Source organism: Rhizobium mesosinicum (assembly GCF_019511345.1).
GTDB lineage: Bacteria > Pseudomonadota > Alphaproteobacteria > Rhizobiales > Rhizobiaceae > Rhizobium > Rhizobium mesosinicum.
Window position 1 is genome coordinate 452,616 of sequence record NZ_JAEUAK010000005.1, and the last position, 57,671, is coordinate 510,286.

At 60.1% G+C, this 57,671-nt stretch carries 50 protein-coding genes and 1 riboswitch (2 of these 51 cut by a window edge); of the genes, 20 read left to right on the top strand and 30 right to left on the bottom strand.

Annotated features, from left to right (window positions below):
- From JNB85_RS16660 to JNB85_RS16685, 6 genes are all read right to left on the bottom strand, one after another.
- Positions 1–143 carry the beginning of an ABC transporter ATP-binding protein gene (locus JNB85_RS16660; RefSeq protein ID WP_220335437.1) on the bottom strand. It extends 856 nt beyond the left edge of the window, so only the first 143 of its 999 coding nucleotides appear in the window; the start codon lies at positions 141–143; its stop codon lies off the left edge, out of view.
- Between the two features lie 18 nt (positions 144–161).
- Positions 162–992: a carbohydrate ABC transporter permease gene (locus JNB85_RS16665; RefSeq protein ID WP_183748487.1), complete on the bottom strand. Its 831-nt coding sequence runs from the start codon at positions 990–992 to the stop codon at positions 162–164.
- Between the two features lies 1 nt (position 993).
- Positions 994–1,866: a carbohydrate ABC transporter permease gene (locus JNB85_RS16670; protein ID WP_183748486.1), complete on the bottom strand. Its 873-nt coding sequence runs from the start codon at positions 1,864–1,866 to the stop codon at positions 994–996.
- Positions 1,867–1,999: 133 nt separating this feature from the next.
- Positions 2,000–3,310: an ABC transporter substrate-binding protein gene (locus tag JNB85_RS16675; protein ID WP_220335438.1), complete on the bottom strand. Its 1,311-nt coding sequence runs from the start codon at positions 3,308–3,310 to the stop codon at positions 2,000–2,002.
- A 145-nt stretch (positions 3,311–3,455) separates the two neighbouring features.
- Positions 3,456–4,409 carry a sugar-binding transcriptional regulator gene (locus tag JNB85_RS16680; protein ID WP_220335439.1) on the bottom strand — a complete coding sequence of 318 codons (954 nt, stop codon included), beginning with the start codon at positions 4,407–4,409 and terminating at the stop codon, positions 3,456–3,458.
- Between the two features lie 99 nt (positions 4,410–4,508).
- Positions 4,509–5,087 (bottom strand): exopolysaccharide biosynthesis protein, encoded by a 579-nt coding sequence (locus JNB85_RS16685; protein WP_220335505.1) that lies wholly within the window; start codon positions 5,085–5,087, stop codon positions 4,509–4,511.
- 260 nt (positions 5,088–5,347) lie between these two features.
- On the opposite strand from JNB85_RS16685, the gene JNB85_RS16690 reads away from it, so the two are divergent.
- Positions 5,348–6,259, top strand: coding sequence for an ROK family protein (locus JNB85_RS16690; RefSeq protein ID WP_220335440.1), 912 nt, complete (start codon positions 5,348–5,350; stop codon positions 6,257–6,259).
- Positions 6,260–6,315: 56 nt separating this feature from the next.
- On the opposite strand, the gene JNB85_RS16695 is transcribed toward JNB85_RS16690, so the two are convergent.
- The 5 genes from JNB85_RS16695 to JNB85_RS16715 form a co-directional block, all read right to left on the bottom strand.
- The gene (locus JNB85_RS16695; RefSeq protein WP_220335506.1) at positions 6,316–8,220 is read right to left on the bottom strand and encodes a beta-N-acetylhexosaminidase; all 1,905 of its coding nucleotides are present in this window, start codon (positions 8,218–8,220) and stop codon (positions 6,316–6,318) included.
- A 274-nt stretch (positions 8,221–8,494) separates the two neighbouring features.
- Positions 8,495–11,641 (bottom strand): efflux RND transporter permease subunit, encoded by a 3,147-nt coding sequence (locus JNB85_RS16700; RefSeq protein ID WP_220335441.1) that lies wholly within the window; start codon positions 11,639–11,641, stop codon positions 8,495–8,497.
- Between the two features lie 24 nt (positions 11,642–11,665).
- Positions 11,666–12,805 carry an efflux RND transporter periplasmic adaptor subunit gene (locus tag JNB85_RS16705; RefSeq protein ID WP_220335442.1) on the bottom strand — a complete coding sequence of 380 codons (1,140 nt, stop codon included), beginning with the start codon at positions 12,803–12,805 and terminating at the stop codon, positions 11,666–11,668.
- Between the two features lie 50 nt (positions 12,806–12,855).
- Positions 12,856–13,464, bottom strand: coding sequence for a TetR/AcrR family transcriptional regulator (locus JNB85_RS16710; RefSeq protein ID WP_220335443.1), 609 nt, complete (start codon positions 13,462–13,464; stop codon positions 12,856–12,858).
- A gap of 148 nt (positions 13,465–13,612) precedes the next feature.
- Positions 13,613–14,044: an OsmC family protein gene (locus JNB85_RS16715; protein WP_183748470.1), complete on the bottom strand. Its 432-nt coding sequence runs from the start codon at positions 14,042–14,044 to the stop codon at positions 13,613–13,615.
- Positions 14,045–14,231: 187 nt separating this feature from the next.
- On the opposite strand from JNB85_RS16715, the gene JNB85_RS16720 reads away from it, so the two are divergent.
- The 4 genes from JNB85_RS16720 to JNB85_RS16735 all read left to right on the top strand — a co-directional run bounded on the left by JNB85_RS16720 (position 14,232) and on the right by JNB85_RS16735 (position 17,540).
- Positions 14,232–14,972: a FadR/GntR family transcriptional regulator gene (locus JNB85_RS16720; RefSeq protein ID WP_220335444.1), complete on the top strand. Its 741-nt coding sequence runs from the start codon at positions 14,232–14,234 to the stop codon at positions 14,970–14,972.
- 71 nt (positions 14,973–15,043) lie between these two features.
- On the top strand, positions 15,044–16,192 hold the full coding sequence (gene dgoD, locus JNB85_RS16725) for a galactonate dehydratase (RefSeq protein WP_220335445.1): 1,149 nt from the start codon (positions 15,044–15,046) through the stop codon (positions 16,190–16,192).
- A 94-nt stretch (positions 16,193–16,286) separates the two neighbouring features.
- Positions 16,287–16,682 (top strand): DoxX family protein, encoded by a 396-nt coding sequence (locus JNB85_RS16730; RefSeq protein ID WP_220335446.1) that lies wholly within the window; start codon positions 16,287–16,289, stop codon positions 16,680–16,682.
- Positions 16,683–16,760: 78 nt separating this feature from the next.
- A complete protein-coding gene (locus tag JNB85_RS16735; RefSeq protein WP_220335447.1) occupies positions 16,761–17,540 on the top strand; it encodes an SDR family oxidoreductase in 780 nt (259 codons plus the stop codon).
- Between the two features lie 201 nt (positions 17,541–17,741).
- On the opposite strand, the gene JNB85_RS16740 is transcribed toward JNB85_RS16735, so the two are convergent.
- On the bottom strand, positions 17,742–18,965 hold the full coding sequence (locus tag JNB85_RS16740; RefSeq protein WP_220335448.1) for an adenylate/guanylate cyclase domain-containing protein: 1,224 nt from the start codon (positions 18,963–18,965) through the stop codon (positions 17,742–17,744).
- Between the two features lie 227 nt (positions 18,966–19,192).
- Between JNB85_RS16740 and JNB85_RS16745 the strand changes: the two genes are divergently transcribed.
- Positions 19,193–20,104, top strand: a complete 912-nt coding sequence (locus tag JNB85_RS16745) for an SMP-30/gluconolactonase/LRE family protein (RefSeq protein ID WP_220335449.1) — start codon at positions 19,193–19,195, stop codon at positions 20,102–20,104.
- A gap of 55 nt (positions 20,105–20,159) precedes the next feature.
- Here JNB85_RS16745 and JNB85_RS16750 read toward each other — a convergent pair whose 3' ends face one another.
- The 5 genes from JNB85_RS16750 to JNB85_RS16770 form a co-directional block, all read right to left on the bottom strand.
- Entirely contained in the window at positions 20,160–20,909 is a 750-nt protein-coding gene (locus JNB85_RS16750) for a ThuA domain-containing protein (protein ID WP_220335450.1), read from the bottom strand.
- A gap of 16 nt (positions 20,910–20,925) precedes the next feature.
- Positions 20,926–22,008 carry an ABC transporter ATP-binding protein gene (locus JNB85_RS16755; RefSeq protein ID WP_220335451.1) on the bottom strand — a complete coding sequence of 361 codons (1,083 nt, stop codon included), beginning with the start codon at positions 22,006–22,008 and terminating at the stop codon, positions 20,926–20,928.
- 19 nt (positions 22,009–22,027) lie between these two features.
- Complete coding sequence (locus tag JNB85_RS16760) at positions 22,028–22,939, bottom strand: carbohydrate ABC transporter permease (RefSeq protein WP_220335452.1); 912 nt, start codon at positions 22,937–22,939, stop codon at positions 22,028–22,030.
- A 1-nt stretch (position 22,940) separates the two neighbouring features.
- Complete coding sequence (locus JNB85_RS16765) at positions 22,941–23,828, bottom strand: carbohydrate ABC transporter permease (RefSeq protein ID WP_220335453.1); 888 nt, start codon at positions 23,826–23,828, stop codon at positions 22,941–22,943.
- Between the two features lie 105 nt (positions 23,829–23,933).
- Positions 23,934–25,226 (bottom strand): ABC transporter substrate-binding protein, encoded by a 1,293-nt coding sequence (locus tag JNB85_RS16770; RefSeq protein ID WP_220335454.1) that lies wholly within the window; start codon positions 25,224–25,226, stop codon positions 23,934–23,936.
- 200 nt (positions 25,227–25,426) lie between these two features.
- Here JNB85_RS16770 and JNB85_RS16775 point away from each other — a divergent pair, with 200 nt between their 5' ends.
- From JNB85_RS16775 to JNB85_RS16785, 3 genes are all read left to right on the top strand, one after another.
- Positions 25,427–26,431: a Gfo/Idh/MocA family protein gene (locus JNB85_RS16775; RefSeq protein WP_220335455.1), complete on the top strand. Its 1,005-nt coding sequence runs from the start codon at positions 25,427–25,429 to the stop codon at positions 26,429–26,431.
- A gap of 10 nt (positions 26,432–26,441) precedes the next feature.
- Positions 26,442–27,440 (top strand): LacI family DNA-binding transcriptional regulator, encoded by a 999-nt coding sequence (locus JNB85_RS16780; protein WP_220335456.1) that lies wholly within the window; start codon positions 26,442–26,444, stop codon positions 27,438–27,440.
- Positions 27,441–27,542: 102 nt separating this feature from the next.
- Entirely contained in the window at positions 27,543–29,786 is a 2,244-nt protein-coding gene (locus JNB85_RS16785; protein ID WP_220335457.1) for a glycoside hydrolase family 2 protein, read from the top strand.
- 7 nt (positions 29,787–29,793) lie between these two features.
- On the opposite strand, the gene JNB85_RS16790 is transcribed toward JNB85_RS16785, so the two are convergent.
- The 4 genes from JNB85_RS16790 to JNB85_RS16805 form a co-directional block, all read right to left on the bottom strand.
- Positions 29,794–30,909 carry an ABC transporter ATP-binding protein gene (locus tag JNB85_RS16790; protein WP_220335458.1) on the bottom strand — a complete coding sequence of 372 codons (1,116 nt, stop codon included), beginning with the start codon at positions 30,907–30,909 and terminating at the stop codon, positions 29,794–29,796.
- 3 nt (positions 30,910–30,912) lie between these two features.
- A complete protein-coding gene (locus JNB85_RS16795) occupies positions 30,913–31,860 on the bottom strand; it encodes a carbohydrate ABC transporter permease (RefSeq protein WP_220335459.1) in 948 nt (315 codons plus the stop codon).
- The gene (locus JNB85_RS16800) at positions 31,857–32,810 is read right to left on the bottom strand and encodes a carbohydrate ABC transporter permease (RefSeq protein ID WP_220335460.1); all 954 of its coding nucleotides are present in this window, start codon (positions 32,808–32,810) and stop codon (positions 31,857–31,859) included. Before JNB85_RS16800 ends, JNB85_RS16795 begins: the two co-directional genes overlap by 4 nt.
- A gap of 73 nt (positions 32,811–32,883) precedes the next feature.
- Complete coding sequence (locus JNB85_RS16805) at positions 32,884–34,143, bottom strand: ABC transporter substrate-binding protein (protein WP_220335461.1); 1,260 nt, start codon at positions 34,141–34,143, stop codon at positions 32,884–32,886.
- Between the two features lie 307 nt (positions 34,144–34,450).
- Here JNB85_RS16805 and JNB85_RS16810 point away from each other — a divergent pair, with 307 nt between their 5' ends.
- The gene (locus JNB85_RS16810) at positions 34,451–35,497 is read left to right on the top strand and encodes a LacI family transcriptional regulator (RefSeq protein WP_220335462.1); all 1,047 of its coding nucleotides are present in this window, start codon (positions 34,451–34,453) and stop codon (positions 35,495–35,497) included.
- Between the two features lies 1 nt (position 35,498).
- On the opposite strand, the gene JNB85_RS16815 is transcribed toward JNB85_RS16810, so the two are convergent.
- From JNB85_RS16815 to JNB85_RS16840, 6 genes are all read right to left on the bottom strand, one after another.
- Entirely contained in the window at positions 35,499–36,746 is a 1,248-nt protein-coding gene (locus JNB85_RS16815; protein WP_220335463.1) for an adenylate/guanylate cyclase domain-containing protein, read from the bottom strand.
- Between the two features lie 93 nt (positions 36,747–36,839).
- The gene (gene nrdF, locus JNB85_RS16820; RefSeq protein WP_220335464.1) at positions 36,840–37,814 is read right to left on the bottom strand and encodes a class 1b ribonucleoside-diphosphate reductase subunit beta; all 975 of its coding nucleotides are present in this window, start codon (positions 37,812–37,814) and stop codon (positions 36,840–36,842) included.
- 174 nt (positions 37,815–37,988) lie between these two features.
- The gene (gene nrdE, locus JNB85_RS16825; protein WP_220335465.1) at positions 37,989–40,157 is read right to left on the bottom strand and encodes a class 1b ribonucleoside-diphosphate reductase subunit alpha; all 2,169 of its coding nucleotides are present in this window, start codon (positions 40,155–40,157) and stop codon (positions 37,989–37,991) included.
- On the bottom strand, positions 40,136–40,537 hold the full coding sequence (gene nrdI, locus JNB85_RS16830; RefSeq protein ID WP_220335466.1) for a class Ib ribonucleoside-diphosphate reductase assembly flavoprotein NrdI: 402 nt from the start codon (positions 40,535–40,537) through the stop codon (positions 40,136–40,138). The genes nrdE and nrdI overlap by 22 nt, the downstream gene beginning before the upstream one ends.
- A 13-nt stretch (positions 40,538–40,550) precedes the next feature.
- Positions 40,551–40,772 carry a glutaredoxin-like protein NrdH gene (gene nrdH, locus JNB85_RS16835; protein WP_220335467.1) on the bottom strand — a complete coding sequence of 74 codons (222 nt, stop codon included), beginning with the start codon at positions 40,770–40,772 and terminating at the stop codon, positions 40,551–40,553.
- Positions 40,773–41,034: 262 nt separating this feature from the next.
- Positions 41,035–41,260: riboswitch (cobalamin riboswitch) on the bottom strand.
- Positions 41,261–41,569: 309 nt separating this feature from the next.
- The gene (locus JNB85_RS16840; RefSeq protein ID WP_220335468.1) at positions 41,570–43,828 is read right to left on the bottom strand and encodes a heavy metal translocating P-type ATPase; all 2,259 of its coding nucleotides are present in this window, start codon (positions 43,826–43,828) and stop codon (positions 41,570–41,572) included.
- 71 nt (positions 43,829–43,899) lie between these two features.
- Here JNB85_RS16840 and JNB85_RS16845 point away from each other — a divergent pair, with 71 nt between their 5' ends.
- The 10 genes from JNB85_RS16845 to JNB85_RS16890 all read left to right on the top strand — a co-directional run bounded on the left by JNB85_RS16845 (position 43,900) and on the right by JNB85_RS16890 (position 55,915).
- Positions 43,900–44,322, top strand: coding sequence for a MerR family transcriptional regulator (locus tag JNB85_RS16845; RefSeq protein WP_220335469.1), 423 nt, complete (start codon positions 43,900–43,902; stop codon positions 44,320–44,322).
- 38 nt (positions 44,323–44,360) lie between these two features.
- The gene (locus JNB85_RS16850) at positions 44,361–45,569 is read left to right on the top strand and encodes a TIGR03862 family flavoprotein (RefSeq protein ID WP_220335470.1); all 1,209 of its coding nucleotides are present in this window, start codon (positions 44,361–44,363) and stop codon (positions 45,567–45,569) included.
- Positions 45,570–45,738: 169 nt separating this feature from the next.
- A complete protein-coding gene (locus JNB85_RS16855) occupies positions 45,739–46,698 on the top strand; it encodes a helix-turn-helix domain-containing protein (protein WP_220335471.1) in 960 nt (319 codons plus the stop codon).
- Positions 46,699–46,867: 169 nt separating this feature from the next.
- Complete coding sequence (gene adh, locus JNB85_RS16860) at positions 46,868–48,376, top strand: aldehyde dehydrogenase (protein ID WP_220335472.1); 1,509 nt, start codon at positions 46,868–46,870, stop codon at positions 48,374–48,376.
- Between the two features lie 72 nt (positions 48,377–48,448).
- The gene (locus JNB85_RS16865; RefSeq protein ID WP_220335473.1) at positions 48,449–48,844 is read left to right on the top strand and encodes a DUF779 domain-containing protein; all 396 of its coding nucleotides are present in this window, start codon (positions 48,449–48,451) and stop codon (positions 48,842–48,844) included.
- A gap of 85 nt (positions 48,845–48,929) precedes the next feature.
- Positions 48,930–49,526, top strand: coding sequence for a DJ-1/PfpI family protein (locus JNB85_RS16870; protein WP_220335474.1), 597 nt, complete (start codon positions 48,930–48,932; stop codon positions 49,524–49,526).
- 123 nt (positions 49,527–49,649) lie between these two features.
- Complete coding sequence (locus tag JNB85_RS16875) at positions 49,650–50,000, top strand: ribbon-helix-helix domain-containing protein (protein WP_220335475.1); 351 nt, start codon at positions 49,650–49,652, stop codon at positions 49,998–50,000.
- 168 nt (positions 50,001–50,168) lie between these two features.
- On the top strand, positions 50,169–51,302 hold the full coding sequence (locus JNB85_RS16880; RefSeq protein ID WP_223216519.1) for a calcium:cation antiporter: 1,134 nt from the start codon (positions 50,169–50,171) through the stop codon (positions 51,300–51,302).
- A 204-nt stretch (positions 51,303–51,506) separates the two neighbouring features.
- Entirely contained in the window at positions 51,507–52,706 is a 1,200-nt protein-coding gene (locus JNB85_RS16885; RefSeq protein WP_220335476.1) for an efflux RND transporter periplasmic adaptor subunit, read from the top strand.
- Positions 52,707–52,747: 41 nt separating this feature from the next.
- A complete protein-coding gene (locus JNB85_RS16890; RefSeq protein WP_220335477.1) occupies positions 52,748–55,915 on the top strand; it encodes an efflux RND transporter permease subunit in 3,168 nt (1,055 codons plus the stop codon).
- Positions 55,916–55,968: 53 nt separating this feature from the next.
- Here JNB85_RS16890 and JNB85_RS16895 read toward each other — a convergent pair whose 3' ends face one another.
- The 3 genes from JNB85_RS16895 to JNB85_RS16905 form a co-directional block, all read right to left on the bottom strand.
- Positions 55,969–56,298 carry a hypothetical protein gene (locus tag JNB85_RS16895; protein ID WP_220335478.1) on the bottom strand — a complete coding sequence of 110 codons (330 nt, stop codon included), beginning with the start codon at positions 56,296–56,298 and terminating at the stop codon, positions 55,969–55,971.
- Complete coding sequence (locus JNB85_RS16900; protein WP_220335479.1) at positions 56,295–57,083, bottom strand: DUF2092 domain-containing protein; 789 nt, start codon at positions 57,081–57,083, stop codon at positions 56,295–56,297. Before JNB85_RS16900 ends, JNB85_RS16895 begins: the two co-directional genes overlap by 4 nt.
- A 155-nt stretch (positions 57,084–57,238) precedes the next feature.
- Positions 57,239–57,671, bottom strand: partial view of a hypothetical protein gene (locus JNB85_RS16905; RefSeq protein WP_220335480.1) — the 3' portion only. The gene runs 368 nt beyond the window's last position; only the last 433 of its 801 coding nucleotides appear in the window; its start codon lies off the right edge, out of view — the gene reads right to left on this strand; it ends in the stop codon at positions 57,239–57,241.

Below are 57,671 nucleotides of genomic sequence, written 5' to 3' on the forward strand. Positions count from 1 at the left end.
AGGCGCAGCAGCGTGGACTTGCCGCAGCCGGAGGGGCCGACGAAGACGACGAACTCACCGTCCCTGATGTCGAGATCGATCGAAGGGATGACCTTGGCCTCGCCGAAGACCTTCGAAACCTTTTGAAGGGTAATGCTGCCCATGTTTCTCTCCCTATGATCTTATTTCACCGCGCCGAAGGTCAGGCCGCGGACAAGTTGTTTCTGGCTAAACCAGCCGAGGATGAGGATCGGCGCAATCGCCATGGTCGAAGCCGCCGAAAGCTTGGCATAGAACAGGCCTTCCGGGCTCGAATAGGAGGCGATGAAGGCTGTCAGCGGTGCCGCCTTGGAGGCTGTCAGGTTCAGCGTCCAGAAGGCCTCATTCCAGGCGAGGATGATGTTGAGCAGCAGCGTCGAGGCAATGCCCGGCACCGCCATCGGCGTCAGCACGTAAGCGATTTCCTTGGCGAGCGATGCCCCGTCCATGCGCGCGGCTTCGAGGATCTCGCCGGGGATTTCCTTGAAGTAGGTGTAGAGCATCCAGACGATGATCGGCAGATTGATCAGCGTCAGCACCATCACCAGGCCGGTGCGCGTATCGAGCAGGCCCGAATTGCGGAACATCAGGTAGATCGGGATGAGCGCGCCGACCGGCGGCATCATCTTCGTCGACAGCATCCACATCAGCACGTCCTTCGTCCGCTTGGTCGGCGCAAAGGCCATGGCCCAGGCGGCCGGAATGGCGATGATGAGGCCGATCAGCGTCGAGCCGAAGGAGATCACCACGGAATTCATGAAATGGCTGAGATAGTTGGAGCGGCTCTGCACTTCCGCATAGTTCTCCGTCGTCCAGTGGAAGAACAGGAACTGCGGCGGCGAGGCAATGGCGTCCGCTTCCGACTTGAAGCTCGTCAGGAACGTCCAGAGGATCGGGAAGAAGATCAGGATGCCGAGCGCCCAAGCGATCGCGGTCATGATGACCTTGCGTTGGGTGGTAACCTTTCTAGCCATCTCAAGCCTCCAGATTCTTGCCGACGAGGCGCACGAGGAAGATCGCAACGATATTGGCAAGCACGACCGCGACGATACCGCCTGCGGAGGCTCCGCCGATATCGAACTGCAGCAGCGCCTGCGCGTAGACGAGATAGGTGAGGTTCGTGCTCTGAGTGCCCGGGCCGCCATTGGTGGTGACCAGAATTTCGGCGAAGACCGACAGCAGGAAGATCGTCTGGATAAGGATGACGACGGTGATGGCACGGGCCATATGCGGCAGGATGATATAGATGAATTTCGAGATCGCGCCGGCGCCATCCATCTCAGCGGCTTCCTTCTGCTCCTCATCGAGCGACTGCAGTGCGGTGAGCAGGATCAGCGTGGCAAAGGGAAGCCACTGCCAGGCGACGATCAGAATGACGGAGAGCAGCGGTACAGTGGCCAGCCAGTCGATCGGCTGCAGGCCGACAGCCTTCGCCATATAGGCGAAGAGGCCGTTGACCGGGTTCATGAACATGTTTTTCCAGACAAGAGCCGCCACCGTCGGCATGACGAAGAAGGGCGCGATGACCAGGATGCGCACGATGCCTTGGCCATAAATCTGCTGGTCGAGCAACAATGCAAAGAGAATACCACCGATCACGGTGATGAGTAGCACGCCGGCAACCAGGACCAGCGTGTTGATGAGTGCTGCGAAGAAGGCCGGGTCGGTGAGGAAGTATTGGTAGTTTAAGAGACCGACGAAATTCTCCATGCCCGGGCTGAGCAGATTGTAGTTCAGCAGGGAGAAGTAAATCGTCATCGCCAGCGGGACGATCATCCACGCGAAAAGCAGCACCACCGAAGGTGCTATCATCAGGCGTGCTGCGGAGCGAGTGTGGAACGTTGCCATAGCAATCACCGGTCTGATCTGAAGCGGAAACGGCTGCGAAACAGCTTTGAAAAAATGGGCCGCCGATGCAGTTCGGGCAATCGGCGGCCCGGAGGTGCGGAATGCCAAGCATTCCGTACGTTCTCAGGAGGTTTTACTTGATGTAGCCTGCTTTGGTCATTTCGCGGGTGGCCAGTTGCTGCGCGCTCTGCAGGGCCTGGTCGACCGAGATCTGGCCGGCAAGGGCTGCGGAGAACTGCTGGCCTACGGCCGTGCCGATGCCCTGGAATTCCGGGATCGCCACGAACTGGACGCCGACATAGGGAACCGGCTTGACGGTCGGCTTGGTCGGGTCTGCGGAGTTGATGCTGTCGAGCGTCATCTTCGCAAACGGAGCAGCCTTCTGGTAATCGGCATTCGCATAGAGCGAGCTGCGTGTGCCGGGAGGTGCGTTCAACCAGCCTTCCTTTTCAGCCACGAGATTGGTGTAATCCTTGCTTGTTGCCCAGGCGATGAACTTCTCGGCTGCTTCGGACTTCTGAGAGCCTGCCGGTATCGCGAGGTTCCAAGCCCAGAGCCAGTTGCCGCGCTTGCCGAGGCCCTTGTCCGGAGCCAGTGCGAAGCCGACCTTGTCGGCGACGGTGGATTCCTTGGGGTTGCTGACGAAGGAAGCAGCAACCGTTGCGTCGATCCACATGCCGCACTTGCCGGTCTGGAAGAGCGCCAGGTTTTCGTTGAAGCCGTTGGAAGAAGCGCCAGGAGGGCCGGCTTCCTTCATCAGGTTGACGTAGAAGGTCAGCGTGTCCTTCCACTCGGGCTGATCGAACTGCGGCTTCCACTTTTCATCGAACCAGCGGGCGCCGAAGGAGTTCGACATAGCCGTCAGGAAGGCCATGTTTTCACCCCAACCGGCCTTGCCGCGCAGGCAGATGCCGTAGATTTCCTTGTCCTTGTCGGTGATCTTCTTCGCAGCGTCTGCGATGAAGTCCCAGGTCGGCGCGTCTGGCATCTTCAGGCCGGCAGCGTCGAACAGGTCCTTGCGGTACATGACCATGGAGCTTTCGCCGTAGAACGGAGCTGCATAGAGCTTGCCGTCCTGGCTGATGCCGCTGCGGATGGCCGGCAGCAGGTCATTCACGTCGTAGCTGTCGCCGAGATTGTCCAGCGGCAGGAGCCAGCCCTGCTTTGCCCAGATCGGAACTTCATAGGTGCCGATCGTCAGCACGTCATACTGGCCGCCCTTTGTCGCGATGTCGGTCGTGACCTTCTGGCGCAGTACGTTTTCTTCGAGGGTTACCCATTCAAGGTCGATGCCGGGATTCTTCGCCTTGAAGTCATCCGTCAGCTTCTGCATCCGGATCATGTCGCCGTTGTTCACGGTCGCGATCGTCAGCGTCTCGGCCGAAGCCATGCCGGCAAAAGCCATTGCTGAGCAGGCGCCCAGCAGGAAAGTTCTCAATGTCATATCTTCCTCCCAGAAGATGGGTGTGAGCATTCGCTTTGCTCATGGGCAATTACTCACCAACGGAAGAAATTTGTCAATCGGCAATCGTTGCTGCGATGCCGAACGATGGCACTACACCTTTGATTCAGAAGGGTAATATTTTTGCTCAGCTACTGAGCAAAAACTCAGCAGTCTCTTCGTCGGTGATCAAACCGTTCACCTGATGGCCTGATATCGCAGCCCTGATCGCCCTGAATTTGCGCTTGCCCTTGGCTATCCCGATGACGACGGACGAATCGCGCGGCGGTATCGGAGCCGAGGCGACGCGCTCGTTGATCGGGTTGTCGAGCAGTTTGCCCTCGGCGTCGAATATCCAGCCGCAGATTTCACCTATGGCGCCGCCGCTCATCAGCTCCATCATCTCGTCTTTTTCGAGGAACCCATCGACGCAGAGCGGGCCGTCGATGCCGAGTTCGCCGATACCGACGAAGGTCACATCCGCCTGCGCGCTGATCGCCAGCGTCGAGCGCACGAGCTGCTGGCCGTGCAGAAGCTCCCGCTCCTCCGCCGAGGTGACGAGAACCGGCAGCGGCATCGGATAGTGCCGCGCCTTGACGGCATCGGCCATGCTGAAAATCACGTTGTAATAGGCAGCCGACCCATCGGGCGCGATATTGCCGGTCAGCGAAACGATGCGGTGATTGGGACATTCGATCGCCGGCAGCTGGTCGACAGCCGCTTTCAGCGTTCGCCCGGTGCCGACGGCGAGCACGATCGGGTCGGGGCGTTTCAGCCAGCGCTCGATTTCGGAAGCAGCCGCTTCGGCGATGCCGACCGTCGTCGACGACGAGCCCGGATCGCTCGGAACGATTTCGACATGCCGCAGACCGAATTTCTTGCGCAGCTGGTTTGCGAGTTCGAGGCAGGCGGCGATCGGGTGGTCGAGCCGCACCTTGATCAGCCGCTCTGCCACGGCAAGTGAAACGAGCCGCTGCGCCGATTGCCGCGAAATACCCATGGCGGACGCAATTTCATCCTGCGTGCGGCCGGCGACATAGTAGAGCCAGCCGGCGCGCGCCGCGTCATCCAGCCGTCCGGAAGTCTCCGCTTTCTTTGCCATGTGTTGCCGCCAATAATTCCCTGTGAGTCTGTCTGGCGCCAGATCAAAACAAAAATCGGGCAAATGTCGAGGGCGTTGAAAAAGTGAGCAGTCGCTTCCTTACCCGAACCACTTCATGACGACGTAGATGGCCGCCTTGACGAGACCGTAGATCACTCCGCCGGCGACAGCGAGCGAGACCGCCGTCATGACGAAGCCGAGAAGCGAAAACAACCCGTCTCGTCCAAGAATCGCAAAGGCGAAGATGGAAATCGCGATCGCCGGCAGGATATTGCCGAGCGGTACCGGCAGCACCAGAACGATCGCCAGCACCAGGCAGCAGAAGCCCGCCAAATACTCTGCAGGCGGCTCGACGAGAATACCAAGCCGCGGCTGCAGCATGCGCTCGGCCCGGGCAAGCCAGGGGTGGATGCGCCCGACGATCGTCTCGAAATCCTCCCGCCGCATGGAGCGCGCCGCAATCGCCTTCGGCAGCCACGGCTTCAGTCCGAAAGTGAGTTGCGCAGCAAGGAAGATCAGCGGAGCGCCGAGCAGCGAGGACGTGCCGGGCGGAGTCGGAAAGGCGTTCGGCAATGCGAAAATCAGCATGAGCGCACCGATCGCCCGATCCCCCATCGTCTGGAACAGGTCGCCGATCGATACGCGTTCGCGGCTTCGATCCGCCGCCATCTGCCGCAGGATGGAGGAGAGCCGGCGACCTTTCGGACGCGGCCTGCGGGCGGTGGTTCTATTGTCTTCGGTATTTTCGATTGTCATTAATCCGGCATCGGCAAGTGGATAACGAAAAGTCTGCCCGTGCAATATGCCATTAGCATGACTCTGACGGATGAAATTATCGAAGACGCGGCCGATCCCTTAGTTCAATTATCGAATAATCCTTGTAATTCCGCTCCAAGAGTGCGAGCAGACGCCAAGCAAAGACAATTGGTTGACATCAGATGATTATTTCGTTCGACATCGGAGGCTCCGCCATCAAGGGTGGAATTGGGCGTTCGGAATCCGACATCGTCCCGCTCGGCCGCCGCCCAACCCCCAAAGATGACTTCCCGGCTTTCGTCGAGACGTTGAAGAGCTTTATCGCTGAAGCCGGCGAACAGCCCTCGCGCATTGCGCTCTCGATCGCCGGTGTTGTCGACCCGGATACGCAGCGCCTCATCGTCGCCAATATCCCCTGCCTTCACGACCGCAACCTCGCCGCCGACCTGGAAGCAGAGCTCGCTCTGCCCGTGCTGGTTGCCAATGATGCCGACTGCTTCACCGTGGCGGAAGCCGAGCTCGGCGCCGGCCGAGGCCACCGCATCGTCTTCGGTGCCATTCTCGGCACCGGCGTTGGCGGCGGCATCGTATCGGATGGTCGCCTCATCAATGCGTCGGGCGGCTTTGCGGGGGAATGGGGTCACGGACCAATCATCGCGTCGCAGGCCGGCAGTCCGCCCGTCGCAATCCCTGCCTATGTCTGCGGCTGCGGCCAGAAGGGCTGTGTCGATACCGTCGGTGGTGCGCGTGGTGTGGAACGCCTGCACAAGACGCTGCACGATCTCGATTTCTCCAGTGAGGAAATCATCGCCGATTGGCAGAGCGGCGAGGAAAAGGCCAACCGCACCATCGACGTCTATGTCGATCTGGTCGCCTCGCCGTTGGCACTCGCCATCAATATTACCGGCGCAACCATCGTCCCTGTCGGCGGCGGCCTCTCGAATGCCGAGCCGCTGCTGGCGGAGCTGGATCAGGCAGTGCGTGCCCGGATCCTGCGGAAATTCGACCGCCCGCTCGTCGTGCGCAGCGAGTGCCGTATCGAACCGGGCCTGATCGGGGCAGCACTTCTGGGCCTCAAGGCTGAAGCTGCCTAAAGCAATTCCCACAAAAGTGCGCAGCGGTTCTGCGTCCGGAATTGCCGAAACAGAGCTCAAAGCTTCGGCCACATCCGGACGATTGCGGCAAAACGCTGCCAGTCCTTCCGCAGACAAGGCGTCCAGGCCGCTTCCGCGACAGCCGGCAGCCGCGGAAAGACCAGCCGGTTGAAATTGGCTCGCGAGACGCCCCAGATGCAGGCTTGGATACCGCGGATCCGCTCCCTCAGCTCCTCCGGCAGTTCGCCTTCGGCTTCGTAAGCATAGGTCTTTTCCGGTGGCGTGAAGCAGGCCCAGCTCGCACCCGGCTCGTTCTCGCCTTCGGCCTGCGCCATGTCGAGATAGTAGGCCTGACCCGGCGCCATGACGATATCATAGCCGTCGCGCGCCAGTTCGATGCCGACTTCAGGCTTTTCCCAGGCCATCAGCAGCGTGCCGTCGCGATCGACACCGCCGCCATGCGAGACCCCGTTCCAGCCGGCGAGCTTCCTGCTACGCTCCGCAAGCATGGTCTTGATCCGCCGCATAAAATGCGACTGGAGCTCGGCGGTATCCGCAAGCTTCTCCTTTTCCATCAACGACTTGCAGGCTGGTGAGGCAAGCCAGCAACCATGCGGCACCTCATCCCCGCCGATGTGCAGATATTCAAACGGAAAAAGCGCCACCACCTCGTCGAACACCTTGCCGAGGAACTCGTAGGTGAACTCGATCGCCGGATTGAGCGTGTTGTTGGAATAATCCTGTACCGAGCGACAGCTGTCCGGCGCCTGCTGCTCGTCGATAAGCTGCGGCAGGGCGAAAAGAGGTGCCGCGCTGTGTCCGGGAATATCGATTTCCGGTAAGACATCGATATGAAGTGCGTCAGCATGGGCGACGATCCGGCGCGCGTCGTCTTGCGTGTAATATCCCGAGCGCGTTTCGGCATCGTCATGAAGCTGCGACACCGGAACTCCGCCCGGCCCGCGCTTTGCGCCGATCTCCGTGAGTTCCGGATAGGCCTTGATCTCCAACCGCCAGGCCTCGTCGTCGGTAAGATGCCAATGGAAAATGTTGAGCTTGTTCCACGCCAGGATATCGATCAGCCTTTCGATGTCCGAAACCGGATAGAACTGCCGCGAAACATCGAGATGACAGCCACGCCACTCATAGCGAGGCTGATCGGCTATATTGCCGAAGACCGGAAACTGGAAAGTTTCCGCGTCATGGCGTGCACCGTGCAGCAGCTGCGCCAGAGTGATCAGCCCGTAGAACCGCCCGGCCGCATCGTCGCTGGCAAGAATGATCTCCCGAGCAGTAAACCGGAGCTCGCAAGCTGCCGGCATGATCGAGGATTCCGCCTTGAACCGGATCGGTCGACCGTTCTCAACCGGCTGCAGCGAGAAGGGCACGTCGTCGGCCGGGAAGAGCCGTTGATAGAGCGCAAGCGCCTTGGCTATCGCCTCGATATTTTCGGGACGCGAGCCGGCTGCCGGATAGAGGGCGACGGGCGCCACGTTGTCCGGCCGCATCGCAAGAGACAACGGCCAGGGCAGCAGCGAAAAAGGTTCGACCACCTGGCCTTTCGGCAAAAATTCCGGCAACGCACCCCGCTTCGCCACGTCATGCACGAGATCGACAACGCTGACCGGCACTTGCCGGCCATCGGCAAGCGTAAGGCAGGCTGATTTGATGCCGGACGTGACATGCTCCGGGCCGTTCGTCAGCTCTTCCACGCTGAACTGCCAGCTGTCGCCCGGCTTGACGGTCAGCCCCTCTGGCGGCGAAACCTCGTGAAAATCTGCAACGCGCCGCTTGAGCACGGCGCCTTCTGCGGCATGTTCGCCCGTCACGCGGGCGGGCGACTTATAGGCGAGCGTAAAACCGGAGAGCGGATCGTCAGATAGGTTGAAGAGCGTGAAACTGAAGCGTCCGAGGCTTCCTTCGACCGGGCTCCAGCTCGCTTCCAGACGGTAATCGGCCACAGTCATATCCTCCCTCCAACGGATATAGGGCAATCTTTGCTCTCGTTTAGCCATCGCCTTCTCGTCTGCTTCCGCAGCTTCACAATTCGACGGCAGCATCCTGCGCGTCGATGGCGTGCGCGACCGCATGTTTTTTTGGCAGACGCTCTACTACTGCCGCAAACACCATGGCCGCTGGAAAATATCGGGCTTCACCGGCTACCTGCCGAACTCCATGGCCTGAGGCAAATATAGGCTGAAACAAAAATGGCGCGGCCTCGACCGCGCCACTGTCTCATTCGGCTGCCAATGCCGGCGGATGATGGATGTTCCCATCCGCCTCTTCCTGGTTGGCATTGGCATGTTCGTCATTCCTCGTTTTCGGCTCTCGGCCGAAGAACAGGGCATAGCCGGCCGGCAGCACGAGGATGGTCAGGACGGTCGCGACCAGGATGCCGCCCATCATGGCGTAGGCGAGCGGACCCCAGAAGACGCCGCGCGAAATCGGGATCAGAGCCAGCACGGCCGTCAGCGCCGTCAGCATGATCGGCCGGAAGCGGCGTACCGCAGCACCGACGATCGCCTCCTGCCGGTGCATACCCGCCTTGATATCCTGGTCGATCTGGTCGACGAGAATGATCGAATTGCGGATGATGATGCCGAGCAGCGCGATCACGCCGAGGATCGCCACGAAGCCGAAAGGCGCGCCGCTGATCAGCAGCGCCGAGGCCGCACCGATGATGCCGAGCGGACCGGTGGCGAAGACCAGCATCGCCTTGCCGAAGTGCTGCAGCTGGGCCATCAGGAGGATCATGATGACGACGAGCATGATCGGCGCCTTGGCAGCGATCGATGCCTGGCTTTCGGCCGAATCCTCGGCACCGCCCTGGATCTCGATCTTGTAGCCGGCCGGCAGGCTGTCCCGCAGATCCTGCATGTCGTTATAGAGCTTGGTCACGACATCGTTCGACTGCACGCCATCAGGCAACGTCGCACGGACACTGATCGTCGGCAGACGGTCGCGCCGCCATTCGACGCCCTGCTCCATTACCGGCACGACCTTGGCGATCTGCGAGACCGGGACATAGCCGCCGAAATCCGTCGGTACATAAATCGAGTTGACGGCCGAGAGCAGCGAACGGTTGGCATCCGGCTCACGAGCGACGATCGAAACCGTCTCCTCGCCGTCGCGGAAATCGTCGAGCGGCGCGCCCGACATGGCGGTCTGCAGCATCTGGCGAATGCGCTGTGAGGTGACGCCGAGTGCACGGGCACGGTCCTGGTCGATCACCAGCTTCATGGCCGGCACCGGCTCCAACCAGTCGTCGTGAATGGCGCCGAGCATCGGATCCCTCGTGAAGCGCTCCTTCACCTGATCGGCAATCTTGCGCACTTCCGCACGGTCGGGACCCATGACGCGCATCTGCACCGGCCAGCCCGTCGGCGGGCCGAGGAAGAGGCGATCGACCTTGCCGCGGATATCAGGGAAGTCTTCCGCGAGGATCGTCCTGAGCTTGGTGATCAGCCGCTCGCGGGCTGGCTCATCATTGGCCATGATCAGCAGCTGGGCATAATTCGGGTTGCGAAGCTGTTGGTCGAGCGGCAGGAAGAAGCGCGGCGCGCCTTCGCCGATATAGGTGGCGATGAACTTCTTGTCCGGATCGTCCATCATCCTGGCTTCCAGCGCCTTGGCCTCGACTTCCACCTGCTTGATGCTGGTTCCCTCCGGCAGCCAGAGATCGACGAGAATTTCCGGCCGCGAAGACTGCGGAAAGAAGTTCTGCGGAATGAACTGGAAGCTCCAGAGGCTGGCAACGAAGGTGCCGAGCGTCAATGCAAGCACGACGACGCGGTGGCGCACCGCCCAAGCGACCGTGCGGCGCAAGCCGCGATAGAACCGCGTGTCGAACACGTCGTGATGTTCCCCGGCATGATGACGCTGTTTCAGGATCATGTAGCCGAGCCACGGCGTGAAATAAACCGCCACGAACCACGAAGTCACCAGCGCAATGCCGACCACATAGAAGAGCGTGCGTACATACTCGCCGGCCGTCGATGCCGCAAAGCCGACGGGAATGAAGCCAGCCGTGGTGATCAGTGTACCCGTCAGCATCGGGAAGGCAGTCGAGGAATAGGCGAAGCTCGCCGCATCGATCTTGACAAGGCCTTCCTCAAGCTTTCGCTCCATCATTTCCACGACGATCATCGCATCGTCGACAAGCAGGCCGAGCGCGATGATGAGCGCACCGAGCGAAATACGCTGCAGGTCGATGCCGAGCTCGTACATGATGGCGAAGGTCGCAGCCAGAACGAGCGGAATGGCGATGGCGATGACAAGACCCGAGCGCCAGCCGATCGACACGAACGAGACGACGAGCACGATGGCAAGGGCTTCACCCAGCGCATGCATGAACTCGCTGACCGCATCTGTCACGACGTCAGGCTGGTTGGAGATCTGGTCGACGGCGACACCATAGGGTAGCGAATCCTCGAAGCGCTTGTAGGTCGCCTCCACGTCCTTGCCGACATCGGTCACCTTGAAACCCCTGGCCATGACGACGCCGACCTGCACGCTCTCATGACCGTTAAAACGGTATTTGCGCTGGTAGGGGTCTTCGAGGCCTGACGCGACGGTGGCGATGTCGCCGAGGCGCGTCACCTGATTGCCGGAGCGCAGGCGCAGTTCGCGGATATCCTCGACCTTGTGCACATTGCCTTCGACCGAGATGCGTACCGAGCGCAGGCCCGTATCGACATTGCCTGCCGGATCGACCGCGTTCTGGCCCTTGATGGCATTCTGTAGGTCGGGAATCGTCAGGCCGCGTTCGGCAAGCGCCTTGGAGGAGACGTCGATATAGATCTTTTCCGGCTGATCGCCGATGATGACGGCCTTTTCGACACCCGGCGTCGTCAGCAGCATGTCGCGTGCCTGGATCGCGAATTTCTTCAGTTCCGGATAGGAATAACCATCACCACTGATCGAATGCAGCGTGATGAACGTGTCGCCGAATTCATCGTTGAAATAGGGACCAAGCAGGCCCTGCGGCAGGTCGCTGTTGATGTCGCCGACCTTCTTGCGCACCTGATAAAAGGCGTCCGCCACCTGGGCGCTATTCGTATCGCCTTTCACCTGCACGGTGATGATCGTGCTGCCGGCGCGCGTATAGGACTTCACCCAGTCGAGATGCGGGGTTTCCTGCAGCTTGCGCTCGATCTTGTTGGTGACCTGGTCTTCCATATCCTGAAGCGAGGCGCCCGGCCAAAGCGCCTGCACCACCATGACGCGGAAGGTGAAGTCGGGGTCTTCCTTCTGGCCCATGCGGGTCAGGCCGAGCACGCCGGTAATCAGGATCAGTCCGAACAGGAAGCGGGCGATGCTCGGATGGCCGATCGCCCAGCGTGAAAGATTGAAGGGCCGCTTTTCAGTGGTGGTGGTGTCCATGATCCTGTTCCCTATCCTGGCCGTTCAGCGGACGGCTGCGTCCGTTTCGGCCGAAGCCGACTGCTGGCCGGGAAGCTTGACCTTCAGGTTTTCGCTCATGAATTGCGTGCCGGCGGCGACGACGAGGTCGCCGCTGTCGAGACCCTTGGCAATACGGACGCCATCGCCGGTGAAATCCGCGATCTCAATGTCCCTGGCATGAACGGTTTCACTGCTGCGATCGACGGTCCAGACAACTTTCTTGCCGTCCTTTTGCGCCAATGCGCTGAGCGGAATGGAGACGTAGGTATCACTGTTGCCGACATCGGCCTCGATCATCGCCGTCATGCCGAGCAGCACACGCGGATCGTTCGGCAGGCTGACGCGCACCGCGAAGGTGCGCGACTGCTGGTCGGCACTGCCCGCGACCTCGCGAACGGTGCCGTCAAGCACAAGCTTGTCGTCGGACCAGAAGCTCGCCTTCACGGTCTTGCCCGGCTTGAACTGTGCAATATCGTTTTCCGGCACCGCGATCTGCACTTCCTTCTCGCCATCGACGGCAACGGCAACGACCGGCGTGCCGGAACCAACGACCTGGCCGACATCGGCATTGATGGTCGTCACGATACCATTCTGATCGGCCTTGAGCTCCGTGTAGCTCACCTGGTTCTTCGCCTGATTGAGCGCGGAAGCAGCGGCATCGCGGGTCGAGATCGCCTGGTCGTAGCTGAGCGAAGCCTGCTCGGCCTGCGATTTCGGCGCGACATTCTTGTCGAAGAGCTGCGCGGCGCGGCGGTTGGCGATATCGGCCGTTTCGACGGCCTTTTCGGCAGCAGCAAGGTTGGCTTCGGCGGTCTTCACAGCGAGTTCATAGTCGGTCGAGTCCATCCGGGCGAGGATATCGCCGGGCTTCACCCGCTCGCCGATATCGACGAGACGCTCGGTGATCTTGCCGTTGACGCGGAAACCGAGGTTCATTTCCGTGCGCGCTCTTACCGAGCCCGAATAATCAAGCGTGCGAGTATCACCGGCCTTGGCGATCTCGACCACCTTCACCGGGCGGATGACTTGCTTGACCTCTGCCTTTTCTTCGGTGCAGCCGGCGATGCCCAGTCCGATCGCGCTGACGAGCGCGAGGCTCATGACGGACGGCATACGGTTGCTGAAGGTCTTGAGCGAAAACATCTTTCGCACTCCTGATCGTTTTGGGTTTTCTCGAACGGCCCTGGCCGGACCTATTTTTTGAGCGCCCTGATCGCGAATTCGATCAGTTCGTCGACGGCCGCCCGGTTCGTCTTTGCAAGACATTGGGCCACCATCTGCGGATGGCAGAGATTGACGGTTGCCGCCCCGAAGCACCGCGAGGCGACCTCGGGATCCTGTTCGGCGAATTCACCGGCAGCGATGCCTTCACGGATGACATCGGCGAGCAATGCGTGAATGGAGTCGATGTGCCTCTCGATGACATGCCAGTCGCGTTCTATCGCGACGACCACCATCTCATGGACCTTCTGCTGATCGAGCATGGTGTCGAGTGTCAGCTGGTATTGGCTGCGCACGTACTGGCGCAGCCGGTCCGAAGCGCTGATCTTCTGATGACAGATGTTAGCTGCAAGCTGATAGGCGGCTGCCAGCATCCGGCCGCAGATCGCCTGGTGGATTTCGACCTTGGAGGCGAAGAAGCGGTAGATATTCGCAGGCGACATGCCGAGTTCGCGGGCAACATCCGCGACTGTGGTTTTGGAATATCCATAGTGACGGAAGAGCCGCTCGGCCGCATCCAGGATACGAGTGATATTTTCCTGCCGTGTGACGTCCAGCGTGGCTTCCGCGATGTCATTCATGGTTCGGGCCTGATATTTACGATTGACGAATTTTGATTTTCATCATTCGTAAAATATCACTCTTCGATTGTCAATGATTTTGCGATCAAAACCAAAAATGCCGCAGCCTGGGCAAGCTGCGGCATCAGAACGAAAACAGGTTAAAGGATCATGCGAGCTTGACGTCGAGCGTGATCGGAACGGCAGAAAGTGCCTTGGAAACCGGGCAGCCAGCCTTCGCCATGCCGGCAAGTTCTTCGAACTTGGCCTGATCAGCGCCGGGAATACTGCCTGAGAGCGACAGGTGGATGGCGGTGATGGCAAAGCCGCCTTCGACGCTTTCGAGCGTCACCTTGGCCGACGTTTCCATGTGGTCCGCCTTGAGGCCGGCTTCGCCGAGGATCAGTGACAGCGCCATGGTGAAGCAGCCGGCATGGGCAGCGCCGATAAGCTCTTCTGGGTTGGTGCCGGCAACGCCTTCGAAGCGGCTTGCAAAGCCGTAGGGATAATTGCTGAGCGCGCCGCTCTGGGTCGAGATCTGCCCCTTGCCATCCTTGAGACCACCCGACCAATGGGCCGAAGCTGTACGATTGATCTGCATGCCGTCCTCCTGTTTCGATGATTTTCGAAGCGTTGCGCCGCTCCACCGCGAAGGACACTGCGCCCTTACGACCGGCAATATAGTCCTCTATCCGCGGAAGACGACACCAGATTGAAGGCCTAATCATCATACTAAATCATTGCCTAAGTATGATGATTGCTTTAAGATCGCCACGAGGAGCCTTTCAATGCAGCCTGCAGCAAGACGCGACGAAAAGAGCTCGGCGCCCGAGCGCCGGCCGCGCGTCCGCCGTAACGTTACGGCGGCGATTGCCGGAGATATCTGCGCCAGCCGCTATGCCGCCGGCACGCTGCTGCCGCGCGAAAACGACCTCTGCAACCTCTACGGCGTCAGCCGCACCGTGATCCGCGAATCTCTGAAGGTATTGGAATCCAAGGGGCTCATACGCGGCAAGCCGCGCATCGGCACCACGGTCTGCGACAAGGACGACTGGAATATCCTCGATCAGGACTTGCTTGAATGGATGGGGCCGCATCTTGGCAATTTCGACCTGTTGGCAAGCATCCTTGAAGCCCGCCGCACCATCGAGCCGGCTGCCGCCGAATACGCCGCAAGCCGCGCAACTGCCCAGGAGATCGCCGATCTGGAGGAAGCCTGGCGGCGCATGCAATCGGCAACCGATGATCCCGAAGCCTTCACCGAGGCGGATCTCCTCTTCCATACGGTGCTTCTCAAGGCGAGCCATAACCAGGTATTCCGGCGCCTTTCCAGCGCCATCCATGCCGCACTGAAGTTTGCGCTTCATGCTTCGAACCTCGCCGTGCCCGATCACCGCGAGGCGATCTCCCTGCATGGCAAGGTGGTGGAGGCACTGCGCCTGCGCGACGCGTCGGAAGCCCGCGATTGCGTCAACCGGATCCTCGATCTCGCCGGACGCGACCTCACCGCCGCCGGCCGGACCCAATAACCGAACTCAGAACACTATCGGCGGCTTCGTTCGCCGATGGGAAACACGAAGCGAACCGAAAGCAGACGTCCATGAAGATCACCAAACTGACCACCTATATCGTCCCACCGCGCTGGCTGTTTCTGAAGATCGAAACCGATGAGGGCATCGTCGGCTGGGGCGAACCGGTTGTCGAAGGCCGTGCGCTGACCGTCGAGGCGGCCGTCCACGAACTCGCCGATTACCTTGTCGGCAAGGACCCGTTCCTGATCGAAGACCACTGGACAGTCATGTATCGCGGCGGCTTCTATCGCGGCGGCGCGATCCATATGTCGGCGATTTCGGGCATCGACCAGGCGCTCTGGGACATCAAGGGCAAGGCACTCGGCCAGCCGATCCATTCGCTGCTCGGCGGCCAGGTGCGCGATCGTATCAAGGTCTACTCCTGGATCGGCGGCGACCGCCCTTCCGACGTCGCCCGCAACGCCAAGGACGTCGTCGCCCGCGGCTTCAAGGCCATCAAGCTCAACGGCTGCGAGGAAATGCAGATCGTCGATACCAACGAGAAGATCGACAAGGCGGTCGAAACCATCGCCACAATCCGCGAGGCGATCGGCCCGCATATCGGCATCGGCGTCGATTTCCACGGCCGTGTGCACAAGCCGATGGCAAAAGTGCTAGCCAAGGAGCTCGAGCCCTACAAGCTGATGTTCATCGAGGAGCCGGTCCTTTCCGAACACCGGGAAACCCTGAAGGAAATAGCCAATCATTGCTCAACGCCGATCGCGCTCGGCGAACGCCTCTTTTCCCGCTGGGACTTCAAGTCGGTCCTGTCGGACGGCTATGTCGATATCATCCAGCCGGATCTCTCGCATGCCGGCGGCATCACCGAATGCCGCAAGATCGCGGCCATGGCCGAAGCCTATGACGTGGCGCTCGCGCCGCATTGCCCGCTTGGGCCGATCGCGCTTGCCGCCTGCCTGCAGGTCGATGCCGTCTCCTATAATGCCTTTATCCAGGAACAGAGCCTCGGCATCCACTACAACAAGGGCAACGACATCCTCGATTACATCTCCAACAAGGAAGTCTTCCAGTACGCCGACGGTTTCGTCTCCATTCCGCAAGGCCCCGGCCTCGGCGTGGAAGTGGACGAAGCCTATGTCATCGAACGCGCCAAGGAAGGTCACCGCTGGCGCAATCCGATCTGGCGTCACGAAGACGGCAGTTTTGCCGAATGGTAAGACAAAGGGCTGCGAAAGCGGCCCTTTTTTCACTCGCCTGTAGGATACCGGATATCTCGTCCGTCATAATGGAAACTCAAAGAGGAGATTCCACATGGCCAGAGCAATCGCAATCATCATTGCCCGTATCATCTTCAGCTTCGTCTTCTTCATGGCTGCCGGCTTCAAGTTTGCTGATATCGCCGCGACCGCCGGCTACATCACCTCGGCCGGCTTTCCGGGAGCGACATTCCTTGCCTGGGTCGCCGCCTTCTTCGAGATCGCCTTGGCACTCGCCTTCATCACAGGCGCCTTCTTCAGTGAAGCGAGCCTGCTCGCCGCCGTCTATGTGATCTTCCTTGCCTTCTCCTTCCACGGCCCATCGCTCTGGCAGCAGAACCAAGCCGAATTCGGCTTCTTCGTCGATCACTTCACCTTCCTCGCCGGCCTGCTTTTTGCCGCCGTCCACGGACCGGAAAAGTGGGCGCTCCGCTATCGCCTCCTGAAATAACGTCTCGCCACGCCCGATCCGGAACTAAGAGCCGCCCCGATCATTGCCTTTACCGGCAACCGCAAAGAGGAGCGGCTCATGGAATTGCAGGGAAAGATCGCATTGGTGACCGGCGCAGGCTCCGGCATCGGCAAGGCGACTGCATTAAAGCTGGCCGCCGAAGGCGCCAAAGTCGCGGTGCTAAGCCGCACGGAAAGCGAGGTGGCGCAGACCTGCAGGGAGATTGTCGCCGCAGGCGGCCAGTCGATCGAACTGATCGCCGATACCAGTGACGAACCGCAGATGCGCGCCGCCATCGATAAGATAACCGAAAGCTTCGGCGGTATCGACATCGTCGTCGCCAATGCCGGCATCAACGGCGTCTGGGCACCGATCGACGACCTCAAACCCGACGAATGGGATCAGACCATCGCCGTGAACCTGCGCGGCACATACCTGACGCTGCATCTCACCGTACCCTATCTGAAGATGAACGGCGGGTCGATCATCGTCGTCTCCTCCATCAACGGCACGCGCACCTTCACCACCCCCGGCGCCACAGCCTATACCGCCACCAAAGCCGGTCAGGTTGCGATGGTCCAGCAACTTGCGCTCGAACTCGGCAGACACGGCATCCGCGTCAATGCCGTCTGCCCCGGCGCGATCGAAACCAGTATTTCCGCCAACACCACCACGCGTCATCGGGAGGAAACCGAAGTGCCCGTCATCTGGCCGGAGGGCGAAATCCCGATCACCGGCGGCAAGGCCGGATCGAGCGACGATGTCGCCGAAACGATCCTCTTCCTGGCCTCCGAACGCGCCCGCCATATTACCGGAACCCCCGTCTGGATCGACGGCGGGCAAGGATTGCTGCGTTAGAGCGATTCCGATCATTCGGTATTCCCACGTGCATAGGATGCATAGGATGCATAGGTTTTTCCTTACGTACGCGGAGAAATGTCAGATATTGATATCACACATAGAGAATCTGACATTTCCCGGAAGGCGCAGGAAACTGCCTATGCATCCTATGCATCCTATGCATCCTATGCAGGTCCTGAACGTGGAGGATCTTGCTGGTCAGCCGTTGAGCCGCGCGCTTTCCAGCGTGTAAAGCAGTTGCGGGCGCTTGACGCCGCGCAGCGCATAACGACCGATGCAGGCGAGAACATCCCGCTGCTCCTGCGGGATCCCGGCGGCAAAATCCGACGACATCAGCACGTTGAGATCGACCGAACGGCAGATGGAGGCGATGCGGCTCACCTCATTGACCGCCGGCCCGATAACCGTGAAATCCAGCCGGTCCTGGCTGCCGATATTGCCGTAGAAGACATCGCCGATATGCAGGCCGATGTAAACATCCGTCGTCGGCCGCCGGTCCACCTCGCGTGCCGCGTTCAGCGCCGCAAGTTTCTGCCGCAACAGGCGCTCTGCCTCCAGCGCCGCAGAACAGCTTTGCGCCGGGTCCTCGCCCTTGAAGATGGCGAGCACGCCATCGCCAATCAGCTTCAGCACATTGCCGCCGGCCTCATGGATCGCGGTGATCACCACCTCGCTATATTCATTCAGCAGCGGAATGATCTCTTCCGGGGCCGAATTGTCGGAGATCTTCGTGTAGTTCAGCAGATCGGAAAACCAGAGTGCTGCCGATATCCGCTCGGATTTGCCGCGGGAGATCTTGCCGTCCATCACCTGGCGCGCGGCATCCTCGCCGAGATAGACCTCGGCGATCGTGCGGGCAATACGGGCGAGTGCCACGCATTTGATCGCCAGCCCCAGCACCGGCACCAGTTTGCGCAGGATCGCAAGATCCTGGTCGGAAAACCCTTCCGGGTGTTTGGTCGAGAAATGCGAGAAAAAGCAGTCCATCTCGCCGATCGTGCCGGCCTGGGCGAAGCGATGCGCCATAGCGACGTAATCGGTATGGCCGAGCGCATGGATCTGGTCCAGCATGATGAAATCGGTCGGATCGCCGAAGCCGATCCTGCGCCGCACCTCCCGGTCACCGCTTGTCCAGAGATGGTAGAAAGCCGAGCGGCGCCAGGTTTCCAGCCCCTGGCCTTCGCCCGAGGGACCGTATTCGAATTCGCCTCCGAAGTTCGCTTCGCTTTCGCTGTCCCAGCGGAAAGCTCGCCCCTCGTGAACCGGATGCAGCGTGTCCATCAGCGCCATGGCGCGATCGAGCCGCATGCCCGCATTCCGGCAGGCCTCGCAGAAGCCGGCCAGCAGCTCCGCTTCGGTCGCGCCCTTCAAGCCCTGTTCCGTCACCCATGCCGCGATTGTGCCGACGTCGCTATAGTCCATGCGCTCTCCTCGCTACCGGTAAGCTGTAGCGCGAATCTGCCGCAGATGGAAAGACAATCAACCCCGGATTGGTCCCTGAGAGATCATTGTATAGCCGGCATATTGCAGGTCCGCGATCGGAGAAAAGCCGAAATGCTCCAGAGCCGGACGCTTTCTGAGCTGAGGCTCTGGCACGTTCTGCCGTTTGCGGTTACGAAGATGCAATATCGATCTGGGAGGAATCGCGCATGGCCGGAAGCGAGCTTTACGATATCAGAGACGAACGTTTCGGCGCATTGATCGCCGGCAGCGCGGTATTGGAAGAGCTTTACACCGGCTGCCGCTGGGCAGAAGGTCCGGTCTGGTTTTCCGATTTGAACTGCCTGATCTGGAGCGACATCCCGAACGAGCGCCTGATGCGCTGGGTGCCCGACGGAACGGTTTCCGTCTTCCGATCGCCTTCCAACTACGTCAACGGCAATACCCGCGACCGGCAGGGCCGTCTCGTCTCCTGCGAACATGGCGGCCGCCGCGTGACCCGCACGGAGCCAGACGGCCGTATCACCGTGCTGGCCGACAGCTACAACAGCAAGCGCCTGAACTCCCCGAACGATGTCGTGGTCAAGTCCGACGGCTCGATCTGGTTCACCGACCCAAGCTACGGCATCATGTCCGACTATGAAGGCCACAAGTCCCCGGAAGAGCAGGAAACCCGCAACGTCTACCGCATCGATGCCGCGACCGGCGAGATCGACGCGGTCGCGACCGATTTCATCCAGCCGAACGGCCTTGCCTTCTCGCCCGATGAGCGCCAGCTCTTCATCGCCGATTCCGGCTCCTCCAAGCACGAAGTCCCGCGCCATATCCGCGTCTTCGATGTCGTCGATGGCCGCAAGCTCGCAAACAGCCGTTACTTCTGCTCGATCGACAGCGGCGTGCCGGATGGTTTCCGCTTCGATGTCTCCGGAAATCTCTGGACCAGCGCGGCAGATGGCGTGCATTGCTTTGCGCCTGACGGAACCTTGCTCGGCAAGATCAAGGTGCCGCAGACCGTCTCCAATATCACTTTCGGCGGCCCAAAGAAGAACCGCCTCTTCATTACGGCCACTCGCTCGCTCTATTCGATCTATACGACGACGAACGGCGCGCAATATCCGTAAAGCCTGTCAGGCTATCGCTGCGCGGCAGCCCGCAAGCCCTCACCGGAGGAAGTATTCAGGCCTTCACCTTGTCCGGCCGGGCGTGCAATGGCTCCTTGCGGTGCCAGTTTTCGAGGATGCGGCCATCCGTATGCTTCTGCTGCGCCCAGCGGATACCGTTGGAGATGACCTTGTGTACGGTCTTCTCGTGATAGATCGGGTACGTCTCATGGCCGGGACTGAAGAAGAAGATGCGACCGCGACCGCGCTGGAAAGTGCAGCCGCTGCGGAACACTTCGCCTCCGGAATACCAGGAGATGAAGACCAGCTCGTCCGGCTGTGGGATGTCGAAGGGCTCGCCGTACATTTCCGAGGCGTTGACCTCGAAATAGGGCGGCAGGCCCTCGGCGATCGGATGCGAGGGATTGACCACCCAGACGCGCTCCAGATCACCTTCAGCCGTCTCGCGCCAGGAGAGATTGGCATTGGTGCCCATCAGCCGGCGGAAAAGTTTGGAGTGATGGCCGGAATGCAAGACCAGCAGGCCCATGCCCTTCAACACCCGCTGTTGCACGCGGTCGATCAACCCGTCGCTGACCTCCTCATGCGCCATATGCCCCCACCAGAGCAGCACGTCGGTATCGTTGAGCACGGAATCCGGCAGCCCTTCGTCCGGTTCGTCGAGCGTGCCGCGGCGGATCTCGAAATCGGGATGGGCGATACCGGCGGCGATCGCCCCGTCGATGCGGTCCGGATAGATATCCTGGACCTCCTTATGAACCTGCTCGTGGCGTCCTTCGTTCCAGATCGTAACCTTGATTGTCATACTATTCCTCGATGTTTCAGGCTTGAGCCGGACGAACAACCCGGCCGGCGGAATCGAACAGATGGCAGGCGGCGCGTTCCGCCGTGAGCGAAACGTGATCGCCGGGACGAATGGTCATGTCGCCCTCGGCGCGAACGACGATCGGCTGCTGCTGCGAACCGACCGTCAGATAGGTCTCCACACCGAGCCGCTCGACGATGACGACTTCGGCGGAAAAATCGCCCTGCCCATTTGACGCGAGCTTCAGATGCTCCGGTCGAATGCCGAGCTTGGCTTCGCCCTGCGGTACCGAACCATTCGCATCCGAGAGATCGATGGAGAGGCCGATTGGGCTTTCCAGGTGCACATTGCCGGCATCCCGCCGTGTGGCAGTCATCGGCAGAACATTCATCTTCGGCGAACCGATAAAGGTCGCCACGAACTCATTGTCCGGCTGATGATAAAGCTCCATCGGTGCGCCCTGCTGGGCGACGACCCCCTTGTTCAAAACGACGATGCGATCGGCCATCGTCATCGCCTCGACCTGGTCATGCGTGACGTAGACGACGGTCGCCTTCAGCTCGCGATGCAGCCGCTGCAGCTCAGCGCGCATCTGCACGCGCAGCGCCGAATCGAGGTTCGACAGCGGCTCATCGAACAGGATCAGCGACGGCTTCTTGATGATCGCACGGCCGATCGCCACACGCTGCCGCTGGCCGCCGGATAGAGCGCCCGGCTTGCGGCTGAGATAGTCGGTCAGTTGCAGGATCTCCGCGACGCCTTCCACCTGCTTTTTGATTTCAGCTTCCGGCACCTTCTTGAGGCTCAGCGAAAAGCCGATATTTTCAGCGACGGTCATGTGCGGATAGAGAGCATAGGATTGGAACACCATGGCGATGCCGCGCTTGTCCGGCGGCACATCGTTGATGCGCTGGCCGTTCAGCACCAGATCGCCCTCGTCAATGCCTTCGAGGCCGGCGATCATGCGCAGCAGCGTGGACTTGCCGCAGCCGGATGGGCCGACGAATACAGCGAATTCGCCATCCTCCACCGTGATGTCGACGCCCTTGATGACTTCGAGCGCGCCGTAGAATTTGCGAACGTTTCTGAGATTGATCATTCGTTTCTCTTTCTTGATCTCAACCCTTCACACCGCCCGAGAAAGTCTGGACGAGGAAGCGCCGCGCAAAGCCGAAGGCGACCACGGCCGGCAGCAGGTAAATGAAGGCGAGCGCCGTCAGCAGGCCGTAATCGATCTCGTTGATGCGCAGGAAAGCGCGGAAGAGACCGAGCGGCAGCGTCTGCAGCTCCGGAGACGACAGGAAGATTAGCGGCAGCAGGAAATCGCCCCAGGCCGACATGAAGGCGAAGAGACCGGCGGCCGCAAGCCCGGGCATCGCAAGCGGGATCAGCACCCGGCGGATGCGCTGCATCATCGTTGCACCATCCATGACGGCCGCCTCCTCATAGTCGCGCGGCAACCCGTCGAAGAAGGTCTTCATGATCCAGAGCCCGAGCGGCAACTGCATGGTGGCAAGCACCAGCATGATGCCAAGATAACCGTCGATGAACCCGGTCCAGCGCATGATATCGCGGGCATAGCTTCCGAAGATCGGCCGCAGGATCGCGCCTTCCGCATTGTTGAGCGTCAGCAGGAACTTGTAGAGCGGCACGACGAGAGCGGTCGGCGGCAGCACGCGGATCAGCAGGATCGCATAGAGGAAGGGCAGCTTCCACCAGGCCCGCGTGCGCGACAGCGCATAGCCGCCGAGCCCCGCCAGGACCATGACGATAAGCGTCGCACCACCGACCACGAAGAGCGAGTTGAACAGCCACTTCGCCCCGTCCTCCTTGGTGAAGACACGCACATAGTTTGCAAGCGTCCATTGCTCCGGCCAGCGCAGGAAGAGCTGCGCATTGCCGTCGAAAGAGGCGAGCAGCACCCAGAAGAAGGGCACGGCGCAGAAGATCGAGATGATCGACAAAGTCGCATAGGCAATGAGGTCGGAGCGGGTCTTGTTGGCGCCTTCGCTCGGAGAAATAGCCGTCATGTCAGACCTCCACCTTCATGGCCCGCACATAGGCGATGCCGAGGATCAGCGAGATGATGAGTGCGACGACCGCGACCGCAGCACCGTAACCGAGCTGGAAGGCCGTGAAGGACTGGTTGTAGATGTAGATGCTGACGACCTCCGTCGCCCCGCCCGGGCCGCCGCGCGTCAACGCATAGACGAGGCCGAAGACGGCGATGGTGGAGACGGCCGAGATCAGCATGTAGAGCAGGATCGTCGGCATCATCAGCGGCAGGGTGATGCGACGGAACATCTGTGAGGGTGTCGCGCCATCCATGCGCGCCGCCTCGTAGATCTCGGAGGGAATGGTGCTGAGGCCCGCCGTCAGCAGGATCATCGCAGTCGCGATACCGCGCCAGGTGTTGACGATGATGATCATCGACAGTGGGAAGGCGTTCAGCCAGTCAGCGGGATCAATGCCGAAGAAGGCGACGATGCGCGAGAGCGTCGCATGTTCGCCGCCGGCAAGCATCGAGATCCACATGAAGCCGGCAACGACCTCGGGTGCCGCGTTCGGCAGAAGGATGATCGAGGAGAAGAACTGCCGGAAACGGATCGGCCGGCGCAGCGCCATCGCCGAAATCAGCCCGAGCACGAACTGCCCGATGACGGCCGAACCCATGACGAAGACGAAGGTGACGAACAGCGAGTTCCAGAACTTCGCATCGTTGAGAAGGCGCGTGTAATTGCGGATGCCGACGAAGCGCGGCCGCAGCGCCGCAGCACCGGTGAGCGCCTCATTGGTGAAGCTCAGATAGACGGAATAGAGGGCAGGATAGATCACGAAGGCCAGAAGCAGGATCAGCGATGGCAGCAGAACCAGCAGGAGTTGGCGCTCGGTTCGCTTTTCATGAGAGTTTCGGGCCATTGAAGCTCACAACCTTATCGAATGAAATCGGCCTGTCGATTGAAAGGGGGAAGACGCGGCGAGAATGCCGCGTCCCCGTTTTGGCGGGAGGAAGATATCGGTGGCTTACTTGACCATGTCGTCGCCGAGCGTTTCCTTGACGTAATCGACAAGGATTTTCTGGGCGCCGGCCGCATCGGTTTCCTTGCGCAGCAGGGCTTCGGTGGCGCGTGCCACACCTTCGGCAACCGTGCCGAAGCCGGAAGCCTGCTTCAGGAAAACGCCGTTTTCAGCCGCAGCATGGATCGGAACGAGTTCCGTCAGTTTTTGGAACTCCGGATCCTTGGCGGCATCCTTGCTGGCCGGGATATTGCCGATATGGGCAGCATAGGAAACCTGCGTCTCGACCGAGCCGATCTCCATCAGCGCCTTCTTGGCCAGTTCCACATTGGCGGACTTGGAGTTGACGGCCCATGGTGCCGCGAGGTTGGCAAGCACATACTGGCCGCCGCTCTGACCAGGAACGGTCCAGGTGCCGACGATCTTGGTCACGTCAGGGATCGGGTTCTTGCTCTCGCGGCCCCAGTCGAAAATGTAGCACCAGGAGCCGCAGGTCGTGGCGGCAAGCTTGCCGGCCGGAAACATCTCATACTTCGGCACGACCCACGGTTCCGGTCCGAGCAGCGGCTGTACAGGCATCAGATCCTTGTCGATCAGCGTCTTGTAGACGCCGAAGACATCCTTCACGCCTTCGCCGTTGAGATCAAGCTTGCCATCGGCATCGACGAGCTGCGGCGTCTTCGAACCGACGATCAGGTGCTGGAAGCCTTCGTCGAAGGCACCGCTGCCCCAGGATACACCGGCCGGGAAGAGCAGGCCGTAGGAACCAGTCTTCTGCTTGACCTCGGCTGCGCGGTCGAGGAGCTCCTGCCACGTCTTCGGCTGTTCGGTGGAGATGCCGGCCTTTTCGAGAACGTCCTTGCGGTAATAGATTTCCTGAATGCCGAGCATGAACGGCATTACGTAGGTTTCTCCGTCCGGGCTGACGGCAAGCTGCTTGGCAACGTCATAGAGATTGGCATAGCCGTCCCAGGCCTTGAATTCGGTGGTGACGGGCGCGAGGTAGCCGGCTTCCACCATATCGGCAACGGCAGCCGTCGTCGGGATGGAGAAGAGATCGGGTGCATTGCCGGCGCCCAGTTCGGTCAGGAGCTTGGTGAGATAGTCCTTGTCCGGCGCCGGATATTCGACGACCTCGACCGTCACGCCGTATTTTTTCTCGATCCGCTCGACGGTCGACTTCATCGCGTCGATGCCGGCCTGGCCGTGATTGGCGATACGGATCGTTTCAGCGTGCGCCAGCGTCGAAACCGCGCTGAGCAAGATGGCGCACAGGCCACCGATAACCGTCTTCTTCAACGGAAGTCCTCCCTTTTTAGAGCCACGGCGCCCTCCAGCACCGGTGACGAAAATGTACACGCATTCCTGATGCTGACAAGATGATTTTTGAAGCCGCAACATCTCAGATCTTATATATTGATTTTGTTGGATAATTTACAACTTGCACCAGTCGCATCGTTTGTGTAATCGTTTGCACAACGATATCAGGGAGGATTTCGATGTCTCAGAAATTACGCCTCGGCGTCATAGGCGCCGGCTTGAAGGCGGCCGAATATGCTCAGAGCTGGGCGAAGATGCCGGAAATTGAATTCGTGGCACTCGCCGACACAACGGAATCCTCCCGAAAGCGGCTCATCGAGGTTTGCACCGCAGCCGGAGCGCCGGAGCCGAAAAGCTTCGAGGACTACCGCGACATGCTCGCAAAATGCCGCAATGAACTCGACATCATCTACGTCTCCACGCCGCACGCCTTTCATGCCGAGCAGGCGACGGCCGTCGCCGAAGCAGGCCTCGATCTCTTCCTCGAAAAGCCGATGGTCACGACCGTTGCCGAAGCCGAAACGCTGATCGCGGCGCAGAAGAAGAGCGGCGTCACCGTCGTCACCGCCTTCCAGGGCGGGCTTTCGCCGCTGGTCCTCGATACGCGCAAGCGCGCACTCTCAGGCGAATTCGGCGAACTCATCGCCATTTCAGGCATGATCTGGGAAAGCTGGTCTTCGAATTATGACGGCCACTGGAAGCAGCAGCCGGAAATCTCCGGCGGCGGCTTCATGTTCGATACCGGCGCCCACATGATGAACACCGTCTGCCTGCTTGCCAATTCCGATTTCGACAGCGTCTCCGCCTATATGAACAACCACGGCAAGAAGGTCGATATCACTACCGCCGTCTCCGCCCGCCTGAAGAATGGCGCGCTGGCGACGCTGACGGCTGCCGGCGAAGGCCCTCCCGGCTGCGCCTCCTACATCACCTTCTTCTATTCGAAGGCGATCGTGCGCATCGACGCCTGGGGCGGCTGGCGCGAAATAAGCGTCGGGCGCACCAGCGAGCCACGCGAGGAGGCCGAAATTCTCGGCAATCCCATGAAGAATTTCCTCGCCATTCGCGCCGGAACGATGGAAAACTCCGGCTCCGTTGAAATGGGTCTCAGATTCGCTAGGCTCTGGGATGCAATCAAGGAATCGGCAGCAGCCGACGGCGCACCCGTCAGGATTGCCGGATAGGCTTAAGGCAATGAGCGGAACGAACAGACGGCGGATCACCTCGAAGGAATTGGCGAAACTCGCCGGCGTCTCCTCGGCGACGATCTCGCGAGCCTTTTCGCCGGATTCGAGGATCGGCAGCGCCACCCGCGACCGCATCCTTGCTGTCGCCCGCGAATATGGCTACCAGCCGAATGCGATCGCCCGCTCGCTGAACAACCAGCGCTCGCGCTTGGTCGCCCTCGTCGTCAACGCTATCGGCAATCCTTGCGAGGCCGAGGAGCAGCAGCTCCTCGTCCACCGCCTGCAGGCCCGCCAGCTCCTGCCCATCCTGCTCTGCTGCGCCGATCACTCGGACCGTCTGCAGCTGATGCGGCTTGCCTCTACCTACCAGGTTGATCACGTCGTTATCTTCTCAGACATGGTGTCCATGCAGGACGCCGTCGATATCTTCCATACGACAAAGCCGATCATCGTTTCCTTCGAACCGCTTGAGAACGAGGATGTCTCCAACATCCGCATCGACGGCGCGGCCAGCGCCGGCGAGATCATCGACAAGATCGTCGGCGACGGCAAGCAGCGCTTCGCCTATCTCTCCGGCACGAAGTCGAGCTGGATCGACAAGCTGCGCCGCAAATGGTTCGCCGATGCACTTGCCCGCCACGGCCTTGCCTTCGAAGCGGAAGCCTTCGGCGACTATTCCTATGATTCCGGCTTCAAGGAAGCCGTTCTCTTGCTGCACCGGTCCAAGGTTGATGCCATCATCTGCGGTAACGATGTGATGGCGATCGGCGCGCGTGATGCCGCCCGCCGCGTACTCGGCAAGAATACGCCTGAGGATATTGCCATTGTCGGCCAGGATGGCATTGCCATGGCCGCCTGGGACTGCAACGACCTCACGACGCTGAGCCTTGACCACGTCGCCTTCATGGATGCCGTCGTCGAGCTTATCGAACGCCACGAGGCCGGCAATGAAGGGCCGCACAGCATCACGCTTACCTGCACGCCCCGCTGGGGTTCGACCGCCTGAGGGGTGGCCCGTTATTCGTTTCGAGGAGGATTACCATGATCACGCTTTCCCGCGCCCCTGCCGGGCGCCGTCTCTCCCCTGCCTCCTGCCGGGGAGCCTGAAATGCGTTCCGTCGTTTCCTTGAACGAATCCTGGAGCTTCCACGAAGGCTTTGACCAGCGCCTGATCGAGGCATTCGACGGCGGCCACATGGTCAGCCTGCCGCACACGGCTGTCGAGCTGCCTTTCAACTATTTCGACGAGAAGCGCTATCAGCGCGCCTTCGCCTATCAGAGGGTGCTGCGCTGGCTGCCGGAATTCGAAGGCCGCGAAGTTTCCATCCTCTTCGATGGCGCCATGGCCGACAGCGTCGTCTATCTGAACGGCGAAGAGATCATTGCTCATAAGGACGGCTACACGCCCTTCGAAGCCCGCCTGACCGGCAAACTCGTCAAGGGCGAGAACTTGATCACCGTCAAGATCGACGGCAGCGAGAACCCCGCCATCCCGCCCTTTGGCGGCCGCATCGACTATCTCACCTATGCCGGCATCTATCGCGACGTCTGGCTGAAGGTCACCGACAAGGTTTCCATCCGCAATCTCAAGATCGAGACACATGACGTCCTGTCCGACATGAAATCGGCGACGGTCCGCATTGATGTCGCCAATCCGCAGAGCCTGACCTATGCCGCGACCATTACGGCCTCGCTCAAGGGTGCCGATGGTATCGTGCTCGCAAGTGCCGCCGGTGAAACGATCGGCTCCGTGACAACGCTTTCCTTCGGCGGACTGACCGGCATCGAGCTGTGGGACCTGGCAAACCCGGCGCTCTACGAAGTTGTCGTCGATCTCAGAACCGAACATGGTTCGGACAGGGCATCCGCTCATTTCGGCTTCCGCACCGCCAAATTCACGCCGGAAGGCTTCCTGCTGAACGGTCGTCCCGTGAAGCTGCAGGGCCTCAACCGCCACCAGGCCTATCCCTATGTCGGTTATGCCGCCGGCCGCTCCGCACAGGAGCGCGACGCCGACATCATGAAGAAGGTGCTGAAGTGCAATATCGTGCGCACTTCGCACTATCCGCAGTCGAAATGGTTCCTCGACCAGTGTGATCGCATCGGCCTGCTCGTCTTCGAGGAAATCCCCGGCTGGCAGCATATCGGCGATCTCGACTGGCAGAGAGAGTCCATCGAGAACGTTCGCCGCATGATCGAGCGCGACTGGAATCACCCCTCGATCATCATCTGGGGCGTGCGCATCAATGAATCGCTCGATAGCCACGATTTCTATACCGCCACCAACCGTCTGGCCCATGAGCTCGATTCCACCCGCCAGACCGGCGGCGTTCGCTATCTGACGGAAAGCGAGCTGCTCGAAGACGTCTACACGATGAACGACTTCGTTCTCGGCAATGAGGAACTGCCGGGCGCCAACCGCCCGCGCACGGCGCTGCGCAGCCAGCAGGAAAATACCGGCCTCTCCTACAAGGTCCCCTATATCATCACCGAATTCAACGGTCACATGCATCCGACCAAGATGTATGATGCCGAGCAGCGTCAGTCCGAGCACGTGCGCCGCCATCTGGAAGTGCTGAATGCGGCCTATGGCGATCCGGATATATCAGGTGCGATCGGCTGGTGCATGTTCGACTATAACACGCACAAGGATTTCGGCTCCGGCGACCGCATCTGCTATCACGGGGTCATGGACATGTTCCGCGAACCGAAATTCGCGGCCTATGTCTATGCCAGCCAGTGCGACCCTTCGGATGAGATCATCATGAAGCCGGTCACCTTCTGGGCGCGCGGCGAGCGCAGCATCGGCGGCGTGCTGCCGCTGATCATCCTGACCAATTGCGACGAGGTGGAGCTGAAATACGGCTCTCTGACGAAGCGCATCGGTCCGGACCGCGAAAACTATCCGCACCTGCCGCATCCGCCCGTCGTGCTCGACCACCGCCATTTCACCCAGGACGAACTCGGCCGCTGGGGTCTGGAATGGATCGACGGCGAATTCACCGGCTTCGTCAACGGCGAGCCCGTGGCCACCCTGACGCTTGCCGCCGATCCGCTGCCAACCGCACTGGAAGTAGCGCCCGACAGCACCATACTGAAGGCCCGCGAACGCGACACGACCCGCGTCGTCATCCGCGCGCTCGACCAGCGCGGCCAACGCCTGCCGTTCCTGCATGATGTCGTCACACTCACGGTCAAGGGTCCTGCCAACATCGTCGGCCCGACCACCGTCCCGTTGCAGGGCGGCACGACCGGCTTCTGGCTGGAGGCGACGGGCCTCACCGGAGAAATTACCGTCGAAGCAACCTCAAGCCGCTTTGCCCCAGTAACGATCTCGGTTGCGGCCGTCTGACGGCAGCCTAAGCGATCCTGAGCTGGCTGGCCGGATCGAAGAACACTGCCTTGTCGAGATTGAAGGCAAGGCGGGTGTTCTGGCCGGGCAGGATGCCGGTATCCGCTCCAAGGCGCGCCACTACCGACTTGCCGCCGAGCTTGGTAACGGCAAACGTATCGGAACCGGCCGGCTCCACGACCTCGATGGCACAATCGCCATGAACGACCGATTTCGCCTTGCGGTCGGTCCCGTCAGGGTCAGTCAATGCTTCGGGACGAATGCCGAAGATGACCTGCTTGCCGGCATAACCTGTGAGGCTGTTATTGCCGGCATTGACGGGCAGCTTCAGCGGCTCGCCATTCGGCCGCTCCAGCGAGACCTGCAGCCCGCCGGCGCCGTTCTCGACGGTGGCGTTCAGCAGGTTCATCGCCGGCGAGCCCATAAAGTCGGCCACGAAGACATTGGCCGGGCTGTTATAGATTTCGGCGGGCGTGCCGAACTGCTGCAGCACGCCATCCTTCAGCACAGCGATCTTGGTCGCCAGCGTCATCGCCTCGATCTGGTCATGCGTGACGTAGACGATCGTCGTTCCCATGCGTTGGTGCAGGCGCTTGATTTCCGTGCGCATATCGACGCGCAGCTTCGCGTCGAGGTTGGAAAGCGGCTCGTCGAACAGGAAGACCTGCGGATTGCGCACCAGTGCGCGGCCCATAGCCACACGCTGACGCTGTCCGCCGGAAAGCTGCGAGGGTTTGCGGTCGAGCAGATGGCCGATCTGCAGCATGTCGGAGACCTGCTTGATCGCCTTCTCGCGCTCTTCCTTCGGCACACCGCGGATTTCCATGCCGAAGGCGATATTGCCGGCAACGGTCATGTTCGGATAGAGCGCGTAGCTCTGGAACACCATGGCGATATCACGCTTGGAGGGGTGCAAGCCGTTGATGGAGCGGCCATCGATGCGGATCTCACCCGAAGTGATCGCTTCGAGCCCGGCAATGGTGTTGAGCAGCGTGGACTTGCCGCAGCCGGACGGGCCGACCAGCACCAGGAAGCCACCCTTTTCGAGTTCCAGATCGATCCCCTTGAGAATATCGACGGCGCCGAAGCGCTTCTTGAGACCGGAAATTTCAAGAAAAGCCATAGATCACCCTTTGACGGCGCCCGCCATCAGACCGCGCACGAAATAGCGGCCGGCGAGGATATAGACGATGAGCGTAGGAACGGCCGCGATCATCGCCGCAGCCATGTTGACATTATATTCGACCACACCGGTCGAGGTATTGACGACATTGTTGAGCGCAACGGTCATTGGCATCGAGTCGCCGGTGCCGGCATAGGCCGAGGCGAAGAGGAAGTCGTTCCAGATATTGGTGAACTGATAGATGACCGTGACCACGATGATCGGCAGCGAATTCGGCAGCATGATACGGCGGAAAATCTGAAAGAAGCTTGCGCCATCCACCTGCGCAGCCTTCACCAGTTCCGTCGGAAACGCCTCATAAAAATTGCGGAAGAACAGCGTCGTGAAGCCGAGGCCGTAAACCACGTGCACGAAGACGAGGTTCACGGTCGGATTGCCGAAGCCGAAGCTGAAACCCGTTGCATTCTGCAGCGTCGTGCCGAAACGGCCGAGTGAACCGAGAATGGTCGCCATCGGCAACAGCACCGACTGGAACGGAATGAAGCAGGCAAAGAGCATCAGGCCGAAGACCAGCGTATGGCCGGGGAACCGCCATTTGGTCAGCACATAGCCGTTGACTGCGCCGAGAATGGTCGAGATCGCCACTGCCGGCACGACCATCTTGATCGAATTCCAGAAGTAGCCCTTGATGCCGGCGCAGGTCAGGCCGACGCAGGCCTCGCCCCAGGCCTTGAACCAGGGATCGAGTGTCGGTGACTGCGGCAGAGCCAACATATTGCCGCCCTGAATTTCGTCCATCGTCTTGAACGAAGTCGTCAGCATGACGAAGAGCGGCATCAGATAGAGAACGGCGAAGATCAACAGCAGACCATAGATGATGATCCGGCCGATCCAGCGGCCGCTATTGCCGCCCTGCGAGGATGCAATCTCAGAAGAAGTAATGCTGCTCATCGCGCCTTCTCCCTCAGTTCGGAATAGAGATAGGGAACGATGATTGCCGAAATGGTCATCAGCATGATGATGGCGCTTGCGGAGCCGACAGCCATTTCATTCCGCTTGAACGTGTATTCGTACATGAAGTTGGACGGCAGCCATGCCGAGCCACCCGGCCCGCCCGACGTCAGCGCTACGACAAGGTCATAGGACTTGATCGCCATATGGGCGAGCACGATGAAGGCCGACAGGAAGATCGGCCGCAGCATTGGAATGACGATACGTCGGTACATCTGGAAGGGCGATGCACCGTCGATCTGCGCCGCCTTCATGATTTCGCCGTCAATGCCGCGCAGCCCCGCGAGGAACATCGCCATGACGAAGCCGGAAGCCTGCCAGACACCGGCAATGACGACGGTGTAGATGACGAAGTCCTTGTTCTTGATCCAGTCGAAGTGAAAGCTCGTCCAGCCGAAATGATGCAGTGTCTGCTCGAGCCCAAGGCCCGGATCGAGGAACCACTTCCAGGCAACGCCGGTCACGATGAAGGACAGCGCCATCGGATAGAGGAAGATCGGCCGCAATATGCCTTCGCCGCGGATCTTCTGGTCGAGAAGGATCGCAAGCAGCAGGCCGAGCCCCAGACAGATGAAGATGTAGAGGAAACCAAAGATCCCCATATTGGTGATCGACGTGTACCATGAGGACGGCGGATCGCTTTCGAAGGTCCAGCGCCAGAGCCGCTGATAAGCGCGCGTGCCCGTGATTGCATAGGACGGAAAGGTCTTGGAATTGGTGAAGGAGAGATAGGCCGTCCAGACGATGAAGGCGTAGACGAAGACCACGGTGATCAGGAAACTTGGCGCCAGCACGATCTTCGGCAATGCATCCTGCAGTCGGCCGCGAATGGACGTGCGGGTTGAGGGCTTCGATGTCAGGACCGGATCCGTGGTCGCAACTGTACTCATGTGATCATCTCCTCCCCGCGGAGCAGGGCCGTGGCTTTCCCGCAAGGGTGCGGGAAAGCCGTTGTCGTTAGAATTAGCGAGCGTCGTCGATAGCCTGGACGAGCTGGGTAACAGCTTCGTCGGAGGTCTTGATCTGACCATGGACGAACTTCGAGACGACGTCCTTGTAGGCGTTGGCGATCGCCGGAGGAGCACCATAGCCCTGAGCGAGCGAGCCGAACAGCGTGCCGCCTTCGTTGGCAGCCTTCAGGTCGGCAATGCCCTTCTTGCCGCAAGCGTCGAAATCCGTATCCGGAACGTCGGTACGGGCCGGAACCGAACCCTTGACGACGTTGAAGGCGGACTGGAAGCTCTTGGACAGCGTTGCTGTGGCGAGCGCCACCTGAGCGGCCTTGCGGTCGTCAGGAACGTTGAACATGCCGAACATGTCGGAGTTGTAGACCACGCTGCCCTCGGTGCCCGGGAAGCGGTAGCACAGGAAGTCGGTATCAGGGGTCTTCTTGGCGGCAACGAATTCACCCTTCGCCCAGTCGCCCATGACCTGCACCAGAGCATCGCCCTTGATGACCATGGCGGTCGCCAGATTCCAGTCGCGGCCCGAGAAGTTCGGATCGACATACTTGATGATCTTGGCGAGGTTGTCGAAGGACTTCTTCATCGTGTCGGACTTCAGCGATTCCTCGTCGAGGTCATTGAAAGCCTTCTTGTAGAATTCCGGACCGCCGGTCGACAGCACGATGGAGTCGAACATCGTGGCTTCCTGCCAGTTCTGACCGCCGAGGGCGAGCGGGATGACGCCGGCTGCCTTTGCCTTGTCGAGCAGGGCAATCAGGTCGTCGAAGGTCTTCGGCTGTGTGCCTCCGATCTTGTCCATGACCGACTTGTTGATCCACAGCCAGTTGACTGAGTGAACGTTAACAGGTGCTGCGACCCACTTGCCGTCATAGACGGAGAACTTCTGCAGTGCTTCCGGAACGGACTTGTCCCAGCCTTCCTTCTTGGCCGTCTCGGTCAGGTCACCCATGACGCCAGCCTGGGCATAGTCGAGAACGGTATAGCCGAGCATCTGAGAGGCGGTCGGATAGGTGCCCGCGGCAACCATCGCCTTCAGCGCGGTCATAGCTGCGTCACCGCCACCGCCCGCGACCGGGACGTCCTTCCAGGCAAAACCTTCCTTGGCAAGGTCCTGCTTGAGCACGTTCAGCGCCGCGGCTTCACCGCCTGATGTCCACCAGTGCAGCATCTGAACTTCCTTGACGTCGGCTGCATGAGCGCTACCGACACCAGCCATCATCACGACAGCAAGAGCTGCCGAGCTTAAAAATTTGCGCATGAATATCCTCCCGTTCGTAAGCGGCGGCGAGACCCACCTCGCCTGCCGGATGTCTTCCGCCACAAAGACGATCAGACATCACACCGCACCTCCCAGTACGGTTGACAATTTAAAACGTTATAAACGAGGCCGCGTCAAGTCCTTACTCGACTCCCGAGAAAAATATGACTTATGTGATTTCCGTTGATTTTATTGCAGTTTTTTCAGTTGCCTAGGAAATCATAAAAATTTAAATCGTTTGCATTGATCGATTGCATGCCGGTTTCATCGTGTTATGGTAGCCGCAATCCAGCACGGAATATCCTCAGTGACCGAATCCTCTCAATTGCAACGGGGTGAAAATCCGGAAGGCACGCAAAAGCGTGGCAAGCCGACGTTGCGCACCATCGCGACGTTGACCGGTCTTGCGGTAACCACAGTTTCCCGTGCGCTCAGCGACGCACCGCAAATATCGACCGAGACGCGCGAACGCGTCCACCGCATCGCCCGCGAGATCGGCTACCTGCCGGACCGGGCTGCTCAGCGCCTGAAGACGGGCCGTACCAATGTCATCAGCATCCTTCTCGATCCGCATCAGGAAGTGGTCGGCTTCGGCACCGCGATCATGTACGGCATTGCAAAGGCGTTGAAAGAGACATCCTATCACCTCGTCGTCGCCCCGAACTTCCTGTCGAAAACCGACCTCGAAGCGGCAGAATATATCGTTCGCAACAATTTCGCCGACGGCCTGATCTTCACGCGGACGGAACCATTCGATGCGAGGGTGCGGATGCTGCAGGAGGTCGGCTTTCCCTTCGTGTCTCACGGCCGCACCGAGTTTTCGACACCACACCCTTACGTCGATTACGACAATTATGCCTTCGCCTACGAAGCCACCCGGCGCCTGATCGCCAAGGGAAGGAAAAGGTTCACGGTCATCATGCCGCCGAAGCGGCTGACCTTCAGCCAGCACATCCTTCACGGCTTCATGACCGCCGTGCGCGAGGCCGGCGTCGCCTATGAGATATCGGAAGCGGTCACGCTCGATTCACCGGCTAACGAGATAAGAGATTTCTTCCGCGCGCGCGCCGCCGCACCCGATGTTCCCGATGGCTTCGTCTGTCCGGGCGAGGTTTCCGCACTGGCGCTTGTCAGCGCCATGGGTGATGCGGGCCGCGTTCTCGCGGAAGACTACGATATCGTCGCAAAGGAGACATCACATCTCCTCACCCATCTGCAGCCGAAGATCGAAACCATCTATGAAGATCTGGTGGAAGCTGGCGAACATCTCGGCCAGATGCTTCTTCAGCGTATCAGCAATCCGGCAGCGGAGAGCCAGAGCCTGCTCCTGCCGCCGCAGATCAATTTCCGGTAACTTAAGCCGCGTCACGACCGGCTGTCGGCTTATCGCGGAAGGCGAAGACTTCGACCGGCTCCCCAAGGCCACGCAGAGGAAAAGTGCCGAGATTGTCCATCTCTTCCGTGCAGGTCGCCATCTCGACGAAAGCGCGAGACAAAAGTACCGGCCGCTTAACCTCCTTGGTCAAGGTTTCAAGCCGCGAGGCGACGTTGACTGCCGGACCGATGACCGTGAAATCCAGCCGCCGACGCGAACCGATGTTGCCGTACATGACGTCGCCAACGTGGACCCCGACACCGTAGCGCAGGGGATCACGCCCCAGGCGCTGATGTTGCTCATTCAGTTTCGCCATCGCCTCCTGCCCTTCACGGATCGCCGTCAGCAGATCCTCGCAGGCCGAAGGCTTCGACAGCGGGAAGATGGCGAGCAATCCGTCGCCCATGAATTTTAGGATTTCGCCGCCGTGCCGCTCAATCGGATCGGACATGGCATCGAAATAGTCGTTGAGCAGATGAATGACGTCATCACGCGGCCAGAGGTCGGAGATCGCCGTGAAATCGCGCAGGTCGCAGATCATGATCGCCGCGCCAACGGTCGTGCCGCTGCCGCGGGTAATGACGCCGGAGAGAATCTGTTCGCTTGCGTGCGGCCCCACATAGGTCTGCAGCAGCGTGCGCGCCATGATGTTCTTCAGCCGGATTTCGCTGACGAGCGTCAGGGCGGGCAGAAGATCGCGCAGGAAATCCACGTGTTCGCTTGTAAAACCGCCCGGCCGCTTGGTCGAGAAGGTGACGACGTGTCGCTTTCCGAACGTATGATCGATCGGCCAGGCGATATATTCGGAATAGCCGTCGTCGCGCAGTTCCTGGAAGAAGGGATAGTCGTCGCCTTCCCACAAATCCTCCAGGTTTTTCCGCACCTCATTGGCTCCGCTATGGATCTCGTTGACCGGGCTGTTGAGGAATTGCGGCGTGGTCTCCACCCCGTAGGCAAAGGTGTCGATCTTCGCCTCGTCCATGCCTTCCACCCACAGGATGCGGGCGCCGATCCATTGCGGATGGTTGGTGCGGAAATGCAAGCTCGACCGGTTCACCGGCACGCCCGCTGCCAATAGCCGCTTGCACATCTCCACCAGGATATTGTCGATGAAACGCTCGCTGCGGGTCTCGTTGATCAGCCAATCGAGAATTCGGCGCCTGCGAATTGGCCAGACGCCTTCGGCAGCTTCGCTTGCCGGATCAGTCGCTTCGAAAGAGGGCCTCATAAAAAACTCCCGCTACGCCACATTCAACGAATACACCGGGCCGAATGTGGGCGATAGCGGACCGAATGATAAGAGGCTTCGCAAAGATAAACCTCAGAAATCCCAGTCTTCGTCCTCGGTCGCGACAGCCTTGCCGATGACATAGGAGGAGCCGGAGCCCGAGAAGAAGTCGTGGTTCTCGTCCGCATTCGGCGAAAGCGCCGACAGGATCGCCGGATTGACCTTGCAGGCTTCGGCCGGGAACAGCGCCTCATAACCGAGGTTCATCAGCGCCTTGTTGGCATTGTAATGCAGGAACTTCTTGACGTCCTCAGTCAACCCGACGCCGTCGTAGAGCGCTTCCGTATATTTCGCTTCGTTGTCGTAGAGCTCGAGCAGCAGGTCGAAGGCAAAGTCCTTGATCTCCTGCCGGCGCTCTTCGGAAAGCCTTTCAAGTCCGCGCTGGAACTTGTAGCCGATATAATAGCCATGCACCGCCTCGTCTCGGATGATGAGGCGGATCATGTCGGCCGTGTTGGTAAGCTTGGCGCGGCTTGACCAGTACATTGGCAGATAGAAGCCGGAATAGAAGAGAAAGCTTTCGAGGAAGACGCTGGCGACCTTCTTCTTCAGGGGATCGCCGGACGCATAGTGCTCCATGATCAGGGCCGCTTTGCGCTGCAGGAATTCGTTTTCTTCCGACCAGCGATAGGCGTCATCGACATCAGGCGTCAGGCAGAGCGTCGAGAAGATCGAGGAATAGGAGCGCGCATGCACCGCCTCCATGAAGGAGATGTTGGAAAGCACCGCCTCCTCATGCGGCGTGACCGCATCCGCCATCAGCTTGACGGAACCGATGCCGTTCTGGATCGTGTCGAGCAGCGTCAGCCCGGTGAAGACGCGGATCGTCAGCTGCTGCTCGACCGGCGTCAGCGTCCCCCACGAAGGGATGTCGTTCGACAGCGGCACCTTCTCCGGCAGCCAGAAATTGCCGGTCAAGCGGTTCCAGACTTCGAGATCCTTGTCGTCTTCGATGCGGTTCCAGTTGATGGCGCGCACGCGGGAGATCGGCTTTACGGCGATGTTCATGGTAATTATGTCCTTCCAACAGATTGATGGCTATCGGAGCCCCCTCACCCTGCCCTCTTCCCGAGGGGAGAGGGGACGTCGCGCCTGCCGCAGATGTCTTCTCCCCATCGCGGAGAAGGTGCCGGCAGGCGGATGAGGGGACCGCTCGCTCAAAGGCTCGCGGCCGAAATCAACTCACAGCGTACAAGACACACAACCCTGCACCTCGGTGCCGGATAGCGCCATCTGGCGAAGGCGGACGTAATAGATCGTCTTGATACCCTTTTTCCAGGCATAGATCTGGGCGCGGTTGATGTCGCGCGTCGTTGCTGTATCGCGGAAGAACAGCGTCAGCGACAGGCCCTGGTCGACATGCTGGGTGGCTGCCGCATAGGTATCGATGATCTTTTCCGGCCCGATCTCGTAAGCATCCTCGTAATAATCGAGATTGTCGTTGGTCATGAACGGCGCCGGATAATAGACGCGGCCGATCTTGCCCTCCTTGCGGATCTCGATCTTAGAGACGATCGGATGGATCGAGGAGGTCGAGTGGTTGATATAGGAGATCGAGCCGGTCGGCGGCACCGCCTGCAGGTTCTGGTTATAGAGGCCCGAAGCCATCACGGCCTTCTTCAGTTCCAGCCAGTCTTCCTGCGTCGGGATATGAATGCCGGCATCGTCGAACAGCGACTGAACCTTCTCGGTCGCCGGCTTCCATTCCTGCTCGGTATATTTGTCGAAATATTCGCCCGAGGCATATTTCGATTTCTCGAAGCCCTTGAAGCTTGAACCGCGCTCAGCCGCCAGGCGATTAGAAGCGCGGATCGCGTAATAGGTAACCGTATAAAAATAGATATTGGTGAAATCGACGCCTTCCTCCGAACCGTAATGGACACGCTCGCGGGCGAGGTAACCATGCAGGTTCATCTGGCCAAGACCGATCGCGTGGCTGTCGTCATTGCCCTTCTCGATCGAGGGAACCGACGAGATATGACTCATGTCGGAAACGGCGGTCAGTGCACGGATCGCGGTCTCGATCGTCTTGCCGAAATTGGATGAATCCATCGCCATGGCGATGTTCAGAGATCCGAGATTGCAGGAGATATCCTTGCCGAGATGCTTGTAGGACAGGTCGTCGTTGAATTCGCTGGCCTCGCTCACCTGCAGGATTTCCGAGCAGAGGTTGCTCATGCTGATACGCCCGGCAATCGGGTTTGCCCGGTTCACCGTGTCTTCGAACATGATGTAGGGGTAGCCGCTCTCGAACTGAATTTCGGCGATCACCTGGAAGAATTCACGCGCCTTGATCTTCCTCTTGGTGATACGGGCGTCCGCCACCATCTCGCGATACTTTTCCGTCACGGAGATTTCGGTGAAGGGCACGCCATAGACCCGCTCCACGTCATAGGGCGAGAAGAGGTACATATCCTCGTTGTTCTTGGCGAGCTCGAAGGTGATATCGGGCACGACGACCCCAAGCGACAAGGTCTTGATGCGGATCTTCTCGTCGGCATTTTCACGCTTGGTATCGAGGAAGCGCATGATATCGGGGTGGTGCGCGTTGAGATAGACTGCACCGGCCCCTTGCCGCGCACCAAGCTGATTGGCATAGGAAAACGAATCTTCGAGCAGTTTCATGACGGGAATAATGCCGGAAGACTGGTTTTCGATCTGCTTGATCGGCGCACCAGCCTCGCGGATATTCGTCAGCGACAGCGCGACACCGCCGCCGCGCTTGGAAAGCTGCAGCGCCGAATTGATGGAGCGGCCGATCGATTCCATATTGTCTTCGACACGCAGCAGGAAGCACGAGACGAGTTCACCGCGCTGCTTCTTGCCGGCATTGAGGAAAGTCGGCGTTGCCGGCTGGAAACGGCCGGTAACGATCTCTTCCATCAGATCGCGGGCAAGCTGCTCGTTGCCTCTGGCAAGCGCCAGCGCCACCATGCAGATTCGGTCTTCGTAGCGCTCCAGGTAGCGCTTACCGTCGAAGGTCTTCAGCGTGTAGCTGGTGTAATATTTGAAGGCGCCGAGGAAGGTCGGGAAACGGAATTTCTTGGCATAAGCTTCGTCGAACAGGTCGCGGACGAAATTGAAGGAATATTGATCGAGGACCTCCTGTTCGTAATAGCCTTCGCTCACCAGATAATCGAGCTTCTCCCGGAGATTATGGAAGAACACGGTGTTCTGGTTCACATGCTGCAGGAAATACTGCTTGGCCGCCATGCGATCCTTGTCGAGCTGGATCTTGCCCTCATCGTCATAGAGGTTCAGCATCGCGTTCAGCGCATGATAATCCAGCGCTTCCACGGCCTTTAGCGGCTTTGCGCCCGCATCCCGCGTCAGGTTTGTTCCCGTGTCCAAAATCGTCCCATCCCGTCTTTGACATTGGCGACATCCTCTGCAGTCCCCAGAAGCTCGAACCTGTAGAGGTAAGGCACCTGGCATTTCTGCGAGATCACGTCGCCGGCAAGCCCGTAGGTCTCGCCGAAATTGCTGTTGCCCGCGGCAATCACGCCGCGGATGTTGGAGCGGTTTTCCGCATCGTTGAGGAAACGGACCACCTGCCTGGGCACGGCACCTTTTCCGCCGTCACCGCAATAAGTGGGCGAGATCAGCACAAAGGGTTCGCGAATGTGGATGTCTTCAGCGCCAGCGGGAATGCGCGCCGCGCGCAGTCCCAGCTTCTCGACAAAGCGATGGGTATTCTCGGACCGGCTGGAATAATAGACGATCAGACCCACCGCTTTTTTCCAATCAGGAGAGGGCGCTGATCATATCGGGACGGAAGCCCGCCCAGTGGTGCTCGCCGGCAACGACGACCGGAACCTGCATGTAGCCCATGCCGCGCACCCGATCGAGCGCGTCGGCATCCTCGGAGATATCGATGATTTCATACTCGACGCCCAGGCGGTCGAGGGCGCGATAGGTAGCGGTGCACTGAACGCAGGCAGGCTTGCTGTAAACGGTAACGCTCATCATGTTCCTCGTGATGTCAATGGATTCCGGACGCAGGAGTAGGATCGGGCGCCTGCGGCGTCCGGGGCAACGTTTAAGAATGATCTGACAAAGTCGGCGCTTTACACGCCAGGCATTATCCTCTGCGGAATCTGCGCGGGCGGCGGTTTTGATACTCTCGACATGACTTCAACCCCGAAGTGCTCATGCGGAAGTGCGAGGCAGCGTAACAGGCACGGATAGATTCCGCATTCATACACGCGACCTTCCGGACACCCCGCCCGTGGACGTTTTATTCAAGGCAGGTCTCCTGGCTTACGGGTCGAAGCCCCTGCCCCAGCCTTCCCAAAGCCTCATGCTTCAGTGACCTGAAATCGGACAGTTGCTCGCCGCTTACAGTTGCGGGGGCAGCTCCGGCCTTGTCGCGCCCTCATGGCAAAACGCACCGTATTCCCATCTTAGCCTGCGATCCCTAGCGAATCGAAGGAACCTTGAACACTAGATATAGTACGCGAATCCCGGTTTGCGTCAACAGATGGTTTGTGCATCGCGTTACGGCATGTTTGAAATCACTGCATTCCTGTGAAGAACGTGGTTAACCGATGATTAAAGAAAGCAGGCTGTGGAGAAGGCCCCAAGGAAGAGAATCGGACTGTAACCGGCTCTGCGATTTTCGATTCCCGATTCATGCCCGGCTCGCGGACGGGGGCATCGCGCAATAGGCCGACTTTGTATTCGGGGCAGCCTCGGTTTCGGCAGATCCCGGAACAACCATGCCACAGGCGCGCACCTTCCTCACACTGCTAAAATGACAAACTTTACGTCTTCATCTGGAGAAGACGAAGCGCGTTCATCGTCACCAATACGGTCGCGCCCGTATCGGCAAGGATCGCCGGCCACAGGCCGGTAATGCCGGCAATAGTGGTGCCGAGGAACACCGCCTTCAGCCCGAGAGCCATGGTGATGTTCTGCATGACGTTGCGCATCGTCCGCTTCGAGAGCTCGATCATGCGGGCGACATCGCCGACCCGTCCATGCAGCACAGCCGCATCCGCCGTCTCCAGCGCCACGTCGGTGCCACCACCCATGGCGATGCCGACATCGGCGGCGGCAAGCGCCGGCGCGTCATTGATGCCGTCACCGACCTTGGCGACGAACAGCCCTTCGCGCCTGAGTTCGCCGACGATGCGCTGCTTGTCCTGCGGCAGCAACTCACCGCGCCAGTCGATGCCGAGATCGCCGGCAACGGCGGCCGCCGTGCGCTTATTGTCGCCGGTCAGCATGATGGCACGCACACCTGATGCCTTCAGCGTCGCAAGCCCGCTCTTGGCGTCTTCGCGCGGTTCGTCGCGCATGGCGATCAGCCCGGCAGCGACGCCATCGACAAGCAGTACCGAAACGCTCTTGCCCGCGCCGTTCAAAACAGCAACCTGCTGATCCTGCTCGGCATTCAGTACGCCGCGCTCGCGCGTTGCCGGCGGCGACAGAAGATCGAGCGTCTCGCCACCAACCTTGCCAGTCATGCCCTTGCCAGGCAGTGCCTCCAGCTCGAAAGCCGGCGGCACTGGTACGCCATTAGCCTTGGCGCGGTTGAGGATCGCGAGCGCCAGCGGGTGGCTGGAACCCTGCTCCAGCACCGCAGCCCGCGACAGCACCTGCGCCTCCGTGCGTCCGTAGCCAATGATATCGGTGACCTGCGGTTTGCCTTCGGTCAGCGTTCCGGTCTTATCAAATGCGACCGCCGTTACCTTGCCAAGCGATTCCAGAACCGCCCCGCCCTTCATCAGCAACCCGCGGCGCGCCCCCGCCGACAGCGAAGCGGCAATGGCTGCGGGCGTGGAAATGACCAACGCGCAGGGGCAGCCGATCAGCAGGATCGCAAGGCCCTTGTATATCCATTCACCCCATGCCCCACCTATCAGCACCGGTGGCAGAACCGCCACCAGAGCCGCCACGACCACAACACCAGGCGTATAATAACGCGAGAACCGGTCGATGAAGCGCTCGGTCGGCGCCTTGGATTCCTGCGCCTCCTCCACCAGCTTGACGACGCGGGCGATCGTATTGTCCGCGGCAGCGGCCGTTACGCGGACGCGCAACGCCGCATCTCCATTGACCGTGCCGGCAAAGACCGTCTCGCCCGCGCCCTTGCGCACCGGCGTGCTTTCGCCCGTTACCGGTGCTTCATCGATGGCACTTTCACCGGAGAGAATTGTGCCGTCGGCTGAAATCCGATCTCCCGGCCGCACGAGAATGACAGAACCAACTGCGAGCGTCTCGGCCGGCACTTCCTTCACCTCACCGCTTGCCTCAAGAAGCGCGTTCTTCGGCACCAGCGTCGTCAACGACTGGATGCTGGCGCGCGCTTTGCCGGCGGCGACCCCTTCCAACAATTCACCGACGAGGAAGAGGAAAACGACTGTCGCCGCTTCTTCCCCGGCATCGATGATGACAGCGCCGACGGCGGCAATCGTCATGAGCATCTCGATAGAGAAAGGTGTACCGGAAAGTGCCGCCATGATCGCGCGGCGCGCGATCGGCACAAGCCCGACCAGCATAGCGACGATGAAGGTATAGGAAGCGATCGAGGGCACCAGATGGCCCAGCACATATGCAACGACGAGCGCAAAGCCGGAGAGGATCGTCGACCGTCCCTTCTTGCTCTGCCACCAAGAGCCTGCCATCGGGCCGTGATCATGGCCATGCAGGCCCGGGACATCCTCGGCGCCATGCGAATGCTCGTGACTGGATCGGTCGCGAGCTTCATGGTCGTGGTGATCATGATCCTCATGCCCATGATCGTGGTTTTCATGGACATGATCATGGCCGGCCTTGCGATCACGAACGGGGGCCTTACCGGTGAGTGGAGCGACCGAATAGCCGAGCCCGGTCACTTTCTTCTCGATTGCCCTGAGATCGCTGCTGCCGTCGTGGCGCACGGTCATTGTACCCGCCGTCACCGAAACGGAGACATCCTCGACCCCGTCCATACGCCTGACGGCCATATCGATTTTCGTCGCGCAGGCGGCACAATCCATGCCACCGACCCTATACCGTGCCTGTGCTGCTTCGCTCATGATCCAGATCCTTGCTTATAGGCAGCATCCTTCCTACATCCTCTAGCGACTAGAGGTGCAAGAGGAAAATCATGAAAAAGATCACCATCGGTGAAGCCGCCCGCCAGAGCGGCGTGAAGGTGCCGACGATCCGCTATTATGAGAGCATCGGCCTGCTTTCCGAACTGAGCCGTAGCGAGGGCAACCAACGCTCCTACGAACCATCAGACCTCGACCGCCTCGCCTTCATCCGCCACGCCCGCGAACTCGGCTTCGAGATCGAGGCGATCCGCACGCTGCTTCACCTGCAAGACGATCCGCATCAGCCCTGTGCTTCCGCCGATGCCATCGCCAAGGCGCGCCTGATCGAGGTCGAGCAGCGCATCCGCAGCCTGAATGCTCTGAAGGCCGAGCTGGAACTGATGGTCGAAGGCTGCGGCCATGGCCGCGTCGATCAGTGCCGTGTCATCGAGGTGCTCGCCGATCACGGCAAGTGCGCCCATCCGCATCACTGACACTTGCGCTCGTTCCCCGCCCGCGCCAAGAAGGCGCAATGAAACAGAAGACGATCGCGATCATCGGCGGCGGCCCCGCCGGCCTTTCGGCTGCCGAGGTGCTGTCGGCAACCGGCCATGCCGTTTCCGTCTATGACGCGATGCCGACCTTCGCCCGCAAATTCCTGCTCGCCGGCAAGTCCGGCCTCAACATCACGCATTCGGAAGATTTCGGGCGTTTCGCCACCCGCTTCGGTGATGCCAATGCCAGCCTCCGCACCGCCCTCGACGCCTTCACCCCGGCCGATATTCGCGCCTGGGCAGCCGGGCTCGGCACCGAAACCTTCGTCGGCTCTTCCGGCCGCGTTTTCCCTAATGCCATGAAGGCTTCGCCCCTTCTGCGGGCCTGGCTCGCCCGGCTGGAAAGCGCTGGTGTCAGCTTCTTTCCCCGCCATCGCTGGGTCGGCTTTACTGACGAGGGGCATGCATTCGAAACGCCTGATGGCCGCAAGGTCATCTCCTGCGCTGCGACACAGTTCGCACTCGGAGGCGCCAGCTATCCGCGTCTCGGCTCGGACGCCGCCTGGGTGCCGTTATTTGTCGGACGCGGCATAACGATCGCCCCATTTCAGCCCGCCAATTGCGGCTTCGATGTCGCCTGGAGCGACCTCTTCCGTCGCTTCGCCGGACAACCGCTGAAATCGGTCACGGCAACGTCGCGCGCCGGCACATTTCCTGGCGAGTTTGTCATCACTCGACACGGCATCGAAGGCAGCCTCATCTATGCACATTCGGCCGCCTTGCGTGATGACCTGCGGCAACATGGTCAGGCAACGCTTTCAATCGACCTCGCCCCCGGTCGCACGCTGGAGCGTCTGTCTCGTGATCTCGCCCGGCAGGGCGCTAAGTCGAGCTTCTCCAATCGCCTGCGCAAAGGCGCTGGCATCGATGGCGCAAAAGTAGCACTCTTGCGAGAGCTGTTACCGGAAGCAAATCGATACGACCCTCAAGAACTGGCCGCCGCCATCAAAGCCTTGCCTGTCCCGCTGCTGCGCCCACGCCCCATCGCTGAGGCCATCTCGTCGGCCGGCGGCATCACCTTCGCTGAAATTGACGAGACTTACATGCTGAAACGTCTCCCCGGCGTCTTCGTCGCCGGTGAGATGCTGGATTGGGAAGCGCCGACTGGCGGCTATCTGCTCACCGCCTGTTTCGCCACGGGCCGCGCCGCTGCAAAGGGCCTCGACGCTTGGCTCGGCCGAAGGTGACGGCAAAGGCTGCACGCCGACATGCGACCGATGGGCACGCAACTGTCTCAGAAATGCGACACGGACCATCGGGAAAATTCTATCCCTAGAATCTGCCGTCATGCCGGCCTGATTGCAAAGCTGCCGCATTTACATCAGAATATGCGCAAGTTCCGTGGGAGGAGCCTCGATGCACGAACAATCCGCGCATGCGGAGCATGTCTATACGTGCGCCCAGCAGAATTCCGCTGCGGCCAGCTCTCCAATCGTGGCTTCCTGGCGCCGCTGCATGACCATGTACCAGCTGGCGCCGGAGGATAAGCGCGCGCCCCTGCGCCTCACCGAGCAGGAATTCGGCCTGGCGCGGGAGCAATCCGAACAGCTGATCGCCGATGCTCGCGAGGAACTCGACCGTCTCTTTGCGACTGTCGGCAAAGCCGGCTGCTGCCTGTTGCTGACGGATCGCAGCGGCATTGCACTGGAGCGTCGCGGGGCCTCGGGCAACGACAAGGATTTTTACGATCTCGGTCTGTGGACCGGTTCCGTCTGGACCGAAGCCAGCATCGGTACCAACGGCATCGGCACCGCGCTTGCCGATGACAGAGCCGTTGCCGTCTTCCGGGATCAGCATTTCTACTGCTCCAACATCAAGCTGAGCTGCACCACAGCTCCGATCCGCGATCATCGCGGCCTTCTGGCAGCCGCCCTCGACATCTCGACCTGCCGTGACGATGTCAACGAAATTACGCTGAGCATCCTGTCGCAGGCTGTGCGGGATGCGGCGATGCGCATCGAGCTCAATCTGTTCCGCTCCGCCTTTGCCGGCGCCCGCTTCGTCATGGTGCCGGCCGGAGTCAATTCCGCTAATGCACTCCTCGCCGTCGATCGCCATGACCTCGTTCTCGGCGCCACGCGAGCCGCCCGCCTCGCCCTCAAGCTGGACGACGTGCGCATCGCTGCCGGCCTTCCCGCCTCCGATGCGCTGCATGAAGGCCGCGTCTCGCAGGAAGAGGAGATAGCAGAGGCCGAAAAGGCCGCGCTTCGACGAGCCCTGTCTCGCACCCATGGCAACGTTTCCCAGGCCGCCGCAGCCCTCGGCATCAGCCGTGCTACACTGCATCGGAAGATGAAGAAGCTCGACCTGCACTGACATCGTGCGAAAGGCTTGATCACGATTTCGTGGCGGCACCGGAACCTGTCGCAACTCTGCGACACTGTGCGCTGCGGTATTGGCAAGCTGCCCTGTTCCCTCAGACAAAAGCAGCACAGATTTCCTCCCACTGGTTCGTTCCGGAACCTGTTCATCAAGGGAGGATGACATGCTTCATCAGAAAATCGTCGAATCGCCGTTCAAGCTGAGATACGGCAACTATATCGGCGGCGAGTGGCGCGAGCCGATCGGCGGCAGATATTTCGACAACGTCACGCCAGTGACCGGCGGTAAGCTCTGCGAAATCCCGCGCTCGGATGAAAAGGACATCAACGCCGCGCTCGATGCCGCCCATGCCGCGAAGGAAAAATGGGGCCGCACCTCTACCACCGAGCGCTCCAACATCCTCATGAAGATGGCCCAGCGCATGGAAGACAAGCTGGAGCTTCTGGCCCAGGCTGAAACCTGGGACAACGGCAAGCCGATCCGCGAAACCATGGCGGCCGACATTCCGCTCGCCATCGACCACTTCCGCTATTTCGCTTCCTGCATCCGCGCTCAGGAAGGCACGATCGGCGAAATCGATCATGATACCGTTGCCTACCACTTCCATGAACCGCTCGGCGTCGTCGGCCAGATCATTCCCTGGAATTTCCCGATCCTGATGGCCGCCTGGAAGTTGGCCCCGGCCCTTGCCGCCGGCAACTGCGTCGTCATCAAGCCGGCCGAACAGACACCCGCCTCTCTGCTTCTCTGGGCAGAAATCGTCGGCGACCTGCTGCCGCCCGGCGTACTCAACATTGTCAACGGTTTTGGTCTCGAAGCCGGTAAACCGCTCGCATCCAGCCCGCGCATCGCCAAGATCGCCTTCACCGGCGAGACGACGACAGGCCGCCTCATCATGCAATATGCCAGCCAGAACCTCATTCCGGTGACGCTGGAACTCGGCGGCAAGTCACCCAACATCTTCTTTGCGGATGTGGCAGCCGAAGACGACGATTTCTTCGACAAGGCGCTCGAAGGTTTCGCCATGTTCGCGCTGAACCAGGGCGAAGTCTGCACCTGCCCGAGCCGCGCTCTCGTCCAGGAATCGATCTATGACCGCTTCATGGAGCGGGCCGTCAAACGCGTCGAAGCCATCAAACAGGGCAACCCGCTCGACCCGGAAACGATGATCGGCGCGCAGGCCTCTACCGAGCAGATGGAAAAGATCCTCGCCTACCTCGATATCGGCAAGCAGGAAGGCGCACAGGTGCTGGCCGGCGGCTCGCGCAACGATCTCGGCGGTGAACTGTCTGCCGGCTATTACATCAAGCCGACCATCTTCAAGGGCCACAACAAGATGCGTGTGTTCCAGGAAGAAATCTTCGGCCCGGTCGTCTCCGTAACCACCTTCAAGGACGACAAGCAGGCGCTCGAGATCGCCAACGATACGCTCTACGGCCTCGGCGCTGGTGTCTGGACCCGCGACGCCAACCGCGCCTATCGCTTCGGCCGGGAAATCCAGGCCGGCCGTGTGTGGACCAATTGCTATCACGCCTACCCCGCCCATGCGGCCTTCGGTGGTTACAAGCAGTCCGGCATCGGCCGCGAAACGCACAAGATGATGCTCGACCACTACCAGCAGACCAAGAACATGCTGGTCAGCTACAGCCCGAAGAAGCTCGGCTTCTTCTGAGAAGCAGTCGCTTGTGCTAATATCGCGCCTCCTCCCTTCACGGGGAGGAGGCATTGTCTTGCAGGAGGCAATATGGAACAGATGGTCAATGGCGAACCGCGCGTGCTTGCAACCGATGCAGCGCTCGACCTCATCCAGGAAATTCAGCAGGATTATCCTGATATCCTCTTCCATCAGTCCGGCGGCTGCTGTGACGGTTCTTCCCCCATGTGCTATCCCACCGACGACTTCATGGTCGGCGATCAGGATGTGAAGCTCGGCGAAATCGGCGGCGTACCCGTTTACATCAGCGCCAGCCAGTTCGAGGCGTGGAAACACACGCAGCTCATCATCGACGTCGTACCCGGTCGCGGCGGCATGTTTTCGCTCGATAATGGCCGCGAAAAGCGCTTCCTGACCCGCTCGCGCATGTTCGGCGGTGGCGAGGCCTGCACCATTCCCGGCGTCAGGACACGTGAGACGAGCTGATCGGCAGCTGCTGTAGTATTCCCATATTACCCGCGGCCCGCGATCCTTTGTTAAAGTCCATCTGTTGGTTTTTACGGGAGGAAAAATGCCAGCTAGCAAGATCCTGATGATCACAGGCGATTTTACTGAAGATTACGAAACCATGGTGCCGTTCCAGACGCTGCTTGCCTGCGGCTATACGGTCCATGCCGTCTGCCCCGGCAAGACCGCCGGCCAGACGGTCGCCACAGCCATCCATGATTTCGAAGGCGACCAGACCTATTCGGAAAAGCGCGGCCATAACTTCGCGCTGAACGCGACCTTCGAGAGCGTGCGTGCCGAAGATTATGATGCACTCGTCATTCCGGGCGGCCGTGCGCCGGAATATCTCCGTCTCAACCCAGAGGTCATCAAGGCGGTCAGGCATTTCTTCGATGCCAATAAGCCGGTCGCTGCCATCTGCCACGGCGCCCAGCTTCTCGCGGCCGCCGATGTCCTCGAAGGCCGTACCTGCTCGGCCTATCCCGCCTGCCGCCCGGAAGTCGAGCTCGCCGGCGGGACCTATGCCGATATCGCGATTACCGATGCCGTTTCCGACGGCAATCTCGTCACCGCGCCTGCATGGCCGGCCCACCCCTCGTGGCTGCGCCAGTTCATGACGGTGCTCGATGCGGCAACGGTTCTGGAGACCAATGCCGCCTAAAGCATGTCGCGCAAAAGTGCGAAGCCCTTTTGCGATAACGACATGCAATCAAGGCTCTAAAGCGTGCCAAGCGAATCCGAAGGATTCGCGGCACGCTTTAAATGGACGGGCGCGAGGAACGCGATGTGCGAACTATTCGTCAAAGCTGACGCCAGGCTCTGGGAAAGTACAACCCGGTCGCTGCGCATCAATGGCATGGTCACCAGCGTGCGGCTGGAGAATTTCTTCTGGTCGAAGCTGGAGGAAATCGCTACCCGCGACGGCATGAACGTGGTTCAGCTGATCACCAGGCTGCATCACGAGTCGATCGATGCCGGCCATGACCTCGGCAACTTCACCTCGTTCCTCCGCGTCTGCTGCGCCCGCTACCTGGACCTCCAGCTTGCCGGCGACATCCCCGCAGATCTCTCGCGGCCGATCGCCGGCCTCGATGCGCCGGAAATTCTGGGGAGGGAGAAGCGGAAATATCATTGAATTCCCCTAAGCCAGTGCCGGTGATTTTTAGATAGGCGGATTGCCCCTCTGCATGAGACAATCGCCTCGGCCGCCATCAACCGCATTACTCGGTTTGACCGGGCGGAGCGGAGGGGAAGATGGCGGCGGTCGTAGCGCGACGGTATTTCATGGTCGGCGATGGTGCCGATGACTGACGGCTCCACATCGCACACCACCAGCATGGTGAGCCTGGCCCGTGAGGAATGGTTCCTTGGAGTCAGCATCGCGACCACCCTGATTTTCCTCGCTTTCCGCGATCCGATCTTCGCCCGGCTTTCCGAGCCGGTCTGGTTCGTCGTCATTCTTCTCTGGCTTTTTGCCGTCGTGCTGGGCTCTGCCCTTTCGGTCGTTCGCCATGCGGATCATCTGGCAGAGCAGCTCCAGGAGCCATACGGAACCCTCGTCCTGACGCTTGCCATTACCTCGATCGAAGTGATGGCGATCTCAGCCGTCATGCTTCACGGGGAAAACAATCCGACGCTCGCCCGCGACACGCTGTTTGCCGTGGTGATGATCATCCTGAACGGCATGGTCGGGTTGTCGCTGCTCTTAGGCGCATGGCGGCGGGAAGACCAACAGCATAATCTGCACGGCGCCAACGCCTATCTCGGCGTTATCGTGCCCTTGGCGACCCTCAGCCTCGTGATGCCGACGTTTCTCGCCGGCCCGGATGGCCCGCATCCCTCGGCTCCGAGACAGATGTTTCTCGGCATCATCTCGATCGGCCTCTACAGCATATTTCTCCTGTTGCAGTCCGGCCGCCACCAGAGCTACTTCGCCGATGATCGCGACGATCATGAGCGGCACGCAGTCGGCATACGGCACCACCGGTCGGTATGGCATCATGCACTGCTGTTGCTCGCTTATATGGGACCGGTCGTCTTCCTGGTCGAACAGCTTGCCCTGCCGATCGACTATGTGATCGAAACCCTGCATGCACCGGCAGCATTTGGCGGTGTGATCATGGCGGTGCTTGTCGCGACACCCGAAGCCATCAGCGCCGTGCGCGCTTCCGTCGCCAACCATCTGCAACGCGCCATCAACATCTTCCTCGGCTCGGTCCTGTCGACGATCGGCCTGACCGTGCCGGCCATGCTGGCGATCAGCCATCTTTACGGGCACCCCGTCACATTGGGGCTTCAGGGTCCGGATCTCGTCATGTTCGTGCTGACGCTCGCCGTCAGCATCATTACCTTTTCAAGTGGCCGCACCAACCTCATGCAGGGCGCGGTTCACCTGGTGCTATTTTTGGCTTACATACTGCTCATTACCCAGCAGTGAGCAGAAAATGTCCAGGCTGAGCCGCCGGCCCGGGCTATGCAGCCGTCAATCATTTAGACACAGCTAAATTGCATGCCGCAAGCTATTGCAATTTCGGCCAATCCCGCGACATAGTACCGCATGCCTGAAACATCCGGCGGCTATAGGGATCGCTGCCAAGGCACGCATCAAGACCGGGGCAAATAGATCATCGGGGCAGCAAGAATGCGTGAGGGATTGCATCGGGGCCTGCAGATTTCTGTGACACTCATCGGCGTGACAGTGGTCGCTGCCTGCGATGGAAGCAGCAATACTTACGTCCCGCCTCCGCCGCCGGCCGTCCGTGTTGCGCAACCAATCCAGAAGCCCGTCACCCTCTATTTCGAACTCACAGGCAATACTGCGCCGCTGAACTCAGTCGATATCGAAGCGCGCGTCCAGGGTTACCTTCAATCGATCGACTATCAGGACGGCACGACGGTAACGAAGGGCACCAAGCTGTTCGGGATCGAGCGCGACACCTATCAGGCCCAGCTTGATCAGGCCAAGGCATCCCTCGCATCGCAACAGGCATCCCAGGTTGGTGCCAAGCAGGAGTACGATCGTCAGCTCAATCTGATGAAGCAGCAGGTCACGACGCAGACAGCCGTCGACAGCGCCAAGGCGACGCTCGACGAAGCCAATGCGCAAATCCTCAATGCGCAGGCCAATGTCGAACTTGCAACGATCAATCTTGGCTATACCGAAGTGATTGCACCCTTCGATGGCACGGTGACCGACCACCTTGTCGATATCGGCACGCTCGTCGGCGTCTCAGGCCCCACCAAGCTCGCCAGCATTGTCCAGACGGACCCGATCTATGCCTATTTCAACGTCAGTGAAACCCAGGTGCTGCTGATCAAGGATATGTTGAGAAAGCAGGGACGCACCTTCAAGCAGACGGATCTGCCGAGCATCTCAGCCGAACTCGGCCTGCAATCCGAAGAAGGCTACCCGCATAAGGGACATCTCGACTACGTCTCGCCGCAACTCGATGCATCGACCGGCACGCTTCAGGTCCGGGCTCTGTTCGACAACAAAGACAAGGACATGCTGCCCGGCCTCTTCGTGCGCGTTCGCGTACCGATCCGCCAGGATGAGAAGGCACTGCTCGTACGCGACGACGCGATCGCAACCAACCAGCTCGGCAGCTATCTGCTCGTTCTCGGCAAGGATGACACCGTCGAACAGAAACAGGTCAAGACTGGCCAGCGCGAAGGCGCCCTCCGCGTCATCGAATCCGGCGTCGGTCCAGCTGACTGGGTCGTCGTACAGGGCATCCAGCAGGCAATCCCCGGCAGCAAGGTCGCACCGGAGAAAATCGATATGAAAATGCAGCCGGCAGAAGCCGGCGCCGATGCAAAGGCCGCGACGACGACCCAGTAAAATCCGCCACTCGCTTCATCTGAAAGTCCAAGGACAACAGCATGATCTCGCGCTTCTTCATTGAACGGCCGGTGCTCGCCAATGTTCTAGCATTGGTCTTTGTTCTCATCGGCGCGGTGGCTCTTTTTCAACTGCCAGTGGCGCAATATCCTGATGTCGTTCCGCCGACAGTGCAGGTAACGACCCGCTTTCCGGGCGCCAGCGCCAAGACGCTCGTCGATACGGTCGCGCTGCCGATCGAGCAGCAGGTCAACGGCGTGCAGGACATGCTCTACATGCAGTCGACCAGCGCAAGCGATGGCACTTACTCACTAACCGTGACCTTTGCGATCGGAACAGATCCGGACCAAGCACAGGTCCTGGTGCAGAACCGCGTCGCGATTGCCATGTCGTCGCTTCCACAGGCGGTGCAGGTTCAGGGCGTCAGCACCCAGAAGAAATCAACCGCAATCCTCGGCTTCGTCAGCCTGACTTCGCCCGACAGCCGCTATGACAGCCTGTTCCTTTCGAACTACGCCGTCATCAACCTCCAGAACGAACTTGCCCGCCTGCCCGGCGTTGGCAACGTCACGGTCTTCGGCGCCGGCCAATACGCCATGCGCATCTGGATGGATCCGAACCTGCTGCAGGCCCGCGGGCTGACACCACAGGATATCGTCAATGTCGTGCAGCAACAGAGCCAGGAGGTAACGGCAGGCCAGATTGGCATTCCGCCGGTGCCCCAGGGGCAGACATTCCAATACACGCTGAACATCAATGGCCGGCTGAATGATGCTGTCGACTACGAAAACATCATCGTCAAGGTCGATGGCGCGGACGGCGGCCGGGTAACGCGCATCCGCGATATCGGCAGGGTCGAATTGGGTGCGCAGACCTATAGCCAGACATTCATGCAAAATGGACGACCGGCTGCGGGCATCGGTATCTCCCAATTGCCGGAAGCAAACGCCATTGCTGTGGCCCGGGCAGTCGATGCGAAGATGGCGGAACTGGCGAAGGCCTTCCCGCCGGGCCTCGAATATCATCTTCCCTTCGACACGACGAAATTCGTCAAGGCGTCGATCAACGAAGTCTATGTCACGCTGATCGAGGCCGGCGTTCTTGTTCTCATTGTCATTCTGCTGTTTCTGCAGGACTGGCGAGCCATGCTCGTGCCGGCGACAACGGTGCCTGTTACCATCATCGGCGCCTTTGCCGCGATGGCAGCCATGGGCTTCACCGTCAACCTCTCCACCCTGTTTGCAATCGTTCTCGCCATCGGCATCGTCGTCGATGACGCCATCGTCATTGTCGAAGGCGTCGCGAGACATATAGAAGCCGGCATGTCCGGCAGGCAGGCAGCCGAAAAGGCGATGGACGAACTGCTCGGCCCCGTCATCGGTATCACGCTGGTGCTGATGGCGGTTTTCATTCCAGCCGCCTTCCTGCCGGGGCTGACGGGCCAGCTTTACCGCCAGTTTGCCCTCGTGATCGCCGCCACGGCGCTGATCAGCGCCATCAACGCCGTGACGTTGAAACCGACGCAATGCGCCCTCTGGCTGCGCACGCCGGTGCCTCCGGAAAAGCGCAACGTCGTCTATCGCGGCTTCAACAGGATCTACGACTGGGGCGAACGCGGATATGTGGGTCTGATCGGCTCGATGACGCGCCACGCCACGGTCATGGTTATTCTGGCGCTGGCGCTGATGAGCGTCGCTGTCTGGGGGCTCACACGCGTGCCGACCGCGTTCCTGCCGATCGAGGACCAGGGATACGTGCTGATCGGCGCGCAATTGCCTGACGGCGCATCCAAGGAGCGCACCGACGCCGTCATGGCGGAGGTCGGCAAGATCGCCCAGGAGACGCCGGGCGTCGATCAGGTCCTGACGATCAGTGGCATATCCGTTCTCGATAACAATGCCAGTCTGCAGAACGCCGGCATTGCCTATGTCGTGCTCAAGGACTGGGATGAAAGGCTAAAGGAAAAGGGCCAGGATCTTCTGTCCATCTACCAGCATCTGAACGGCGCGCTGCAAAACGTACTGGCCGCGAAAACCCTCGTCATCGTGCCGCCCCCCATCCAGGGCGTCGGCAATGCCAGCGGCTTTACGATGCAAGTGGAACTTAAGAATGGTGTTTCGGACTACGCACTGTTGCAGTCTCTTACCGATACGATAGTGAAAAATGGCGAAGCCCAGTCATCTTTGCAAAGGCTAAGCACGTCGTTCCGTTCGAATGTGCCGCAGCTCGAGATCGTGGTCGACCGTATCAAGGCCGAGACATTGGGCGTCACGGTCGGACAGGTTTTCTCTGCGCTTTCGGGCTACGTCGGATCGAGCTACGTGACACAGTTCAACAAGTTTGGCCGCACGTTCCAGGTCTATGCCCAGGCATCTCCGGAATTCCGCATCAGCCCTGACGATATCCGCAATCTGGAGGTCAAGGCCGGGGATGGCACGATGGTGCCGCTCGGAACCGTTGTCGATATCAAACCGATGCAAGGCCCCTCACTGATCAGCCTCTACAACCTCTACCCGTCAGCAACCATCGTTGGCGGACCTGCCGCCGGCTTCAGCTCCGGCCAGGCACTCGACGTCATGGAGCAGATCGCCGACCAGACCTTGCCGACAGGAACCGGCTATGAGTGGACGGCGCTCTCCTATCAGGAAAAGGCGGTCGGCGGACAGATCTACTATATCTTCGCGCTCGGCATGCTGCTCGTCTATTTCGTGCTTGCGGGTCAATATGAAAGCTGGATTCTGCCGCTTGCCGTGCTGCTGGCCGTCCCGCTAGCCCTGCTCGGCACCGTCGGCGCGTTGATGGCGGCGGGCGTCGCCAACAATCTCTACACCCAGATCGGCCTGATCCTTTTGATCGCCCTAGCATCGAAGAATGCCATCCTGATCGTCGAATATGCGCGTGAAAAGCGTGAGGAAGGCGTGGAAATACTGGATGCCGCAGTCGAGGCGGCCCGTCTGCGCTTCCGCCCGATTCTCATGACATCTTTCGCCTTCATTCTCGGCGTGCTGCCGCTCGTTTTGGCAACGGGGGCCGGCGCATCCGCCCGCAAGTCGATCGGCATATCGGTCTTCAGCGGCATGATCGCATCGACCTGCCTTGCCGTGCTGTTCGTTCCGTCCTTTTACGTCGTGCTGCAGCGCCTTGAGGAATTCAGAAGGCGCCGCAGCAAAACTCCTGCAATCGCAGATGCGGAAATGGGGGTGCAATAAAGCAGTTCCGGGATTCGAAGAAAAACGGAAATGTTCTACCCTCGCATGCGAACTTATTGCACGATCACCTGAACATAAACGCCGCCGCTCTTGGCGTAATACAAGCCACCGCAGCGGTAGTAATAGCCACCATAATAAGCGCCGTAGACGCAACCGGCCGGAAGCACGGCAATGGTCGTCGCCGTTCGTCGGACAACCCGGCGCGTCGTCCGGCGGGCAACGCCGGCGTAGGACAGCGGCGTCAGGGGCCGACCGATGACAGCGCCCGCCGGTGTTGCGAAGCCGATCGACACCGGCAGCGGACCTTGCCCCTCCGTGCGAAAATCCGTGAAGGTCATCGCGCCGGCAAGGCAGAGGGCGAAAAAGAGCGTGCTGCGGGTCATTGCATCTCTCCTGTGACAGCAGGCGCCGGAAGCTCGTCGATCGATTGAAGTTCACTCAGATCCACGGTCTCGGCATTGGCAGGAATGTCGATGTCGTAGGACGTGGCGCCAACGGCCGCTCCGCTTTTGAAGTCACTGATCTCAAGCGTATATTGCGGCGCCTGGACGACATGTTTACTGGTGATCACATAACGCCGAGGTATCGGCTGCGGCCCCGTCTGTATCCAGATCTGCCAGTCGATTTCCGGCGTTCGAAAGGCCAGATATTCGCATTCCACACCGTCGACGAAGGCGCTGGAAATGTGCTTCGCCTCGGTCACATCGGTCATCAGCGTATCGAAGACATGCGACGAGAGAAGATCGGCGCCAGGCGCTTCCACGCCCGCATTGGCGAGCCGGTCGATCAGGTCATCGAGCGAGCCCTTGCCATCAATCTTCGCATAGGCATTGAGGTTCTTCCCATGCACGGTCAGTGTCGAACCATCGAAGCTGACATCGATATCGGCAAAGCCGCCGGTTCTTGTAACGCGCAGCTTGTCAGGCCGGGTGATATTGGCCGTGCCCGAACTGACGAATTGTAGCTTCTCGAAGTCCTGCGTCACCGCTTCGAGCGAGGATTGGTAGCTGAAGGATATTGTCTTCTGCGCCACCAAAAAATCGGACATGGCCTTCAGAAGATCTTTTGCGTCATCCGCCCATGCACGGGTCGGCAGGATAAGGCCGGCAGCAACAGCGGAATAGCTCAGTATTCGTTTCAATCGCGATAGATGAGAAGTCGATGACATGGCAACTGCCTTTCATTTGTGTCGTCATTGAATTCATCGAATGCGGAGATTTCGGATTGTCCCGCGGCAACAGCGGAACGGCTGCCTGGAGCCGTCAGGAGAATGCCTGACGGCTCAGGCATTTTCGGCGGAAGCGGATAGGAATTGGAAAGTCGCTAGAGCCCTGAGGTCAGCACCCTATGGCATGCCGGCGACACGCGCTGCAGATTGTCCCGCAGGCACGAGATGACCCGACCGCCACCGATTGGCACCATTCGGCAAAAAGCCCGGAAATCAGGCCCGCATGTCTCACGCACGATCATCACTTCCTCACGCGGAGAGAAGACAGGCATGGCGGCCGGCCGAGTTGCCGGCGGTGCGGCAGTTGTTGCAGCACCTGCACCGGCAGCGGGCGCGCCTGCTGCACCGATAGCCGCAACGGCCTGCTGACAGGGCGCCGACAGACGGGCGCTATGCTGCTGCAGGCAGGAGAGTGCCGCAGCACCTCCCGGGGCCACGCCGGAGCATTGCGCCATGAAATCGGAGCGGCAGGCTGACTTGACGGCATCACGCTGCGCCTCGGCCGGTTGAGCCGCCGTCTGAGCACCA

Coding starts and splice junctions, on each gene's coding strand:
- JNB85_RS16665 (WP_183748487.1), bottom strand. CDS start 992: ATGGCTAGAAAGGTTACCACCCAACGCAAGGTCATCATGACCGCGATC.
- JNB85_RS16670 (WP_183748486.1), bottom strand. CDS start 1,866: ATGGCAACGTTCCACACTCGCTCCGCAGCACGCCTGATGATAGCACCT.
- JNB85_RS16675 (WP_220335438.1), bottom strand. CDS start 3,310: ATGACATTGAGAACTTTCCTGCTGGGCGCCTGCTCAGCAATGGCTTTT.
- JNB85_RS16680 (WP_220335439.1), bottom strand. CDS start 4,409: ATGGCAAAGAAAGCGGAGACTTCCGGACGGCTGGATGACGCGGCGCGC.
- JNB85_RS16690 (WP_220335440.1), top strand. CDS start 5,348: ATGATTATTTCGTTCGACATCGGAGGCTCCGCCATCAAGGGTGGAATT.
- JNB85_RS16700 (WP_220335441.1), bottom strand. CDS start 11,641: ATGGACACCACCACCACTGAAAAGCGGCCCTTCAATCTTTCACGCTGG.
- JNB85_RS16705 (WP_220335442.1), bottom strand. CDS start 12,805: ATGTTTTCGCTCAAGACCTTCAGCAACCGTATGCCGTCCGTCATGAGC.
- JNB85_RS16710 (WP_220335443.1), bottom strand. CDS start 13,464: ATGAATGACATCGCGGAAGCCACGCTGGACGTCACACGGCAGGAAAAT.
- JNB85_RS16715 (WP_183748470.1), bottom strand. CDS start 14,044: ATGCAGATCAATCGTACAGCTTCGGCCCATTGGTCGGGTGGTCTCAAG.
- JNB85_RS16720 (WP_220335444.1), top strand. CDS start 14,232: ATGCAGCCTGCAGCAAGACGCGACGAAAAGAGCTCGGCGCCCGAGCGC.
- dgoD (WP_220335445.1), top strand. CDS start 15,044: ATGAAGATCACCAAACTGACCACCTATATCGTCCCACCGCGCTGGCTG.
- JNB85_RS16730 (WP_220335446.1), top strand. CDS start 16,287: ATGGCCAGAGCAATCGCAATCATCATTGCCCGTATCATCTTCAGCTTC.
- JNB85_RS16735 (WP_220335447.1), top strand. CDS start 16,761: ATGGAATTGCAGGGAAAGATCGCATTGGTGACCGGCGCAGGCTCCGGC.
- JNB85_RS16740 (WP_220335448.1), bottom strand. CDS start 18,965: ATGGACTATAGCGACGTCGGCACAATCGCGGCATGGGTGACGGAACAG.
- JNB85_RS16745 (WP_220335449.1), top strand. CDS start 19,193: ATGGCCGGAAGCGAGCTTTACGATATCAGAGACGAACGTTTCGGCGCA.
- JNB85_RS16750 (WP_220335450.1), bottom strand. CDS start 20,909: ATGACAATCAAGGTTACGATCTGGAACGAAGGACGCCACGAGCAGGTT.
- JNB85_RS16755 (WP_220335451.1), bottom strand. CDS start 22,008: ATGATCAATCTCAGAAACGTTCGCAAATTCTACGGCGCGCTCGAAGTC.
- JNB85_RS16760 (WP_220335452.1), bottom strand. CDS start 22,939: ATGACGGCTATTTCTCCGAGCGAAGGCGCCAACAAGACCCGCTCCGAC.
- JNB85_RS16765 (WP_220335453.1), bottom strand. CDS start 23,828: ATGGCCCGAAACTCTCATGAAAAGCGAACCGAGCGCCAACTCCTGCTG.
- JNB85_RS16775 (WP_220335455.1), top strand. CDS start 25,427: ATGTCTCAGAAATTACGCCTCGGCGTCATAGGCGCCGGCTTGAAGGCG.
- JNB85_RS16780 (WP_220335456.1), top strand. CDS start 26,442: ATGAGCGGAACGAACAGACGGCGGATCACCTCGAAGGAATTGGCGAAA.
- JNB85_RS16785 (WP_220335457.1), top strand. CDS start 27,543: ATGCGTTCCGTCGTTTCCTTGAACGAATCCTGGAGCTTCCACGAAGGC.
- JNB85_RS16790 (WP_220335458.1), bottom strand. CDS start 30,909: ATGGCTTTTCTTGAAATTTCCGGTCTCAAGAAGCGCTTCGGCGCCGTC.
- JNB85_RS16795 (WP_220335459.1), bottom strand. CDS start 31,860: ATGAGCAGCATTACTTCTTCTGAGATTGCATCCTCGCAGGGCGGCAAT.
- JNB85_RS16800 (WP_220335460.1), bottom strand. CDS start 32,810: ATGAGTACAGTTGCGACCACGGATCCGGTCCTGACATCGAAGCCCTCA.
- JNB85_RS16805 (WP_220335461.1), bottom strand. CDS start 34,143: ATGCGCAAATTTTTAAGCTCGGCAGCTCTTGCTGTCGTGATGATGGCT.
- JNB85_RS16815 (WP_220335463.1), bottom strand. CDS start 36,746: ATGAGGCCCTCTTTCGAAGCGACTGATCCGGCAAGCGAAGCTGCCGAA.
- nrdF (WP_220335464.1), bottom strand. CDS start 37,814: ATGAACATCGCCGTAAAGCCGATCTCCCGCGTGCGCGCCATCAACTGG.
- nrdH (WP_220335467.1), bottom strand. CDS start 40,772: ATGAGCGTTACCGTTTACAGCAAGCCTGCCTGCGTTCAGTGCACCGCT.
- JNB85_RS16840 (WP_220335468.1), bottom strand. CDS start 43,828: ATGAGCGAAGCAGCACAGGCACGGTATAGGGTCGGTGGCATGGATTGT.
- JNB85_RS16845 (WP_220335469.1), top strand. CDS start 43,900: ATGAAAAAGATCACCATCGGTGAAGCCGCCCGCCAGAGCGGCGTGAAG.
- JNB85_RS16850 (WP_220335470.1), top strand. CDS start 44,361: ATGAAACAGAAGACGATCGCGATCATCGGCGGCGGCCCCGCCGGCCTT.
- JNB85_RS16855 (WP_220335471.1), top strand. CDS start 45,739: ATGCACGAACAATCCGCGCATGCGGAGCATGTCTATACGTGCGCCCAG.
- adh (WP_220335472.1), top strand. CDS start 46,868: ATGCTTCATCAGAAAATCGTCGAATCGCCGTTCAAGCTGAGATACGGC.
- JNB85_RS16865 (WP_220335473.1), top strand. CDS start 48,449: ATGGAACAGATGGTCAATGGCGAACCGCGCGTGCTTGCAACCGATGCA.
- JNB85_RS16870 (WP_220335474.1), top strand. CDS start 48,930: ATGCCAGCTAGCAAGATCCTGATGATCACAGGCGATTTTACTGAAGAT.
- JNB85_RS16875 (WP_220335475.1), top strand. CDS start 49,650: ATGTGCGAACTATTCGTCAAAGCTGACGCCAGGCTCTGGGAAAGTACA.
- JNB85_RS16880 (WP_223216519.1), top strand. CDS start 50,169: ATGACTGACGGCTCCACATCGCACACCACCAGCATGGTGAGCCTGGCC.
- JNB85_RS16885 (WP_220335476.1), top strand. CDS start 51,507: ATGCGTGAGGGATTGCATCGGGGCCTGCAGATTTCTGTGACACTCATC.
- JNB85_RS16890 (WP_220335477.1), top strand. CDS start 52,748: ATGATCTCGCGCTTCTTCATTGAACGGCCGGTGCTCGCCAATGTTCTA.
- JNB85_RS16895 (WP_220335478.1), bottom strand. CDS start 56,298: ATGACCCGCAGCACGCTCTTTTTCGCCCTCTGCCTTGCCGGCGCGATG.
- JNB85_RS16900 (WP_220335479.1), bottom strand. CDS start 57,083: ATGTCATCGACTTCTCATCTATCGCGATTGAAACGAATACTGAGCTAT.